This is a genomic window from Serratia sp. PGPR-27, assembly GCF_022678525.1.
GTDB classification, from domain to species: domain Bacteria; phylum Pseudomonadota; class Gammaproteobacteria; order Enterobacterales; family Enterobacteriaceae; genus Serratia; species Serratia nematodiphila.
Map to the genome: position 1 here is coordinate 115,344 of NZ_JALBYS010000002.1, position 54,809 is coordinate 170,152.

A 54,809-nucleotide genomic window follows, 5' to 3' on the forward strand; every position below is an offset into this window, starting at 1 on the left:
CGGTGATCTCGCTGAACGGCGTGGTGTACTCCTCTTCCGTGCGCATCGGCGGCGACCGTTTCGATGAAGCCATCATCAATTATGTGCGCCGCAACTATGGCTCGCTGATCGGCGAAGCGACCGCCGAGCGCATCAAGCACGAAATCGGTTCTGCCTATCCGGGCGACGAAGTGCGCGAAATCGAAGTCCGCGGCCGTAACCTGGCCGAAGGCGTACCGCGCGGCTTTACCCTGAACTCCAATGAAATCCTCGAAGCCCTGCAAGAGCCGCTGACCGGCATCGTCAGCGCGGTGATGGTGGCGCTGGAGCAGTGCCCGCCAGAATTGGCCTCCGACATTTCCGAACGCGGCATGGTATTGACCGGCGGCGGCGCGCTGCTGCGCAACCTCGATCGCTTGCTGATGGAAGAAACCGGCATCCCGGTCGTAGTGGCGGAAGATCCACTGACCTGCGTGGCGCGCGGCGGCGGCAAGGCGTTGGAAATGATCGACATGCACGGCGGCGATTTGTTCAGCGAAGAATAGTCAGCCCCTGGAAGGAGGAATCGTATCGGATGAATGCGCACAGCGAGAATCGGGTACGGTTCCTCTTTCTGTTGTCGAGGAACTCGCATAATTTATGAAGCCGATTTTTAGCAGGGGGCCTTCCCTGCAACTGCGACTTTTTTTGGCGGTGATTGCGGCCATTGGCCTGATCGTTGCCGACAGCCGGCTCGGCACGTTCGTGAAGATACGCAACTACATGGACACCGCAGTCAGCCCTTTCTATTTTCTGGCCAACGGGCCGCGTAAAGTTTTGGACAGCGTGTCAGAGACGCTGGCCACCCGCCAACAGCTGGAGCTGGAAAACCGCGCTCTGCGGCAGGAACTGCTGCTGAAAAACAGCGATATTCTTCTTCTTGGCCAATTCAAGCAGGAAAACGCCCGCTTGCGCGAGCTGCTGGGTTCTCCGTTGCGTCAGGACGAACACAAGATGGTCACCCAGGTGATCTCCACCGGTTCCGATCCGTATAGCGATCAGGTGGTGATCGACAAAGGGTCGGACAACGGCGTCTATGAAGGCCAGCCGGTGATCAGCGACAAGGGCGTGGTCGGTCAGGTGGTGGCGGTGGCGAAAGTCACCAGCCGCGTGCTGCTGATCTGCGACGCCTCGCATGCGCTGCCGATCCAGGTGCTGCGCAACGATATTCGGGTGATCGCCGCGGGCAGCGGCTGCGCCGACGATCTGCAACTGGAGCATCTGCCGAACAACACCGACATCCGCGTTGGCGACGTGCTGGTCACCTCCGGCCTCGGCGGCCGCTTCCCGGAAGGGTATCCGGTGGCGGTGGTTTCCTCGGTCAAGGTCGACAACCAGCGTGCTTACACTGTGATTCAGGCGCGGCCGACCGCCGGTCTGCAGCGCTTGCGTTACCTGTTGTTGCTATGGGGCGCCGATCGCAACGGCGACATGCCGCTGCCGCCGGACGAAGTGCACCGCGTGGCCAATGAACGCCTGATGCAGATGATGCCGCAGGTGCTGCCGCCTGCCGGTTCCGTCGGGCCGCAGCTGCCGGCTCCGGCCACCGGGGTGGCGCCGCAAACCACGGCACCGGCCTCTGCTCAGCCTCAGATTCAGCCCGCGGCGGCGGGGGGGGTGCAATGAACAGCTACCGCAGCCACGGGCGCTGGATAATCTGGCTGTCGTTCCTGGTGGCGTTGGTGCTGCAAATCATGCCGTGGCCGGAGCAGATCTACATGTTCCGGCCTTCCTGGCTGGTGCTGATCCTGATCTACTGGGTGATGGCTTTGCCACATCGGGTCAACGTCGGCACCGGCTTCGTGCTGGGGCTGATCATGGATCTGATCCTCGGTTCCACGCTGGGCGTGCGCGCGCTGGCGCTGGGCATCATCGCCTATCTGGTGGCGTTCAAATTCCAACTGTTCCGCAATATGGCGCTGTGGCAACAGGCGCTGATTGTCGTGCTGCTGTCGCTGTCGATGGACGTGGTGGTGTTCTGGGCTGAGTTTTTAGTGATCAACGTCTCTTTCCGCCCAGAGGTGTTCTGGAGTAGTGTGGTAAACGGCATTTTGTGGCCGTGGTTATTCCTGTTGATGCGCAAAATCCGCCGTCAGTTCGCCGTACAGTAAGGGTATATCAATGACTTCGCTTTATCTGGCCTCCGGCTCCCCACGTCGACGTGAACTGCTGACCCTGCTGGGCGTGTCGTTCGACATTCTGCTGACGCATACCGAAGAGCAGCGCCGGGAAGGCGAAGCCGCAGAAGCCTATGTGCGCCGCCTGGCGCAGGACAAGGCCAAAGCGGGCGTGGCGCTGGCGCAGGAAGATCGGCCGGTGCTGGGCGCCGACACCATCGTGGTGCTCAACGGCCGGGTGCTGGAGAAGCCGCGCGACGAAGCCCATGCGGCGGACATGCTGGCGGCCCTGTCCGGCAAGCAGCATCAGGTGATGACGGCAGTGGCGATCGCCGATCGCCACGACGTGCGTTGCCAGCTGGTGGTGACCGACGTGACGTTCCGCAGCCTGTCACAACAGGATATCCGCGACTATATTGCTACGGGCGAACCGATGGATAAGGCGGGCGCCTATGGAATTCAAGGAAAGGGTGGTTGTTTCGTCAGAATGATAACCGGGAGTTATCACGCAGTGGTCGGTCTGCCGCTGGTCGAAACACATGAGCTGCTCAGTAATTTTGTCGCATTACGTGATGTAAGAACCGGTTGATGGGCGCTGCCATTATCGACCGGCTCTGAGGAGAAGGCATGACAGCTGAGCTACTGGTTAATATCACACCGTCTGAAACGCGGGTCGCCTATATCGATGGCGGCATTCTGCAAGAGATCCATATCGAACGCGAATCCAAACGCGGCATCGTCGGCAATATCTATAAAGGGCGCGTCAGCCGCGTCCTGCCGGGCATGCAGGCGGCGTTCGTCGACATCGGCCTCGATAAGGCCGCCTTCCTGCACGCCTCTGACATCATGCCGCATACCGAATGCGTCGCCGGCGATGAGCGGAAAAACTTCCACGTGCGCGACATCGCCGAGCTGGTGCGCCAGGGGCAAGACCTGATGGTGCAGGTGGTGAAAGATCCGCTTGGCACCAAGGGCGCGCGTCTGACCACCGATATCACGCTGCCTTCGCGTTATCTGGTCTTCATGCCGGGTGCGGCGCACGTCGGCGTGTCGCAGCGCATCGACAGCGAAGCCGAGCGCGAGCGCCTGAAGGCGATCGTGGCGCCGCACTGCGACGAGCTGGGCGGCTTTATCATCCGCACCGCGGCGGAAGGCATCGGCGAGGAAGAGCTGGCGCAGGACGCCGCATTCCTCAAACGGCTGTGGACCAAGGTGATGGAGCGCAAGAAGCGCAACCAGACCAAATACAAGCTGTACGGCGAGCTGGCGTTGGCGCAGCGCATCTTGCGCGATTTCGCCGGCGCGGCGCTGGATCGCATCCGCGTCGATTCGCGGCTGACGCACGATCTGCTGGTGGAGTTCACCGGTGAGTACATCCCGGACATCACCAACAAGCTCGAGCTCTATACCGGCAGTCAGCCGATTTTCGATCTGTACGATGTGGAAAACGAGATCCAGCGCGCGCTGGAGCGCAAGGTGGAGCTGAAGTCCGGCGGCTATCTGATCATCGATCAGACCGAGGCGATGACCACGGTCGACATCAACACCGGCGCCTTCGTCGGCCACCGCAACCTCGACGAAACCATCTTCAATACCAACATCGAGGCGACGCAGGCCATTGCGCGCCAGCTGCGGCTGCGCAACCTGGGCGGCATCATCATCATCGACTTTATCGATATGAACAACGAAGAGCATCGCCGCCGGGTGCTGCACTCGCTGGAGCAGGCGTTGAGTAAAGATCGGGTAAAAACCACGATCAACGGCTTCTCTCAGCTAGGCTTAGTTGAAATGACGCGTAAACGAACGCGTGAAAGCATTGAACATGTGCTCTGTCACGATTGTCCTACTTGCAATGGGCGCGGCACCGTGAAAACGGTGGAAACCGTGTGCTACGAGATCCTGCGCGAGATTGTGCGCGTGCATCACGCTTACGATTCCGATCGCTTCCTGGTGTACGCCTCTGCGGCGGTCGGCGAAGCGCTGAAGAGCGAAGAGTCGCATGCGCTGGCCGAAGTGGAGATTTTCGTCGGCAAACAGGTGAAGGTGCAGATCGAACCGTTGTACAGCCAGGAGCAGTTCGACGTCGTCATGATGTAGCCCGCCCGACATCGGTAGGGGCCCGGCACGCCGGGCCCGTCAGTGCATAGATATTCCCGTTGCCAGGCAGCGGAGCAAGGAGAACTGCGTGAGGCGACTGCCTGGGATTCTGTTAGCAACAGGCGCCACCCTAATCGTGATTGTGGCGCTGCTGATCAGCGGGCTGCGCCTGATGCTGCCGAAGCTGAACGACTACCGTCCCCAACTGCTGGCGCAGGTGGAGAAGCTGTCCGGCGTGCCCGTGCAGATGGATTTCCTACAGGGCAGTTGGGAAACCTTCGGCCCGCAGCTTGAAGTGCGTAACCTGAGCGTTACGCTGCCCAAAAGCGATGTGCATATCGAGCGCGTGACGCTGGCGCTGGATGTGTGGCAGTCGCTGTTGCACTGGCGCTGGCAGTTCCGCGATCTGACCTTCTATCAATTCCGGCTTGATTTGAACGCCACGCTGGGCGGCGATCGGCAGGGCGATGGCCTTGAACCCGGTAAAATCAGCGATCTGATGCTGCGCCAGCTCGACCATTTCGATCTGCGCGACAGTCGTATTTCATTCCTGACGCCCGCCGGCGCGCGCGCCGAATTCGACATTCCCCAGCTGACCTGGCTCAACGGCCGCGATCGCCACCGCGCCGAGGGGCAGATCAGCCTGTCGACGCTGAATGGCCAGCACGGCGTGGTGCAGCTGCGCATGGACCTGCGTGACAATCAAGGCCTGCTGGATACCGGCACGGTCTACCTGCAGGCCGATAACATCGACATGAAACCCTGGTTTACCCGCTGGCTGCGCGCCAACACCGGGCTGGAAAGCGCCGACTTCAGCCTGGCTGCCTGGCTGCAGGTGCAGAACGGCCAGATCGCCGGCGGCCATGCGTTGCTCAAGCAAGGGGCGGCCAACTGGGACACCGGCGCCGCGCAGCACCGGCTGGACGTGGATAATCTGGCGCTGTCGCTGCGCCGCCAGGGCACCGGTTGGCAGCTCGACGTGCCGCAACTGCGGTTGAGCACCGACGGCCAGGCCTGGCCGCAGGGCGCGCTTTCCGCCCTGTGGCTGCCGGAAAACACCGAATTCATGGGGCCGGCGCAGAATGAAGAACTGCGTGTGCGCGCGACTGATATTCAGCTGGAGCGTCTGTCGGCGCTGTTGCCGACCTTCTCCTTCCTCAGCCCGGACGTGCTCGAGCGCTGGAACGATCTGCAGCCGCAGGGGCAATTGGAAGCGCTGGCGCTGGACATTCCGCTCAAGCAGCCGGAAAAGAGCCGTTTCCAGGCGCTGTGGCGCGATGTCAGCTGGCAGCGTTGGGAACTGCTGCCGGGCGTTAACCACTTCTCCGGGGCGTTGAGCGGCGGGGTGGAGAACGGCCGCCTGACGCTGGGGCTCACCGACAGCACCCTGCCTTACGGCGACATGTTCCGCGCCCCGCTTGAAATCAGCAGCGCGCGCGGCGCGCTGACCTGGCGTTACAACGATCAGGGCTGGGAGCTGGCGAGTCAGGGGCTGGACGTCAAGGCGAAGTCGCTGTGGGTCAACGGTGATTTCCGTTATCAGCAGCCGGCCAAGGGCGATCCGTGGCTGAACATCCTGGCGGGCATCCGCCTGTATGACGGCGCCGACGCCTGGCGCTATTTCCCGGAACCGTTGATGGGCAAGCATCTGGTGGACTACCTGAGCGGCGCCATTCAGGGCGGCCAGGTGGATAACGCTACGCTGATTTATTCCGGCGATCCGCAGCACTTCCCGTATCGTAAAAACGAAGGGCAGTTTGAAGTTTTCGTACCGCTACGTCACGCCACCTTCCAGTTCCAACCGGGCTGGCCGGCGCTGACCGATTTGGCGATCGATCTCGATTTCGCCAACGAGGGATTGTGGATGCATGCGCCGCAAACCCGATTGGGTAAGGTGGCGGGTAAAAATATCAGCGCGGTGATCCCGGATTACCTGAAAGAGCGGCTGCTGATCGACGCCGAAGTCGCGGGTGCGGGCAGCGACGTGCATGACTACTTCATGCAGACGCCGTTGCACGATTCGCTCGGGGCGGCGCTGGAGCAGCTGCAGATTGGCGGTGATGTCAGTGGGCGCTTACATCTTGATATTCCCTTGGACGGCGAGCAGGTCAGAGCCACCGGCGAAGTGGCGCTGAACAACAATTCGTTGCTGATAAAGCCGCTGGACAGCGAACTGCAAAAGCTCAGCGGCAAGTTCCGCTTCGACAACGGCAACCTGCAGAGCGACCCCCTGTCGGCCAACTGGTTCGGGCAGCCGGTGGCGGTCAACTTTTCCACGCAGGAAGGCGATCGCGATTACAAGATCAATGTCGGCCTGAAGGGCGACTGGCAGCCGGGCAAGTTCCCCGGCCTGCCAAAAGAGGCCGCTGATGCGCTCAGCGGCAGCGCGCCCTGGCAGAGCCAGGTGGCCATCACGCTGCCGCATCAGGGCTCGGCCAGCTATGATATCGGCATTGACGCGGATTTGAAGAAAGTGAGCAGTCACTTACCTTCACCGCTGGACAAGGCACCGGGCGAGGCACTGCCGGTGAACGTCAAGGTCAAAGGCGGTCTGAACGGTTTCATGTTGACCGGCAGCGCGGGCAAACAGAACCGCTTCAACAGCGAATGGAACTTCGATAAAAAACAGGTGAATCTGGCGCGCGCCGCCTGGCAAACCAACGGGGGCGGCACGCCGCCGCTGCCGGCCGGCAAGTCGATGACGCTGAATCTGCCGGCGCTGGACGGTGAGCAGTGGCTGGCGCTGCTGGCGCCGGCACTGAAACAGGGCGGCGGCAGCGGTCAGGTGGGCGGTTTCAGCTTCCCTACCACCGTGGCGCTGACTACGCCGCAGCTGCTGTTGGGCGGCCAGGCCTGGCATAAGCTGACGCTATCGGCCGAAAAACAGCTTGGCGCTACCCTGGTGAGCGCCAAGAGCGACGAAGTGGACGGCAGCCTGCGGGTGGCCGATCGCGGGCCGTGGCGCGCCGATATCAACTACCTGTATTACAACCCACAGTTCGCCGAGACGAAAAATGCGGTGGGCCCGCCGTCGCCGTCGACCGAGAAAGTTTCCTTCCGCGACTGGCCTTCGCTGATGCTGCGCTGTAAGTCGTGCTGGGTGCTGGGGCAGAACCTCGGCAAGGTCGAGGCGGATCTGACTAATCGGGGGGATACCCTGACGCTGGATCACGGTCTGGTCGATACCGGTAAAGGGCGTATGAGCGCCACCGGCCTGTGGAAACAAAACGCGCAGGAAGAGCGCAGCTCGCTGAAAGGCAAACTGCTCGGCGGCAAGATAGATGAAACCGCCGCCTTCTTCGGCATCACTATCCCGCTGAAGGGGGCGCCTTACGACGTGGACTTCGATCTGTACTGGCACGGCGCGCCGTGGCAGCCGCAGGTCAATACGTTAAGCGGCGCGCTGCAGGTCAAGATGGGCAAGGGCGAGATCGACAGCATGGGCGGCGGCCGCGCCGGCCAGCTGCTGCGGCTGGTCAGCTTCGACGCCCTGCTGCGCAAGCTGCAGTTCGATTTCAGCGATACCTTCGGCAAAGGTTTCTACTTTGATTCCATCCGCAGCACCGCCTGGCTGAAAGATGGCATAATGCATACTGATAATCTATTGATCGACGGCCTGGCAGCGGACATCGCCATGAGCGGCCAGATCGATCTGGCGCGCCGCCGCATCGATATGGAGGCGGTGGTGGCGCCGGCGATTTCGGCGACCGTCGGCGTGGCCACGGCGTTTGTCGTCAACCCGATCGTCGGCGCGGCGGTATTTGCCGCCTCGCAGGTGCTGGGGCCGCTGTGGAGCAAGATTTCGCTGATTCGCTACCATATCGGCGGCGATCTCGACCAGCCGAAGATCAATGAGGTACTTCGTAAGGCAAAGGAGGATAAGGCGTCATGAGGAATGCTAACGTTGCGTTGTTGCAGTTGTGCAGTGGCGATCAGGTGCGCGATAACCTGGCCCAGATTGAACAGCAGATCAAGCAGCTCAATGCCGGGGTAAAACTGGTCATGACGCCGGAGAACGCGCTGCTGTTCGCCAACTCCGCGGCCTACCGCCAACAGGCGGAAAAACAGGGCGATGGCCCGCTGCAGAACGCGGTGCGCGAGCTGGCGCGCCGCTATCGGGTGTGGTTGCTGGTGGGCTCGATGCCCTTGATCAGCCGCGAAAACCCGGAACTTATCACCACCAGCAGCCTGTTGTTTGACGAGCAGGGCGAAATCCGCGCCCGCTATGACAAACTGCACATGTTCGATGTGGATATCAACGATGCGCACGGCCACTACCGCGAGTCGGATACCTACCAGCACGGGCAGCACCTGACGGTGGTGGATACGCCGGTCGGGCGTTTGGGCATGACCATATGCTACGATTTGCGCTTCCCCTCGCTGTTCCAGGCGTTGCGGGCGCAGGGCGCCGAACTGATTTCGGTGCCGGCGGCGTTTACCCGGGTCACCGGCGAGGCGCATTGGGAAATCCTGCTGCGCGCCCGGGCGATCGAAAACCAGTGCATGATCCTGGCGCCGGCGCAGGTGGGGCGCCACGGGCCGACTCGTCGCACCTGGGGCCACACGCTGGCTGTTGACGGCTGGGGCAAGGTGCTGGCCGAGAACGCGGACGCCGTGGCGGCGCTGAAGGTGCGCGTGGACGCCGCAAGCCTGAAAAATATTCGTGCGCAGATGCCGGTGCTGCAGCACAACCGATTCCAGACGTCGCTGACGGCGCCGTCTGACAAGCTATCCTCCAATCAAGAGTGAAACCATTATGAGCCTGACGTTTGTCAGTGAGCAGTTACTCGCTACCAACAAGCTGAGTCATCAAGACCTGTACAGGGTACTGGGTCAACTGGCAGAACGCCGTATCGACTACGCCGATCTCTATTTCCAGTCCAGCTATCACGAAGCCTGGGTGATCGAGGACGGCATCATCAAGGATGGCTCTTACAATATCGACCAGGGCGTCGGCGTGCGCGCCGTCAGCGGTGAGAAGACCGGCTTCGCCTATGCCGATCAGATCACCCTGAATGCGCTGCAGCAGAGCGCCCAGGCGGCGCGCAGCATCGTGCGCGAGCAGGGCGACGGGCGGGCGCATACCCTGGGCGAGATCGGTTACCGGGCGCTGTATCCGCTGCTCGATCCGCTGCAAAGCCTGCCGCGCGAAGAGAAAATTGCCTTGCTGCACCGCGTCGACAAGGTGGCGCGCGCCGCCGATGCGCGAGTGCAGGAAGTGAACGCCAGCATCACTGGCGTTTACGAGCAGGTGTTGGTGGCCGCCACCGACGGCACGCTGGCGGCGGACGTTCGCCCGCTGGTGCGCCTATCCGTCAGCGTGCTGGTGGAACAGGACGGCAAGCGTGAGCGCGGCTCCAGCGGCGGCGGCGGCCGTTTCGGTTACGACTATTTCCTGGAAACCGTCGACGGCGACGTGCGCGCCGATGCCTACGCCAAAGAAGCGGTGCGCATGGCGCTGGTCAATCTTGGCGCGGTGGCGGCGCCGGCCGGCAATATGCCGGTCGTGCTGGGCGCCGGCTGGCCGGGCGTGCTGCTGCATGAGGCGGTGGGCCACGGCCTGGAAGGCGACTTCAACCGGCGCGGCACCTCGGTGTTCAGCGGCCATATGGGCGAGCTGGTGGCGTCCGAGCTATGTACCGTGGTGGACGACGGCACCCTGCAAGGGCGCCGCGGCTCGCTGGCGATCGACGACGAAGGCGTGCCGGGCCAGTACAACGTGCTGATCGAAAACGGCGTGCTGAAAGGCTACATGCAGGACAAGCTCAACGCGCGGCTGATGGGCGTCGCCCCGACCGGCAACGGCCGCCGCGAGTCCTACGCGCATCTGCCGATGCCGCGCATGACCAATACCTACATGCTGGCGGGCCAATCGACGCCGGAAGAGATCATCGCCAGCGTCGAGTACGGCCTGTACGCGCCGAACTTTGGCGGCGGCCAGGTGGACATCACCTCCGGCAAGTTTGTATTCTCCACCACCGAAGCCTACCTGATCGAGAAGGGACGCATCACCAAACCGGTGAAAGGGGCGACGCTGATCGGCTCCGGCATCGAGGCGATGCAGCAGATCTCGATGGTCGGCAACGATCTGGCGCTCGATAAAGGCGTGGGCGTGTGCGGCAAGGAAGGCCAGAGCGTGCCGGTAGGCGTTGGCCAACCGACGCTGAAACTGGATACGTTGACCGTCGGTGGCACGGCGTAATCTTTCTTCAAGGGGCCATGCGTTGGCCCCTCAACCATTCTCCATTTCGCGGCCTTTCTCGCATTCGTAACGCTAAGCGCGGCAGGACGCCGTAGCCTGCACGACATAATGGAATGAAATTGACGTGGCGAAAAAACAGAGCACGACAAGAATGACGCGCCTGGCATTATCCGCTCGGCGTTGGCTGCTGGTGCTGGGCGTTCTGTCCCTGACGGGCTGCGCCCGTTCCGATGCGCTGTGGGGCGTGGTCGATAAACTCTGCATGGCCAACTATCAGCAAAAACGCAATCCGGCCCCGTGCGAGCAGATTTATATGCCGCAGGGGAAAGCGCAGGGCTTTAGCGTGCTGCAGAACCCGCGTTACCCTTATCACTTTATCCTGGTGCCGACGGCGCCGCTCTCCGGCATTGAAAGCCCGCAGCTGCTGGTTGGAGAACGGACAGACTATTTTGGCTATGCCTGGCTGATGCGTTACCGGCTGGCCGCCGAGTATGGCGGGCCGGTGCCGGATGATATGTTGGGCATGGCGATCAACTCCGCTTACGGCCGCAGCCAAAACCAGTTGCACATTCACCTGACCTGTCTGCGCGAGGACGTGCGGCGCCAATTGCAGGCGGAACGCCCCTACATACAGGAGCAATGGCGGCCTTTGCCGGATAAGTTGTTGCGCCACACCTATTATGCTCGCCGCGTGATGCAGCCAGCCGTGATGGGCATCTACCCGATTAAGGATTTGGCGGATTATTTCCATCTGTCGCCGCCGCAGCTGGCGGAATATGGCGTGGTCGTCGTTCCGACGACGTTTGCCGGCCGGCAAGGGTTTATCTTGCTGGCCTCGAAACGCGGCTGGGACGTCGGCAATCGCGCGTCGGTAGAGTCGCTGCTGGATAAAGAGTGCGCGATTTTGCCACGTTGATTTTGCTACATAAATGACGCAGGTGAGAGCAACGAGGCATCGCTCTCACCTTGTTGTCCCTACCTAAACCGCGCATCCCGCGTAAACAGGAAAGCGGCTTCCCGCAGGCGAGCGTCGGCTTGTGCCTGATCCCCCTGATAGCGCAAGATCATGATCAGCGTGGCGTAGACGTTGGCGTCGATACGGCGCTGCAGATAGGCATTGGCCCACTGCCGATAGCCGGTCAACAGGGCATCATCACGCGTCTGGTTATAGACCAGCAGCGCGTGAGATTGCTCGTCGAAGGTTTTGCGCTCCCGGTAGATCCAGGCAGCCGGCGGCGGCATGTGCTCGATGCTGTCGATGTTGGCCAGCATAGTGCGTTCCGACTGGGTGAGCGCCATGCGCCCTTGCCAGGCGAAGACCGCCATCACCAGCACGCCGACCGCCGCCATCGCCACCGGCAGGCTCAGGGTTTTGGCGAACGGCAGCGGGCGGGGTTCGCCGGTTTGGCCATCCAGCAACGCCAGCAGCAACAGAAACGCCAGCCAGTGCGGCGCAGACAGATAGAAAGGGTATTCCAGCTGGGTGTGCACCAGCATTGGCAGCAGCACCAGGAACAGCCCGACGCGCGCACCGTTCGGCTGCTCGCTATCCCGTTGCCAGGCGCGTTTCAGCAGCAGCGCGCCGGCGATGAGGACGATCATGATACCCGCCAGCGCCGGCAGGCCACCCTCAACCCACCACAGCAGGATTTCATTGTGCGGATGCCCGGCGACTTCCAATACTTCTCGCCAGGGCATTTCCTGCAGGCGAAAGTGCGCGAAGCTGTATTCAAAACCGCCGTAACCCCAGCCCAGCAGCGGCTTGGCCAGGATCATGGCGCCGACGTCATGCAGCATGGTCAGACGCGCGCTGTTGGACAGCCCCCGACCGATCAGGCCGGCGCGGCCATCCAGACCGAAACCGGTGAACACCACTGTGAGGCCGATCGCCATCCCCAACAGCAGCGCGCCGCCGGCCCAGCGGCTTGCGGCCGGGCGCCGGCGGGCAAAACGCCACAGCAGCAACGCCGCCGCCAAGGCGCCGCCAAGCCAGGCGGCGCGCGACTGGATCAGCACCAGCAGGGCGGAGAAAACGGCCAGCAGCGCGAGCAGCGGGATTTGCCGCCGCCACGTTGGCGCTGAGAGGGGAGCAAGCAGCAGCCAGAGCGCCAAGGCCAGCCCGGTGGCGATAAAGCTGCCCAGCACGTTCGGTTGCTGAAAGACGCCGTAGACCCGGCTGCCGTTAGGGGCTACCCAGGCCAGCGTGGGGGCGAACAGCTGCAGCGCCGCCAGCAACGCCTGAACGCCGATGGCGAACAGCAGACCGTACAGCAGCAGCTCGCGCTGTCGGGCGGTGAGGCGCAGCTGCAGGCAGGCGACATAGAACAGCCAGCCGCCGAGCAGACCGGCGCAGCGCCACAGGGCGTCTTCGCGCCATTCGGGGCGGGTATACAGCAGCGGCAGCGCCAGCACGGCGATGCCGAGCAGCAACAGGCGTGCGGTGGGGGTCAGCGAAAGACGGGTACGGCCAAGGCAAATGGTGAACGTCACTATCAGCGTGGTGAGCGCCATGACAGCCCAGGCCAGAATGTTTTGCGGCAGCGCCAGGCCGTCGCCGCCCATGTTGGGGTAATAAACCGGCAGGACCGCCGCCATCCAGATCAGCAGCAGGGGCAGCACGGCGATGGTCGCTGCGTTAGCGGGAGATTTATCGGCCATGGTTAACCTGCCATGGCCTGATAGCGTTTATGAAATGCATGTTTTAATTATTCCCTATCCTTTATCCTGATGTCGAAATGCGTGTAATGTTCAATTCGAAAATGTCTCACGGGAAATTTAAATCGTCTTCATGGTGAAGCGATAAATAATGTTTGCCCTGAGAATGCGCGAGGCTGTATGCCTAAAGAAAGGTTAAGCCGTAATTTTCACCCGCAAAAGGCATTTTTGTTGTTTGCAAAAACAGACGCGCTATTTTCTCAAATCTATTGTGATTCAGTCAATTTTTAATCGAATTTTATTTTTGTTTATTAAAATCAGTTGATTGAGTGTTATTTTTGCGTGTATGAATATCGTGGGGTATCTCGGCGATGGCCTATGTTGGCAGTCAATGTGAAGAATAAGATAGGTATCTTATTGTTTAATTTGTTTCGTCAGCGGCGGCGTGTTGGCGGAGATTTATTCCATCGTTTTCCATTGCTGATTTTTAAATTAAAATTGATTTTCATCGTTGTATTTTTATTAAGATTCTTCTTGTCTTTGCCTGTTTTTTTTTAATTTTTATAAAATGATTTATTGTTAGGATTGTTCTGCTGTATTGGAAATAAAAGAGGTTATGGCCTGAGCCTCCCGTTGCCGCGGCAGAATACGGACTAACGCGCCTGTAAAAGCGCGTTAATCTCGTTTCTCATTCGCTTACTCCACCTCCCCGATCCGCTCCAGCGCATCCACCACCAGATCCCAGAATTTATCCTGATCCAGTTTGACCGCTACCTGGGTGTGGCAATCCGGCGGCGGCGGCGCGCGGAAGTCCGCGACCGTCATGCCTAAGGTGAGGGTGCCGGTCAGCTCTATATTTACCGGCGCTTTGCGCACCGACATGACGCTCGGATCGATCACATAGGCCACCGCGCATGGATCGTGCACCGGCGGGGCGCTGAAGCCTTGCGCCTGTTGGTACATACGGCCAAAGAATGCCAGCAGCTCGCCGACGAAGGCGGCCGGCCGGGTGCCGAGGGCGGCGATGCGTTCGCAGACTGCCGGCGTGGCCAGCGCCTGGTGGGTGAGATCCAGCCCGACCATGGTGAGCGGCCATTTTTCGTTGAACACGATGTGCGCCGCCTCGGGATCGATTTTGATATTGAACTCCGCCACCGCGCTCCAGTTGCCCACATGATAGCCGCCGCCCATCAGCACTACTTCCTTGACCCGCTCGGCAATGCGCGGCTCTTTACGCACCGCCATGGCGATATTGGTCAGGCCGCCGGGCAGCCGCTTTTGTCCGCAGTGCGGCGGCGGTGTGCCGTGAACCGGGGCGGTTGGACACTCGCGCTGCTGCTCGGCGCCATGGCGCTATGGACGCTGCTGGCCTGGGGCGTAGCCGGGGTGCTGGCCTGGCTCCCGGCGTTGGCGGAGGCAGCCGGGAAGGCATCGTTGCCGGTGAACGGTGCGCTGAGCCTGGTGCCGCAGACGGTGCTGGACGCCTGGTTGCCGTGGCTGAAACAGCTGGGCAGCGGGTTGGCGAGCTATTTTCCTGTGCTGCTGACCTGGGCGGGCTACGCCGTCTGGCTGCTGTGGGGCATCGGCATGTTGGCGCTGATGCTGCTGGCCGCGCTGGCGCGCCGCTATTTAAGCGCTGCTCAGCGATAACCCTGATAGACCGCCGCTACGCGTTCGAAATAGTCGGTTAAATAGTTGATGCACACCTGCACCTTCAGCGGCAGTTTGTCCTTCTCGGTATAGAGCGCGTAGATTGGCCGCGGATCCGAATGGTAGCTTTTGAACAGGATCTCGATCTCGCCGCGTTTGATCTCTTCGATCACCCACATCAGCGGGGCGTAGGCGATGCCGGCGCCGTTTTTCAGCCAACGGATCATGGTGGAGGAGTCGTTGGTGACGAAGCGCCCCTGCGGGGAAATGCGCGTGGTGATGCCTTCCGGCGACATCAGTTCGAATTCGCTGTCGGGCCGCACGCTGTACTCCAGCCAGGAGAAGTTGACCATGTCGCTCGGCTTCTGCGGCGTACCGTGCTGGATCAGGTAGCTTTTGGCGGCGCACACCACCATCGGCATCTGCCCCAGGCGGCGGGAGAACAGGCTGGAGTCCTGCAGCGCCCCGGTGCGGATCACCAGATCCAGTCCGTCGGTGATCAGATCCGGCGCCGGTATGCCGGTCACCAGGTTGACCGTCAGGCCCGGATACTCTTTCATCATCTCGGCGGTCATGTTCGCCAGCACGTTTTGCGCCATGGTGGACGAGCTGCCGATGCGCAGCGTGCCGGCGGGCGTATTGTTAAACGCGTACAGCTGCTCATGCACTTCGCTGACTTCCTGCAGCATGCGTCGGCAGCCCTGATAGTAGATTTTGCCGGCCTCGGTCAGGCCGATGCTGCGCGTGCTGCGGTTCAACAGCTTGACCTGCAGTTCATTTTCCAGTTTCGAGACGGTTTGACTGATCGATGAAACGCTCATGTCGAGTTGGCGTGCGGCCGCGGTAAACGACCCGAACTCAACCACTTTGGCGAATACCGACATCCGTTTTAATCTTTCCATTATTCACTCTGGCTTAAAAGTGATTTAGATCACAGATTGTTGATGCCTTGATAGTAAGCAGGCTAATATAACGTGGTCGGGTGAATAGACCTTACCAACGTGCGAGAGCGATCGGCAACGCAATCCTGCCGCTCCTCCGGCACCCTCGCAATCCCTGTCGTGGATGTCTGCCCCCAAGTTTAACCTTTTTTCGGGTTCGTGACCTGGACAAGCTGTCCGGTCAAGATTTGTGGCGCGCGCACGCTAAAATGTAAAGAGAATGTGAATGGCGAGATGTGTCTTTCCCCGGCGTAGTGAACAATAAGGAAAAAGTGATGAGTTTGCTTCCGGTTATGGTCATCTTCGGGCTGTCGTTTCCGCCGGTGTTTTTCGAGCTGCTGGTGTCGCTGGCGCTGTTTTTTCTCCTGCGCCGCCTGCTGCAGCCGACGGGGATTTACGATTTTGTCTGGCATCCGGCGCTGTTTAATACCGCGCTGTATTGCTGCTTGTTTTATCTGATTTCGTGTCTTTTTGTTTGAGGTCGCTGTGAAAAATTTTTCGATAAAAATAACCCGAATCGCGATCACTTTGATTCTTGTGCTGTTGGGCATCGCCGCGATATTCAAGGCCTGGGTGTTCTACACCGAGTCGCCGTGGACGCGTGATGCCAAGTTTACCGCCGATGTGGTGGCGATCGCGCCGGACGTCAGCGGCCTGCTGACCGACGTGCCGGTGGTGGATAACCAACTGGTGAAGAAAGGCCAGGTGCTGTTCGTGGTCGATCGGCCGCGTTATGAGCAGGCGCTGGCGGAAGCCGGCGCCGACGTCGCCTACTATCAGACGCTGGCGGCGGAAAAACGGCGCGAGGCCGGCCGCCGCGTGAAGCTGGGCGTGCAGGCGATGTCGCAGGAAGAGATTGACCAGTCGAACAACTCACTGCAGACCGTGCAGCACCAGCTGGCGAAGGCCATTGCGGCACGCGAGCTGGCGCAGCTGGATCTGGAACGCACCACGGTGCGGGCGCCGGCCGATGGCTGGATCACCAACCTCAACGTCCATGCCGGCGAATACATCACCCGCGGCTCGGTGGCGGTGGCGCTGGTGAAGAAAGATTCCTTCTACATCCTGGCGTACCTGGAAGAAACCAAGCTGAATGGCCTGAATAAGGGCGACCGCGCGGAGATCACCCCGCTCGGCAGCAACCGTATCATGCACGGCACCGTCGACAGCGTGGCGGCGGCGGTGAACAACAGCAGCAGCACGGTGAACAACAAAGGGTTGGCCTCGATCGACAGCAACCTGGAGTGGGTGCGCCTGGCGCAGCGCGTGCCGGTGAAGATCCTGCTGGACGCCAAGGATCAACAGCATCCGTACCCGGCCGGCACCACCGCCACCGTGGTGATCGTCGGCAAGAACGATCGCAATGCCGACAGCGGCTCGCCTTTTGTGCGCCTGATGCACCGGCTGCGTGAGTTCGGCTAATGAGCAGCCCAACCTTTATCCGGCTGAGATTCGCCTTCAAACTCAGCTTCGCGATTGTGTTTGCGCTGTTCGTCGGCTTCCATCTCAATCTGGAAACCCCGCGCTGGTCGGCGATGACCGCCGCCATCGTCGCCGCCGGCCCGGCCTTTGCCGCCGGCGGCGAACCCTTCTCCGGCGCCATCCGCCACCGCGGCTGGCTGCGCATTATCGGCACCTTTATCGGTTGCTTCGTCGGCCTGATCATTATCATCACCACCGCCCGTGCGCCGGTGGTGATGCTGTTGCTGTGCTGCATCTGGGCCGGTTTCTGCACCTGGCTCTCTTCGCTTATCAAGGTGGAGAACTCCTATGCCTGGGGGCTGGCCGGGTATACCGCGCTGATCATCATCGTGACGGTCGCCACCAGCGAGTCTCATCTGCTGGAAGCGCCGCAGTTCGCCATCGAGCGTTGCAGCGAGATCGTGCTGGGGATCGTCAGCGCCGTGTTGGCGGATCTGCTGTTCTCGCCGCGTTCGATCAAACAGGACATCGATCGGGCGGTGGATCAACTGTTGGTGGCGCAATACCGCCTGATGCAGATGTGCATCAGCAATGCCGACAAAGAGGATATCGACCGCGCCTGGAGCAATCTGGTGAAGAGCACCACGGCGCTGGACGGCATGCGCAACAACCTGATGATGGAGTCCTCGCGCTGGCAGAAGGTCAACCGCCGGGTAAAAGCGCTGCATACGCTGTCGCTGACGCTGATCACCCAGGCCTGCGAAACCTATCTGATCTTGTTGAATCATCCGGACGCGCTGAAAGACAGCCTGCGTGAGCAGCTGATGGTCCCGGCGGAAACCCCGCAGGAGATCCACAAGCGCATGAAGCTGCTGCGCCAGGTGCTGACCACGCATCGTTCCGAGGAAACGCTGCCGACCCTCACCGGCTGGGTCGGCGCGGCGACGCGCTACCTGCTGCTGTCGAAAGGCGTGCACGCCAACTGCAGCATCAGCGCGGTGGAAGAGGGGGTGTTGAGCAACGAAACCGTGGTCAAGCCGACTTCGGCGGAAGGGCATCACGCGATGATCAACGGCCTGCGCACCTTTGTGGCGACGGCCTTCGGCAGCCTGCTGTGGCTGTGGACCGGCTGGACGTCCGGCAGCGGTTTTATGGTGATCATCGCGGTCATCACCTCGCTGGCGATGCGCACCCCGGCACCGCGCATGGTGGCGATGGATTTCGTGCTGGGCATGCTGGCGGCGATCCCGGTCGGCTCTCTGTTCTTCATGGTGATCCTGCCGGCGACGCAGCAGAGCATTTTGCTGCTGTGTCTTAGCCTCGGCCTGCTGGCGTTTTTCATCGGCATCGAGGTGCAGAAGCGGCGGCTAGGTTCGCTGGGGCTGCTGGCCGGGACCATCAACATTCTGGTGCTGAGCAACCCGATGGAGTTCAACGTCACCCAGTTTCTCGACGGGGCGCTGGGCCAGTTCCTCGGCAGCTGCGTTGGGCTGATGGTGCTGCTGCTGATCCGCGACAATTCGCGTGAACGCACCGGCCGCACGTTGCTCAACCAGTTCGTCAGCAGCGCGGTGTCGGCGCTGACCACCAAGGCGGCGCGTCGTCGGCAAAACCACCTGCCGGCGCTGTATCAGCAGCTTAACCAACTGCTGATGATGTTCCCGAACGACATCGCCAAGTATCGTCTGGCGCTGAACCTGATCATTGCCCACCAGCGCATGCAGCGGGCGGAGATTCCGGTCAGCGAAGAGCTGTCGGCCTTCCACCGCCAGATCCGCAGCACCGCCGATCGGGTGGTCTCCGCCAAGAACGACGTCAAGCGCGCCTATTACTACGATCGCTTGCTGGGTGAAATGAACGAGTACCAGCAGAAGCTGGTGGACAATCAGGCGCCGCTCAGCGTCACCGGGCCGGTGAAACGCCTGGCCGACATGCTGCATCGCTATCGTCACGCCTTGATCGATTGATGCGTTCCCTCCTGTTGCGCCGCGTTGTGCGGCGCCTTCCCTGACTATACTGAAAGCAGCGCCTGGCATGGCGAGCCGTCTCATGTGAGGCGGCCTGTTTTCAGAGAGACTCCGAGTGCCAGAACGACTGGAAAGTGGCATCATTGTCATGAGTGGATGAAACGCTTACCGCCGCGAAAACGTGACGTGCCGGTCATATTAGTTTCATCCAGGTCGGCTATATACCTAACTAGCCTGGGGGAGCTGCGGCGCCTTCGGCGGCATAATTTCAGGGAATGTCATGAACAAGCGGATTCTGTTGGCGATTGTCATCGCCGTGGTCATCGCCGTCTTCAGCGCGCTGCGCGGCAACGAGCACCGTGCGATCGGCGGCAATGCGGCGGTGGTGCAAGCGCCGGCGGGGCAACAGCAGAGCATCGATCGGCTCACGCAGCAGCAAACGGTGGTGAGCTACCTGCAGCAGCATCAGCGGCTTCCGGGCTATTACGTCACCAAGAAGCAGGCGCGCGAGCAGGGCTGGGACCCGCGTTCAGGCAACCTCTGTGCGGTATTGCCGGGCAAGGCGATTGGCGGCGATCGATTCTCTAACCGTGAAGGGCAACTGCCGAGCGCCGGCGGCCGGGTCTGGCGCGAAGCGGACATCAATTACCAGTGTGGCCGGCGCGGCGCCGATCGCCTGCTGTATTCGAGCGACGGTCTGATCTTCGTCACGCGCGACCATTACAAAAACTTCATTCGTGTGGAGTGAGTTTGATGGCAAAAGTAGAGTTTGATTTTGAACAGATCCAGGATGTGCCGACCTTCTACCGCGATTTTGCGCACAAGTTTGCGCTGGACGAGGGATTCGGCGCCAACCTCGACGCGCTGTGGGACGTAGTGACCGGCGATATCGGTCTGCCGGTGGAAATCGAGTTCACTCACCTGAATGCCCGCAGCAAGCGTCGTTTCGGCGCGATCATTCTGCTGTTTGAAGAGGCGGAAGAAGAGCTGGAAGGCAGCCTGCGCTTCAATATCCGCGAAAGCAGCGGCGAACCGGCACATCACCGGGGATGAAACGGGTTCATCCCGGGATGGCGGCGGCGCTTAGTCGGCCGCTTCGGCCAGCTCGCGCAGGTATTGGAAGATCTGGCGGTAAGCCTTAGGCGGCTTGTTGGCGGCCTTCTCTTTCTGCGCGTTGCGCACCAGTGAACGCAGCTGTTGGCGATCGGCGGCCGGATACAGATCCAGGATCGACGGAATGACGTCATCGCCTTCTTCGACCAGACGGTCGCGCAGCGCTTCCAGCTTGTGGAACAGCGAAACCTGCTGGTTGTGGCGGTTTTTCAGCTTGTCGAGCGCGGTCTGGATCGGCTCGATATCGCGGGCGCGCAGCATCTTGCCGATCAGCTGCAGCTGACGGCGACGGCCCTCTTTTTTGATCTTCTGCGCCAGCTCGATGGCGGCGCGCAAATCTTCGTCCAACGGAATGCGATCCAGCGCGTTTTTGCCCAGATCGACCATTTCGGCCCCCAGGTCTTTCAGCGCTTCGGCATCACGTTTAATTTCACTTTTACTGACCCAGATAATCTCGTCATCGTCCTCGTTTTCATTCTCCGGGACATCGTCGAGCCAGTCTTCAGGCTGTTTGTTCATGGTAGGCTCCGTTAAAAAGAGGCTAATCCTAACAGGTTGCCGGCTTTATGCGAAATTCAACGCGGTTCCTGTTAGACTCAACGGCAGAGATCTCAGGATTTTTGCGCGCCGCTCCGCGTGCACAACTACGCCGCTCCGGCACTTTTCTCAACGATTTTCTGATTAATTATGGCAGATTGATGAAAGTAGTCACTCAAGTTGCAGAACAGCGCAAGGCGCTGGAACAGGCCGTTTCTCAGGCGCTGGAGCTGGCCCGCGCCGGTTCCGACGCGGCGGAAGTCGCGGTCACCAAATCGACCGGCATCAGCGTCAGCACCCGCTTCGGCGAAGTGGAAAACGTCGAGTTCAACAGCGATGGCGCGCTGGGCATTACCGTGTATCACCGCCAGCGCAAAGGCAGCGCCTCTTCCACCGATCTCAGCCCGGACGCCATCGCCCGCACCGTACAGGCGGCGCTGGACATCGCGCGCTATACCTCTGAGGATCCCTACGCCGGCCCGGCGGAGAAAGATCTGCTGGCGTTCGAGGCGCCGGATCTCGATCTGTTCCACCCGACCGAGCTGGACGCCGAGCGCGGCATCGAGCTGGCGGCGCGCGCCGAGCAGGCTTCGCTGGCGGCGGACAAACGCATTACCAACACCGAAGGCGGCAGCTTCAACAGCCACTACGGCATCAAGGTGTTCGGCAACAGCCACGGCATGCTGCAAAGCTACTGTTCCAGCCGTCACTCGCTGTCCAGCTGCGTCATCGCAGAACAGGACGGCGACATGGAGCGGGATTACGCTTACACCATCGGCCGGGCGATGGGCGATCTGCACAGCCCTGAGTGGGTGGGGCAGGAGTGCGCCCGCCGCACGTTGGCGCGCCTCGCGCCGCGCAAATTGTCGACCATGAAGGCGCCGGTACTGTTCGCCTCCGAGGTGGCCACCGGGCTGTTCGGCCATCTGGTGGGCGCCATCAGCGGCAGCAGCGTTTATCGCAAATCTACCTTCCTGTTGGACTCGCTGGGCAAGCAGATCCTGCCGGCGTGGCTGACCGTCGAGGAGCATCCGCACCTGCTGAAAGGGCTGGCGTCGACGCCGTTCGACAGCGAGGGCGTGCGCACCCAGCGGCGCGATATCGTCAAGGATGGCGTGCTGCAAACCTGGCTGATGACCAGCTACTCGGCGCGCAAGCTGGGCCTGCACAGCACCGGCCATGCAGGCGGCATCCATAACTGGCGCATTGCCGGGCAGGGCGCAGACTTCGCCGGCATGCTGAAGCAGCTCGGTACCGGCCTGGTGGTCACCGAATTGATGGGCCAGGGCGTCAGCGGCGTCACCGGCGATTATTCTCGCGGCGCCGCCGGTTTTTGGGTGGAAAATGGCGAGATCCAGTACCCAGTCAGCGAGATCACCATCGCCGGCAACCTGAAAGACATGCTGCGCAACATCGTCAGCGTCGGCAGCGATATCGAAACCCGCAGCAATATCCAGTGCGGTTCGGTGCTGCTGCCGGAAATGAAGATCGCCGGCCAGTGATCCGCTGCGCGGCCGGCGCCCGCCGGTCGCGCGTTACCCCGTCTCAACCTTGCTTACAAATCTCCGGTTTCGATTTTTCCCGGCCTTGCCTATGGTAACGGTGGGTTAATTAAAACAATAACTGGAAGGTGAGCAAACATGCAGAATACCCTGAAAGCGCTGGCGGCGTTGACGCTGCTGGCAGCCAGTTCGCTGGCGGTCGCCGCCGATCTGGGCGACGATATGGACACCCTGGCGGAAAACTACAAAACGGTGCTGAATACCGACTCCGCCGCTACCCTCAAACAGAGCCTGCAGAACATGCGCGCCGCCGCGCAGGATGCCAAACAGGGCACCCCGCCGAAGCTGGAAGACAAAGCCGCCGACAGCCCGGAGATGAAAGATTTCCGCAGCGGGTTGGATACCCTGATCGGCCAGATCGATCAGGCGCTGGCGCTGGCCAATCAGGGCAAAGTCGCTGAAGCGAAGCAGCTGGCGCAAGGCTTCAAACAAACCCGCGACGCCAACCACAAGAAATTCCGCTAATCCGTCAACCGTCGCGCCCGTCTTCCGTCAGATAGGAGGAGGGCGCCTGCCCCAGCACGCGGCGGAACATGGTTGAAAACGCCGCGCTGCTGTCATATCCCATCTCCATCGCCACCTGCGTCACGCTGCGCCCTTCGGCCAGCAGCGCCAACGCCAGCACCACGCAGGCGCGCTGGCGCCATTGCGAAAAAGGCAGGCCGGTCTGCGCGCGAAAGAAGCGGCTGAAGGTGCGAATGCTCATGTACAGACGGGGCGCCCACCGCTGCGCGGAGTCGTGGGCGTCGGGGTGTTGCAAAAAGGCGCGGCACAGCTCAACCAGCCGAGGATCGGCGGGCAGCGGGATGTGCAACGGCAAAGGTTGCAGCCGGGCCAGCTCGTGCAGCAGCAGCGCCGCCAGCGCTCCGTCGCGGCCCTGTTGTTCATACTCCAGTGGCATATCCACCGCCGCCATCAACAGCTGGCGCATCAGCGGCGTGACGCTGACCACCTGACATACCTGCGGGCGTTCGGCGGGCAACGCGCCGGGTTCGAGGTACAGACTGCGGGTGGTGACGCCGACCATCCGCACTGCGTGCGGCATCTGCGGCGGCAGCCACACCGCGTGCTGCGGCGGAACGACCCAATTGCCTTGCTGCGTGAAAACGTGCATGACGCCGGTAGCGCCGTACAGCAACTGCGCGCGCCGGTGGCTGTGCATTGGCAGCAGGTGCCCCGGCGGATAATCGGTGCCGATGGCGATCACCGCGCGGGTTACGTGGTCGATGTCATCAATGCGGACGTTGCGCATGTGTTCCCTTTGGCGGGCAAATTGGCCGAAACGCAATGATAGTTGGCCTTTCATATAAAGCAAGCCAGCGACGGTCGCCCTACTATCGGGGCAGAAAAATAACGCTTGTTCGGGGCGTCGTTATTTTATCGGCCATGAAACCCGTACAAGTCTTCACACCAGGGTGGGACGAAGGTTCTCGTTCTCGCAATACAAGAAGTTAATAAGGAATAAAGCGTCATTTTATTCCAACACCTGAAGCAATAGTTCTTAGCGCAGTTCAATGACTATAAGGTGATATTTCATGTATAAGTTCGGTGTGATTGGCGGCGGGGCCGCCGGCATCTCTTTTGCCTATAACTTTATAAAAAATAAGTCGGTTAATCATTGCAAAAGGCCGCTTTCCCTGACGGTTTTCGACAAGCAGGGATTTAAAGGCGGTATGGCATACAGCAGCGATTTTGACAGCCATATATTAAATATGACGCCGGAAAATATGTCGGCGGATATTTTCGACGAAGCGCACTTCGTTGATTGGATCGCCATGCATTTCCCGCAGTTTTGTCAGGATCGTTATCCGCCGCGCTGGCTGTATCGGGAATATCTCGATTTTATTCGCGACATGACGATATATATGGCGGCGGACAGTAACGTAGCGCTGAATTTCGTGACCGCCGAAGTGAATGCCATCGCGCCGCACGAGGCCGGCTACCGGCTGACCACCGCCTGCGGCGGCGCCGAGCAGATGAACGCGCTGGTGCTGTGTTCGGGGCACAACCCGCCGGAATGCCTTTACCCAGTGGATGGGGTGATCGCTTATCAGGCTCATCAGGATCTGCCGCCGATCAACCCTTATTCGAGCATCGGCGTGATCGGCTGCAGCCTGACGGCGATTGACGCCATCGTTGAACTGATGGAGCGCCTGGGAGCGACCGACATCTGCGCCCTGTCGCGCTCGGGCCTGTTCCCCAGCGTGCAGCCGGCGCTGATGCGTCCGCCGCCGGAGGCGTTTGTTGAGGCGCTGCGGCGCTTTGTCGCCGGCCGCGATTTTATTGACGCGCATCAGCTGGTGCATGCGATCAACGCCGCGCTGGCGCGCCACTATCCGGGGCCGGAGCGGCTGACGGTGCTCTCGGCGCTGGGGGAAAGGCGCGATTGCTACCGCGATCTGGCGGACAGCCTCGATCGCGCGCGTTTTGCCCGGGAGCATATCTGCAGCTATCTGGCGGCGATCCACCCGGCGGTGTGCGCCGCCTGGGTCAAGATGGATGCCAACAACCGGCAGGTCTTCATGCGCTTTTACAACTCCTCCTGGATGCGCAATCGGCACGCCATGCCGATCAAGAATGCCTACAAGATCGTGGCGGCGCTGGAGAGCCAACGCCTGCGCGCCTGCGGCGGCCTGGTGGATATCAGCAAGGCAACGGACGGGTTTATCCTTCGTTGCCATGAGACGCGGGTGCACGCGCAGTATCTGTTCAACTGCACCACGCCTTCCTATCAACTGCCGCCCAACCGCCTGAGCCGGCAGCTGCTGCAAGACGGGCTGGTGCAAGAGAACCTGTTCGGCGGCGTGAAGTGTAACCCGTATACGCTGAAAATCGCCGACCGACGCGGCCGTGAGCAGCATCTTTACTCGCTCGGCGCGCCCGCCAAGGGCGATCTTTTTTATACCTCGGCGATGGAATCCATCACGCGGGATATCAGCAAAATCGTGTTCAACAACCCTATTTTCAATGCAAAGAAGGCTGAAGTATGAAAAACGTAGCGCTCTTTGTCGGCAACGACATTTTCTCCTGGCTGGTGTGTCAGGATCTGATCGCCGCCCTGAAAGGCGAGTGTGCTTTTACGGTGTATTTCCCCCTGGCGAAAAGCGGCGGCCGCATCCAGGAGCCGGCGGTTCGCCGCCTGGGGCTGTACGAGCGCGAGGTGCTGAACGATTTTGTGTTCCCGTTCGTTGGCCGCAACGCCGCCGCCTGTGAGGGTGCCTATCAACCGCCGGCCCTGTTCCTGGCCGCCGCCGGGGTCAAAGCGCATCGCGTTCTCGACATCAATGACGCCACGTTTATCAGCAGCCTGGAGCATATGGACGCGGTGATCTCCCTGCGCTGCTATCAGAAATTCTCCGCCGACTATGTGCGCGCCTTCAGCCGACGCGGCAAGCTGCTGTGGAACCTGCACCCCGGCGACTTGCCGCGTTATCGCGGGGTGATGACGCTATTCCGCGCAATGATGAACGGTGACAAGGGCTGTGCGGTGACGCTGCATGAAATGGATGAGCACTGGGACGCCGGCCCGGTGCTCGCCCGTCTGCCCGCCGAGCTGCGTCACGATCTGTCGTTCCTGGAAAACATGATGTTGCTGGGCGTGCAAAGCGGCGCCTTCCTGGCGCGCCAGCTGATGCGGGCGGAACGGCGCGAAGCGATAGCGGCGGAAAAGCAGGGTGATTCGCGCTATTGGGGCTTCCCGGACGCACAGACGCTGGCGCGGGCGGAACAGGCGGGCATTGAGCTGGTGGATCACGACGCCGTGCGCGAGCAGTATCTGGGGCTGTTCGTCGGCGATCGTTTCCACCCGCTGGCGGGGCAGTTCTGCGCCGGGTTCGATGACTTCGTGCGGGCGCACGGCCATGATTGAAATGTTAATCGTTCTGGGTGCCGGTTTTCTGACCGGCATCACCACCATTCTGTTCGGCTTCGGCGGCGGCTTTGTGGTGGTGCCTTTTGTCTATCACCTGATCTCCGCCTCGGGCGAGCAGCCCGGCCAGGCGATGCATATTGCTGTAGCGACCTCGACAGCGGTGATGATCCTCAACGCGAGTTATGCCACCCTGACCAACTGGCGCAGCGGCAACCTGCTGCGAGAAACCATCGTACCGCTGATCTTTTTCATCGGCATCGGCGCGGCGCTGGGCGCGTTCGCCTCCTCGCTGCTGGCGGACGGCGTGATCCGCTGGCTGTTTGTGGTCTATATGGCGGTGACCATCGCCGACTGTCTGTTCCGCCGGGGCTTCCTGATCAAACCGGCGCGCGCCGAACTGTCTCCCGCCACGTTGTGGGGCGGCGGGCCGTTGATCGGCGGCATCGCCACGCTGCTGGGGGTGGGTGGCAGCGTGATGACCGTGCCGCTGCTGCGTCGCCATGGTTACGACATGAAATATTGCGTCAGCGCCGCCAACCCGCTGTCGATCCCGGTGGCGGTGATCGGGGCGCTGATGTATATCGTGTTGGGGTGGCGCGAGATGAGCGGGCCGCAGTATCTGGGTTACGTCAATCTGAACATTCTGGGGCTGCTGGTGGTAGCGGGGGTTGCGGGGATCGTGTTTGCCAGGCGCTGTTTGCCGAAGGTGAGCGACGCGCTGCATGCCAAAATCTACGTGCTGCTGCTGATCGCCGTGCTGATCGCCATCTGCCTCTGAGACAGAAAGGGCGGCCGGATGCCGCCCTGAAAACCGCTTAACGGTGGTATTCGCCCGCCGCTTCCGGCTGGTACAGCAATTCCAGCACTTCAATCCGCGCTTCTTCACCGTTCGGCAATTGCCAGGAGATCTGCTTGCCGACGTGCATGCCGAGCAGCGCTGCGCCCAGCGGCGCCATCACCGACAGCTGATCGTGGCTGTCTTTCAGCGAGGCTGGGTAGACCAGCGTGCGCACATGCTCTTCATCGGTGTGCAGATCGCGAAAACGCACGCGGCTGTTCATGGTCACCACGTTGGCCGGCATTTTCTCCGGCGGCAGGATTTCCGCGCGATCCAACTCGTCGTTCAGCGCGGCGGCGACGTCGGTGTTGGCAAAGGCCGGTTGTTCCAATAGCGCATCCAGGCGTTCCGCATCCAGCTCATTAATAGTAATGATGGGTTTGGTCATTCCACTCTCCAGTCAAATCAAAGGGCGCCAGTCTGTGCGCCCATAAATTCGGAAAAACAACACAAAGCAACACCCCCGCGCCAGAGGAGCGGGGGTGTGGGTAATGTCGATTTGTCCCATTGATAGTAGGCGGTTGGGGCGAGAAAAGAAAGAGATCCCGATCACGAAGGCTGTTATCGTCAATCGAGACAAAAAAAACCGTTAGCCGGGTTATGTATTTGTTATCTCATTCACTTTTTCGCCGTAGCGCCGTTTTGCGAAATGGATCTCCGCGCGTCATTCGATTTCCACTTCGAACTGGAAAAAACCGGTCTCCACAGAAAATCTTGCCGGGGGTAGGGTAAAGACATCACAGAAAGCGGGTTATTCAGGTGATGCGCTTTACGGCTTACTGATTAATGTGGGATCTAGGGGTACTGAAAAGTGAATGATGGATCTGCTTCGATAAAAGAAATTGAACAATCCGATATCAGCGAAGCCGGTGAGATCACCGCTCGGGTGCTGGCGGATATTACCGCGATGCTGAATGCTGAGAATATTTATACCAATGCGGTGCAGCAACAGATGCTGGAATCGCATATTCGCGCCATGGTGCTGCGCTCAATAACCGGTGAGCCGTTGCCGGAGGTGGATAAATCATTGTTCGACGAAATTTCCGCCGAGTCCATGCAAATGGCGGAGCGCGTGGTGGATCAGTTTGGCACATTGCCCATCGAAGAGGCCTATTTGCTGTCCGTGCACTTCGAAGTGGCGAAAGATAATAACGCATAGCGGTTAACGCATCGATTTCAATCAGGAGAATATACCATGGGTCAAATTACCGTAGTGATCGGCGATCGTTTGGGCAAAGGGCAAAAAGTCGGCCAGGGCGTTGAAAACGCAGGCGGAAAAGCGGTGGTCATCCCCGGCGTGGCGGCGGATATGAAGCTGGGCGACGTCATGAAAGCGGAAAACGCGCAGCTGGGCATCTCTTTTTGCGGCAGCGGCGGCGCCGGTGCGATTACCGCGCAAACCAAATACGGCTACAAGGCCAAATACGGCATGCGTTCGGTGGAAGAGGGCGTGACGGCAATTAACGAAGGCTGCAACGTGCTGGGTTTCGGCTTTATGGATAAAGAAGAGCTGGGCCAGAAACTGGTGGAAGCCTACGTCAAAAAACATGGCAATCCATAATGAAAGAGCAATATACCACATCGGTGAAGGTGGAGGGTAAAGGCGACAGCAAAGCGAAAGCTTTTGCTTCCGCCTTGGCTAATGTGCAGGGCGCGGTATTAAAGTCCACCAACAATATTCTGCTGCGCATCGAGCCGCAGGACGTCAGCGTAGTGAAGGCGGAAGAGAAAATAACTAAAGAGAAATTTCTTTTCTTCTTTTTGCCGCGTGAAAGAAAGAGCTATGCCGTTTCTCTGGAAATAACCGTGAACGTAACCATTATCAATACCGAGAAGGTTGTCTTCGTCACGAAATAAAAACGTTAGCATAAATGAAAGGGTATACTGATGTTTTTAATCATCTTATTTAAATCGATTATTATCGGTGGGCTGGTGGGGGTCGGCGTAGGGGCCGGCGCCGCACGCATGTTCCACGCGCCGACAACACAGGGCATGGGGGCGTTTCGCACCCTGGGCGAGCTGAACTCCTGCGAGGGCGATCCGGCTTCCCACTTCTCATTCGGTCTGGGCTTCTTCTTCAACGCCTGGGCATCTTCCGTGGCGGCGGGCTCCTTCACGCAGGACGTCGATCACCGCATCATCCCGCACTGGGGCGCGGCGGCTTTGATGGTCAAAAACCGCAATCTGGCGCAAACGCTGCACGATCCGAAAAAAATGGCCATCGCCTGCGGCATCATCGGCATGCTGGTGGTGGCCTTCCTCAATACCACCGCTTCCGCCGTGCCTGCCGCGCTGCAGGTCACCGCGATCAAGGTGCTGGTGCCGGCGGCCAACCTACTGGTGAACACCGTGATGCCGGTGATCTTCTGGCTGGCGGCGATCGACGCCGGGCGCCGTTCCGGCTTCTGGGGCACCATCTTCGGCGGCCTGGCACAGCTGATCATGGGCAACGCCGTACCGGGCCTGGTGCTGGGCATTCTGATCGGCAAGGGCGTGGAAGAGAGCGGCTGGAACAAAATCACCAAGATCATGATGGCGGTGATCGTGCTGCTGTTCGTGCTGAGCGGCTTCTTCCGCGGCTTCGACATGAAAGTTCTTGAGTCCTTCAGCCTCGGCGTGCCGGGCTGGCTGGACGCCATTCACAACACCCTGAGCGGTAAATAAGGAGCGGGATGATGGAAGAGCAAACCCAAAAAGGCTTCTGGTACGCCGACTGGTCATTCCCGATTTTTGTTGGCCTGCTGTCCTCCGGCGTGTTCGCCGGGACGCACATGTACTACCTGTACGGCATCGGCGCCTTTAACGAAGTGGCCTTCGTCTCCATGCTGCGGGCGGGGATGGATACCGGCGTGTACGGCGCGGTGGCGGCGTTCGGCGCCAGCTTCCTGTTCGCGCGCATCATCGAAGGCTCGCTGGTGGGCATCCTCGACATCGGCGGCGCGATCCAGACCGGCGTCGGGCTGGGCGTACCGGCGCTGCTGCTGGGGGCCGGCATCGTGTTCCCGGTCGCCAACTTCGCCGCGTCGCTGGCCACCGGTCTGATCATCGGCCTGGCGATCGGTTACGTGATCATCCTGGCGCGCAAATTCACCATCAATCAGAGCAACTCCACCTACGGCGCGGACGTGATGATGGGCGCGGGCAACTCGTCGGGCCGTTTCCTCGGGCCGTTGATCATCCTGTCGGCGATGACCGCTTCGATCCCGATCGGCATCGGTTCGCTGCTCGGCGCGCTGCTGTTCTATATCTGGGGCAAACCGATCACCGGCGGAGCGATCCTCGGCGCGATGATCCTGGGGGCGATCTTCCCGGTAGCCATTTCTTAAGAGGCCTGCGCCAGGCGCCGCCCGAGGCTGCGGCGGCGCCCGGGCTAACAGGAGCAATGCGGTATGTATGACTTAGTAATCAGAGGCGCCAGACTGGCGGACGATACGCTGATCGATCTGGCGGTAAAGGACAGAAAAATAGCCTCGGTGGGGCGGCTGGCGGCGGACGTCAGCGCCGTTCGCCAGCTGGATCTGGCGGGCAACTGCCGCCTGAGCGCCGGTTGGATCGACGCGCACGTGCACTGCTATCCCGAATCGCCGATTTACCATGACGAGCCGGATCGGGTCGGCGTCGCCAGCGGCGTCACCAGCGTGGTCGACGCCGGCAGCACCGGTGCCGACGATATCGACGCCTTTTATCAGCTGACGCGCAGCGCCAAAACCAACGTTTTCGCCTTCCTCAACATCTCGCGCATCGGCCTGCTGCGGCAGAACGAGCTGGCGGAGTTGACGGACATCGACAAGCGCGAGGCCGGCCAGGCCATCGCCAATCACCCCGGTTTCATCATCGGCATCAAGGCGCGCATGAGCAGCAGCGTGGTGGGGAAAAACGGTACCCGGCCGCTGGTGTTGGCCAAAGAGATCCAGCAGGAAAACCGCCAGCTGCCGCTGATGGTGCATATCGGCAACAACCCGCCGGATCTGGACGACATCGCCGATCTGCTGACCCGCGGCGACATCATCACCCACTGCTACAACGGCAAACCGAACCGCATTCTGACGCCGGCGGGCACATTGCGCGAGTCTATCCAGCGCGCGCTGCGGCGCGGCGTGTTGCTCGACGTGGGGCACGGCACCGCCAGCTTCAGCTTCGAGGTGGCGCGCCAGGCGATCAAACTGGGCATTTTGCCGTACACCATCAGCTCCGATATTTACTGCCGCAACCGCATGAACGGGCCGGTGCATAGCCTGGCGACGGTGATGTCCAAATTCTTCAGCGTCGGCCTGACGCTGCCGCAGGTGATCGCCTGCGTGACGGAGAACGCCGCGTCGGCGCTGCAGCTCAGCGGCAAAGGGCGGCTGGAGCCGGGCTATGACGCAGATTTCACGCTGTTTGAACTGCGCCGCGAACCGCAGGTGTTCGCCGACGCCGAAGGGCAAACCGCCGAGGGCGAACGGCTGTTGGTGCCGCTGGCCGCGGTGGTGGCCGGGGAAATCCTATTAACCGAACAAGGGGAGGCAAGCCATGTCTTCGATTTATGAAAAATACGGTTTGAAGCAGGTGATCAACACCTCCGGCCGCATGACCATTCTCGGCGTTTCCACGCCGCGCCAGGACGTGATCGACGCCGTTGATTACGGCCTGAACCACTATTTCGAAATCAAGGATCTGGTCAACAAGACCGGCGCCTATATCGCCGATCTGCTCAACGTGGAGGACGCGGTGATCGTCTCCTGCGCCTCGGCGGGCATCGCCCAGTCGGTGGCGGCGGTGATCGTTAAAGATAACGCCAATCTGCTGGTGAACCTGCATTCGGCGCCGATCGCCGTGCCGCGCGAGATCGTGCTGCCGCGCGGCCACAACGTCAACTTCGGCGCGCCGGTGGACACCATGGTGGCGCTGGGCGGCGGCAAGGTGGTGGAGGCGGGCTACGCCAACGAATGTTCGCCGGAGCAGATTGAAGCCTGCATCACGCCGCAGACGGCTGCGATCCTGTACGTCAAATCGCACCACTGCGTACAGAAAAGCATTCTGTCCGTCGAACAGGCGGCGGTGGTGGCGCGCAAACATAACCTGCCGCTGATCGTCGACGCCGCGGCGGAAGAAGATCTGATGTGTTACTACCAGATGGGGGCCGATCTGGTGATCTACAGCGGCGCCAAAGCCATCGAGGGGCCGACCAGCGGCCTGGTTATCGGCAAGAAACAGTACGTCGGGTGGGTGAAGCTGCAGTCCGGCGGCATCGGCCGGGCGATGAAGGTCGGCAAAGAGGGCATCCTCGGCCTGACGCAGGCAATTGAAAGCTATCTGACGCTTGAGAAAACCACCGGGCAACAGATGGTGGCGCGGATGACGCCGTTCCTCAACAGCCTCAACACCCTGACCGGCGTCAGCGCCAAAACCGTCTGGGACAGCGCCGGCCGCGATATCGCCCGCGCCGAGATCACCTTTGATGAGGCGGTGCTGGGGCGGTCGACCTATGACATCGTTCAGGCGCTGAAAACCGGCGACATCGCCATCTACTTCCGCGGCTACAAGGCCAACGAGGGCAAGATTGAGGTCGACGTGCGCAGCGTCGACGAGCAACAGCTGATGACCGTCTTTAGCTGTATCAAGAACCTGTTTACGGAGAAACAAGCATGAAGCTGCAGCCTAACTACTATCGCGACCGCGTCTGCCTGAACGTGCTGGCCGGCTCCAAAGCCAACGCGCAGGACATTTACGCGGCGGCGGAAGGCCATGTGCTGGTGGGCGTGCTTTCCAAGAACTACCCGGACGTCGACAGCGCGGTGACCGACATGCTGCGCTATGCGCGCCTGATTGAAAACGCGCTGTCGGTCGGCCTGGGCGCCGGCGATCCGAAGCAGTCGGCGATGGTCAGCCTGATCGCTCAGCAGGTGCAGCCGCAGCACGTTAACCAGGTGTTTACCGGCGTCGGCGCCAGCCGCGCGCTGCTGGGCCAGAACGACAGCGTGGTCAACGGCCTGGTGTCGCCGACCGGCCGCGTCGGCTGGGTGAAGATCTCTACTGGCCCATTGAGCGCCGCGGCGCCGGACGGCATCGTGCCGGTGGAAACCGCCATCGCTTTGCTGAAGGACATGGGCGGCAGTTCCATCAAGTATTTCCCGATGGGCGGCCTGAAGTGCAAGGACGAATACCAATACGTCGCCAAGGCCTGCGCCGAGCATGACTTCATGCTGGAGCCGACCGGCGGCATCGATCTGGAAAACTACGAGCCGATCGTTGAGATCGCCCTGGCGGCCGGCGTGAAACGCGTGATCCCGCATATCTACAGCTCGATCATCGACGCCGCCAGCGGCGACACGCGTCCGCAGGACGTGAAAACCCTGCTGGCGATGACCAAAAAGCTGGTGGGTTGAACGCGTAATGGGATGAGGTAAACGCTGGGAGGCGAAGGTTTTCCCGTGGCGCGGCATGCCGCGTCGCCGTTAGCTATAGCCTATAGCTTTCAAGTTGCAGCTAGGCGGCAAGCGCAGGAGCCCCAGGAGCTTACTTAAGTAAGTGACTGGGGTGAAAAATCTGCCGGGAGCAGATTTAAACGCTGCTTGCAGCGGCCCCGAAGGGGTGAGGCCCATGGATGGGCCGAGTAACTGCGCAGCCAACAACGCTGCGGCTTGAAAGATGACGGATATATACTGAGGATTACTATGCGAAACTGGCAGGTTCCAACCCGACGCACCGCGTTGTTCCTGGCGCTGCTGGCCGTGACCGGCCCGGCGCTGCATGCTGAGGATGCAATGAACTCCACGTCATCTCATTTCGCCTATATCGGCACCTACAATCCCAACGGCGAAGGCGTTTACCGGGTGCAGGTCGATCCGGCCAGCGGCGCGCTGAGCCACGCCACGCTGGTCAGCAAAGTGCCGAATCCGGCGCAGCTGACGCTGAGCGTTGACGGCAAGACGCTGTATGTCGCCAGTGAAGTGGCCGATTTCAACGGCGGCAAACACGGCGGCATCACCGCTTACCGGGTCAATCCGGCCGATGGCGCACTGACGCAGCTCAACCAGGTAGATTCGCAGGGGGCAGGGCCGGTGTATCTTTCCTCGACGCCGGACGGCCGCCATCTGCTGGTGGCGAACTATGTCAGCGGCAGCGTGGCGGCTTTCCCGATTGAAGCGGACGGCAGCCTGGGCGCCGCCAGCTCGGTGCAGCAACAGCAGGGCCCGGCGGGCGCGGCCAAACCGGCGGCGGCGGTGAACGGCAGCTTCGCCATCAGCGATCACAATGGCCCGCATGCCCATATGATCGCCAGCGATCCGAGCGGCAAGTTCGTGTTCTCCACGGATCTGGGGTTGGATCGCATCTACCAATGGCGCTTTGACGCCGCGAGCGGCCGGCTGACGCCGAACGATCCGCCGTGGATCGCCGCCTCTTCCGCCGGCGCCGGCCCGCGTCATTTTGTGTTCCACCCGGACGGCGACACCGTGCTGCTGGTGAACGAAGAGGCCTCGACGTTGACCAGCTACCGTTTTGATCGCCAAAAAGGTACTCTGAAACAACTGCATGCGGTTTCCGCGCTGCCCGCCGACTATCAGGGCACCAGCTTCGCTTCGGGGCTGGCGCTCAGCAAGAACGGCGACACGCTGTACGTCGCCAACCGGCTGCATAACAGCATTGCCCAGTTCAGCGTGGGCGCCGGCGGCGAGTTGAAACCGGTGGCGGAAACCTGGACCCGCGGCGATTATCCGCGTTCGCTGGCGCTGAGCCCGGATGGCCGCTATCTGTATGCGCTGAACCAGCGCAGCGATAACGTCACCCGCTTCAGCGTCAACCCGACGGACGGCAAACTCAGCTTTGTGGGCGGCTATCTGCCGATCGGCAGCCCCTCGCAAATGGCGTTCCTGCCGCCGGCGAAGTAACCCGTGGCCCGCCCGGTTCGCCGGGTGGGCCGCCTGATTGACGGACACAGAATGGTGCGATTTCCTTACCCGCGTTTGGCTTACTTGTTCGATGCTTTGCAAACCGAGACTTTGCCGCAGGATGAGCTGGCGAAGCGTTTCGCCGTGTCCACCCGCACGGTGCGGGCGGATATCACCGCGCTGAACGAGATCCTGGACAAATACGGCGCGCGCTTCGTGCATAGCCGCGGGGCCGGCTATCGCCTGCAGGTCGATAATGCCGCGCTGTTCAGCGCCCTGCAGCATCAGGAACGCCGTAAACAGGCCACCCCGCGCAGTGCGCAGGAACGGGTGCATTATCTGCTGGTGCGTTTTTTGACCTCAGCCTTCTCTCTCAAACTGGAAGATCTGGCCGACGAATGGTTCGTCAGCCGCGGCACGCTGCAAAACGACATGGCTGAGGTGAGAGAGCGTCTGGCGCACTATCAATTGACGATCGAAACCAAGCCGCGCTACGGCATGAAGCTGTTCGGCGCGGAGATGGCGATCCGCGCCTGCCTGACCGATCTGCTGTTCCAGCTGCAGCTGGCCGACGCCGAGAACCCGTTGCTCAACAACGAGATCCTGTTGCAGCCGCAGGTGGCGGCGTTCGCCGGATTGCTGCACCCGCTGTTGTCGCAATACGCCATTCGCCTGACCGACGAGGGCGAGCAGTACCTGATCTTCTACTGCGCGGTGGCGCTGCGGCGCATCAACGACGGTTATCCGCTGCCGGACTTCGAGGTGGAGGACGGCGACGAGGCGGTGCGTCAGGTGTCGACCCGTCTGGCGGCGGAGCTGCGCGCGGCCTCCGGCAAAGAGATCTCGATGGCCGAAGAGGCCTATCTGCGGGTCAACATCGCCGCGCGGCGCGTGCAGGACGTGCAGCCGACCGAGATCAACGCCGACGATGAAGAAGCGCTGGTGGACTACATCCTGTCCTACATCAACGCACACTATAACTACAATCTGCAGGGCGACGAGCAGCTGCGGGCCGATCTGCTCACCCATATCAAGACCATGATTACGCGGGTGAAATACCAGATCAACATCCCCAATCCGCTGCTGGCCAACATCAAGCAGCACTATCCGATGGCTTACGACGTGACGCTGGCGGCTGTCTCCAGCTGGGGCAAGTACACGCCTTATACCCTGAGTGAAAACGAGATCGGCTATCTGGTGTTGCACATCGGCGTGGGGCTGGAGCGGCATTACAACATCGGTTATGAACGCCACCCGCAGGTGATGCTGGTGTGCGACACCGGCAACTCGACGGTGCGCATGATCCAGGCGCAGATTGCGCGCAAGTATCCGCAGCTGGTGATGACGCGCATCGTTTCGCTGCGCGATTACGAGATGCTCGCGCACATCGACGAAGACTTCGTGATTTCCAACGCTCGCATCGGCGAAAAGAACAAGCCGGTGGTGGTGATGTCGCCGTTCCCGACCGATTATCAGCTGGAGCAACTGGGCAAGCTGGTGCTGGTGGATCGCACCCGGCCGTACATGCTGGAGAAGTTCTTCGACGCCGAACATTTTATGGTGCTCAACGAGCCGCTGACGCAGGCGGAGCTGTTCAGCCGGGTGTGCGGCCAGCTGGAGCGAGAAGGGTACGTCGGCGCGGACTTTTATCCGTCGGTGGTCGAACGCGAGGCGATCGTTTCCACGCTGCTGGGCGAGGGCATCGCGCTGCCGCACTCGCTGGGGCTGCTGGCGAAGAAGACCGTGGTGGTGACGCTGCTGGCGCCGCAGGGCGTCGCCTGGGGGGAAGGTGAGGTTGCGCACGTGATTTTCCTGCTGGCGATCAGCAAGAGCGATTATGAAGAGGCGATGGCGATCTACGAGCTGTTCGTCACCTTCGTGCGTGAACGTTCAATGAGCCGCCTGCTGGGCAGCGACAGCTTCGACAGCTTCAAAGCGGTGGCGCTGGACTGCCTGAGCCGGAGTTGAGGGCTAATCCGCTTCCGGCAGGAACAGGGCCGGGGGCAGATTGAAACGCTTGGCCAGCGCCATAATGTGCGGAATGGTCAGCGATCTTTTACCGTTCAGGATTTGGTTAACCAACGACTTTTTACCGATCTCATGTTCAAAATCACTTTGGCTGAGTTGGTGCTGTTCCATAAGGACGCGAAGCGCGGCTACCCCCTGTGGTAACTGGGCGATACGCTGGTTGAATGCGGTAAATTCGGCGCTGTTGTCTTCATATTCGGCGATCTTTTTTGCCAGCATGTCAATCAGCGGATGGTGTTCGTCGTTTTCCAGCAGGTATTCCACCAATTCAAGCGCTTCCCGGTAGTCTTGCTGAGCGCGGCTGCCCTGCAACAAGGGCACGGCGCGCAGTAGCGCATCGGCCGCCTTAATGGCATCTGTAATCATGATGAACTCCTTCGATAGTGCTGCATCAGCTTGTCGTATTCGGCGTGGCTAACGATATGCTTTATGAAGACTTTCTGTGTCTCGAAGCTGGCAAAGAACAAGATCCGCAGGTGGTTGCCGCCGACGTCAATGACCCACCATTTCTCTTTGTATTTCATACGATCGAGCGAAGGAAAAAGCGCTTTTAACTCGTCCGGCGTGCGGAACTCGCCCCGTCGCAATGCTTTATAAATGGCCTCGAGAGCAGTGGCTTCATTGGGATATTGCTTCGTTGCGTTATTGAACGGTTCCCTGGAAATGATATGCATCGTTCCTTCGATTCCTACCCGGTGAACATTATAGCGACTGCCGGTGAAGTTCACAAATTGTAAACTTTTCGTTGTCCCGTAAGCAAAGCGTGGGGAAACACCCGCCTGTTGTCTGTTTTTGCGTTACACACTATTGCGATTATCGTGGTGGGGGTAAATCCATGACGTGAATTTACAGGCGGTTACGGCTGATTCTGGAAGCGGATTCGCAAAGTGAGAAACGGGAGGGCTACGTTATGGGAGGGGGGGAGGCAACACATGCGCCGAGGCGACGCATGGGGAGAGTCTCAGCGACTAATCTTCATCAAACCCGGAGTTGAACAGCTCGACCACTGCCGCCAGCGCGTTGACTTCGTCGGGGCCGGTCGCTTCGACTTCGATATGCCGGCCCTGGGCGGAGTCCAGCATCAGCAGCGCGATGACGCTGCTGGCTTCGGCCTCGGTGCCGCTTTCGTTGCGCAGCATCACTTCGGCGTCGAAGCTTTGCACCAGTTCGAACAGTTTCATCGCCGGGCGCGCGTGCATGCCCAGCTTGTTTTTGATTTCAACCGTCTGTTTGACCGTCATTGTTTGCGCTTTTCCAGCGTGCGGTGGCGCGATTGCACGTTCTTGCCGCGCGAGCGGAAGTAATCGGCCAGCTGTTCCGCCACGTACACCGAACGGTGCTTGCCGCCGGTACAGCCGATGGCGACCGTCAGGTAGCTGCGGTTGTTGGTTTCCAGCATCGGCAGCCACTGTTCCAGATAGCTGCGGGTCTGGTAGATGAAGTTGTGCACTTCGGTATGGCGATCGAGGAACGACGCCACCGGTTTGTCCAGGCCGGTCATCGGCCGCAGCTTCGGATCCCAGTGCGGGTTCGGCAGGAAGCGCACGTCGAACACGTAGTCGGCGTCGATCGGGATGCCGTGTTTGAAGCCGAAGGATTCGAACACCATGGTCAGTTCGCGCTCGCGCTTGCCCAGCAGGCGGGTGCGCAGCATTTCGGCCAGTTCGTGCACCGACATTTCCGAGGTGTCGATAATCAGGTCCGCCCGCGAGCGCAGCGGTTCGAGCAGATCGCTCTCTTCGTCGATGGCGCTTTCCAGCGACAGGTTTTTGCTGGAGAGCGGGTGCAGGCGGCGGGTGTCGCTGTAACGGCGGATCAGCGTGTTGCGATCGGCGTCGAGGAACAGCAGCTGCGGCGAGAAGCTGTCCGGCAGCTGAGTCATCGCGTATTCGAACACTTCCGGTGATTCCGGCATGTTGCGCACGTCGATGCTGACCGCCGCGGAGATATTGCGTTCCGCCAGCGTATTGGCGAGCTGCGGCAGCAGCACCACCGGCAGGTTGTCAACGCAGTAAAAACCCATGTCTTCCAGCGCCCGCAAGGCGACGGATTTTCCGGAACCGGAACGGCCGCTGACAATCATCAGCACCATGTGGCAACTCCCCTGGCATCGCGGCGGCGTTCATCGCCACCGTTAAACTTTGTTATTCCGGCCGCAGCCGGATCCATCATCGTAAAACAGTATCGTTATCCGGGCTGGAAGTCACGCCGGCCGGGCATCACTCGGTGATGATTTGGTAAAGTTCTTCGTCGCTCTGCGCGGCGCGCAGGCGGCGGCATACGGTTTTGTCGGCCAGGCGTTTGGCGACCAGCGACAGCGTATGCAAATGGGTTTTGCACTGATCGGCAGGCACCAGCAGCGCGAACAGCAGGTCGACCGGCTGGTTGTCGATAGCGTCGAAAGCGATGGGTTGGTCGAGACGGATAAACACGCCAACGGCCCGCAGTGTGTCCTCTTCCAGTTTGCCGTGGGGAATGGCGATACCGTTGCCGATACCGGTGCTGCCCATGCGCTCCCGGGTGAGAACCGCGTCAAACACCACCTGCGAAGGCAGGTTGAGCTGTTTGGCGGCCAGTTCGCTGATAATTTCCAAAGCCCGCTTCTTGCTGGTGCAATGTACCGAGCTTTTGGTGCACTCGATGTTTAACACCGAGCTTAATTGCATATATTCGTTGTTCATCTCATCTTCACTTAAAACCGCGCCGCCGGGCGTGCCCGGCAAGGCGGTTTTTCGTCGGTTTTAACCCTGATTACCGTTCGGCGCGTCACCCATGCGGGTTACGCGCCGAAGGGTGAGGCGGCGACGGATGCTGCCTCATGGAATGGGTTAGGGTGTCAGTGTTGCTTCAATTTGTCTTTATGTTTGTTCAATTGACGTGCCAATTTGTCGATCAGCGTATCAATTGCGGCATACATATTCTCGTCTTCCGAGGTGGCGTGCAACTCGCCTCCATTCACGTGCACCGTTGCTTCCGCAATTTGCTGCACTTTTTCCACACTTAATACAACATACACCTGATTGATGCGATCAAAGTACTGTTCGAGTTTGGCGAACTTGTTGTTCACGAACTCGCGCAACGGATCGGTGATTTCGATGTGGTGTCCGGTAATGTTGAGCTGCATAGTGTCTTCCTTCTCAATAGAGGTCAAACCAACTGTTTACGCTGGTTCGACGGCGGGATGGACAAAGACTCTCGGTACTTGGCGACGGTGCGCCGCGCCACGATGATCCCCTGATCGGCGAGCAGGGTGGCCAGCTTGCTGTCGCTGAGTGGTTTGGCGGGGTTTTCCGCCGCAATCAATTTCTTCACCAACGCGCGGATCGCCGTCGAGGAGGCTTCGCCGCCGCTGTCGGTATTCACGTGGCTGGAGAAGAAATATTTCAATTCGAAAATGCCGCGCGGGCTGTGCAGAAACTTCTGCGTGGTGACGCGCGAGATCGTCGATTCATGCATCTCCACGGCCTGGGCGATATCCGCCAGCACCATGGGTTTCATAAACTCTTCGCCTTGCTCGAAGAACGCCTGCTGTTGATCGACGATGCAGCGGGTGACCTTCAGCAGCGTCTCATTGCGGCTCTCCAGGCTTTTAATCAGCCACTTGGCTTCCTGCAGGTTGCTGCGGATGAACTGGCCGTCGGCTTCGCTGCGGGCGCTGTTGCCCAGCGCGGCGTATTGCTGATTGATCTTCAAACGCGGCACGCTGTCGCCGTTGAGCTCGACCGTCCATTTGTTCTGCGTCTTGCGCACCAGCACGTCCGGAATCACGTATTCCGATTCGCCGGTATTGATCGACTGCCCCGGGCGCGGATCGAGCGACTGAATCAGCAGCATCGCTTCTTTCAGTGTATCTTCTTTTAGCCGGGTTGATCGCATCAGGCTGCGAAAGTCGTGGTTGGCCAGCAGATCCAGATGGTCGCTGATGATCAGCCGCGCTTCGGCCAGGTAAGGGGTGTCTTTGGCGTATTGGGAGAGCTGCACCAGCAGGCAATCGCGCAGATCGCGCGCGGCGACGCCGATCGGATCGAAACGCTGCACGCGCTTCAACACCGCCTCGACTTCCTCGAGGGTCACGTTTTCGTCGCCCAGGCTTTCCAGAATGTCTTCCAGCGGCACGGTGAGATAGCCGGTGTCGTCCACCGCGTCGACGATGGAGGTGGCGATGGCGGCGTCGGTATCGGAAAACGGCGTCAGATCCACCTGCCACATCAGGTAATCCTGCAGCGTTTGGGTGGTCTCGCCCTGATAGACCGGCAGCTCGTCGTCGCTGTAGTCGGTGCCGGTGCCGGACGGCGTGCCGGCGGTGTAGATCTCATCCCAGGTGGCGTCCAGCGGCAGCTCTTCCGGCATGTCTTTCTGTTCCAGCGCCTCGCGGGTATCGAGCCCCTCGGTCTCCTGGGTTTCTTTGGCGTCGATTTCGTCGTGCAGATCGGTCTGTTCAAGCAGCGGATTGCTCTCCAGCGCCAGCTGGATCTCTTGCTGAAGCTCAAGCGTGGACAACTGCAGCAGGCGGATCGCCTGCTGGAGCTGAGGAGTCATGGCCAGCTGTTGACTGAGCCTGAGTTGCAAACCTTGCTTCATAGTTTTCTGTCTACTTCCGTTAACGGTGTCGCCCCGCAGGGCGCGCCGGCGCTTAGAGGCGGAACTCTTCGCCCAGATAAACGCGTTTAACCTGCTCGTCGGCCAGAATAGCATCCGGCGTGCCGTGGGCAATCAGTTTGCCCTGGCTGACGATGTAGGCGCGTTCACATACGTCCAGCGTCTCGCGCACGTTGTGGTCGGTGATCAGCACGCCCAGGCCGCTGTCACGCAGGTGCTCGATGATTTTTTTGATGTCGATAACGGAAATCGGATCCACCCCGGCGAAGGGTTCGTCCAGCAGAATGAATTTCGGGTTGGCCGCCAGCGCGCGGGCGATTTCGACGCGGCGGCGTTCACCGCCGGACAACGCCTGGCCAAGGCTGTCGCGCAGATGGGAGATATGGAACTCTTCCATCAGCTCCTTGGCACGGTCTTCGCGCTGTTCGCTGGTGAGGTCGGGACGGATCTCCAGCACCGCCATCAGGTTGTCGTACACGCTCAGGCGGCGGAAGATCGACGCTTCCTGCGGCAGGTAACCAATACCGCGGCGCGCGCGGGCGTGCAGCGGCAGCAGGCTGATGTCTTCTTCGTCGATCACGATGCGCCCGGCGTCGCGCGGCACGATGCCGACCACCATGTAGAAGGTGGTGGTTTTACCGGCGCCGTTCGGGCCGAGCAGGCCGACGATCTCGCCGGATTTCACTTTCAGGCTGACGTCTTCGACAACTTTACGGCCCTTGTAGGCTTTCGCCAGGTTTTCTGCGATGAGTGTTGCCATAAGTGATTAGTTACTCTTTTTTTGCTCGTTTTTGTCTTGCAACTGCGACGGTACCAGAACCGTTGTCACGCGTTTGCCTTTATCGCTAAACGCCTGCATTTGCTGCTGTTGCACCAGATAGGTGATGCGATCGCCTTTCACGTTGCTGTCGAGCTGCTCCAGATAGGCGTTGCCCGTCAGGGTCACCAGCTGGGTCGCCACGTCGTAACGCACTTTCTGCGCGTGGCCTTTGACCGGCTTGCCGCTGTCCTGCATCTGGTAGAAGGTTACCGGGTTGCCGAACGCTTCAATATAGGTCTTATTCTGATCTCCGCCCGGGCGGGTGACTACCACCTTGTCGGCGCGAATATCGATGGTGCCCTGTTTGATCACCACGTTGTCGGTGAAGGTGCTGACGTTGCTTTGCATGTCCAACGACTGCTTGAGCGAGTCGATGCTGACCGGCTGGCTGGAGTCGGATTTCAGCGCCAGAGCGGGGGCGCTGGCGGCCAAAACTAAGCTGCCGAGCAACAGGTTACGGAGTTGGTTTTTGGTTCTGAATTTCATAGTTGGTCTTAACCTTATCAATCAGCTCAGCGGTTTTGGTCCGCAGGTTCCCACGCATTTTCATGCCGTTAGAGGTAAAATTGGTCCCGTAAAGCGTGACTTCGTCATCGGAGGTGACGTCCTGGGTGACCAGGTTTACCTGAGCGTTGTCCGTCTTAATTTTTTCCAGCTGCGAGGTGGTGGTCAGGCTGTTCACCTCGACGTGACCATACAGATACAGCATTCGGTCTTTAGTCAGTTTGGCGCGATCGGCGCGAACTGACCAGGTGGCCACCGCATTCTCATCGAACAGCGTCATCACCGGCTGGGTGAACCAGCTCAGCTCGCCGGCGGTGTAATACTTCGCGTCTTCCGCCACCAGTTTGTAATTCAGCTTGCCGGCCGGGTTGTACACCACGGTGACCGTGTGCTGGCTCTGGTAGGTCGGATCCTGATCGTTGACCGGGCCAGGGGCCGTGTCGTCGCTGAAGTCCGTCATGTTCCAGCCGATCAGCGCCAGAACGATCACCGTCAACAGGATGGTGATCCACAGTTTGGTTTTACTCATATCGACAGCCCTTTGGCGTCCTCCAGCTTATTTTGAGCCAAAAGAATGATGTCGCACAGTTCGCGTACCGCGCCGCGGCCGCCGGCAATGCGGGTGACGTAGTGGGCGCGCGGCGTCAGCAGCGGATGGGCGTCCGCCACTGCGACCGCCAGGCCGACCTGCGCCATCACCGGCCAGTCGATCAGGTCATCGCCGATATAGGCGACCTGATCCGCCGTTAACGACAGTTTATCCAACAGTTCGCGGAAGGCCAAAAGCTTATCGGACTGCCCCTGATACAGATGGGTGATGCCGAGCGTCTGCGCGCGGTCCTCCAGCAGCCTGGCGGAGCGCCCGGTGATGATCGCCACCTCGATGTCTGAGGTTTTCAAGCAGCGGATGCCGTAGCCGTCGCGCACGTTGAACGCCTTCAGTTCTTCACCGTTGTTGCCCATGAAGATCAGGCCGTCTGACAGCACGCCGTCAACGTCGCAAATCAACAGGCGGATGTTCCCGGCACGCGCCATAACCTCTTGTTCTACCGGCCCGTAGCAGGTTTCTACCATACCCATTCCGTTCTATTCCTTAATTAAACGACGCCGGCGCGCAGCATGTCATGCATATGTACCACACCCAGCAACTGGTCGCCATCGGCAACCAGCAGCGCGGTGATGTGGCGTTGTTGCATCAGGTTCAATGCATCGACCGCCAGGATGTTGGGGCGCACCCGCACGCCGCCCGGCGTCATGACATCGGCAATCTTCGCCTCGTGCAGGTTGATGCCCATGTCGAACACCCGGCGCAGGTCGCCATCGGTAAAGATGCCGGCGATTTTCATCAGATCGTCGCAGATCACCGTCAGGCCCAGATTTTTGCGGGTAATTTCCAGCAACGCGTCGCGCAACGAGGCGTCGGCGCTGACGTGGGGAATTTCATCGCCGCTGTGCATGATATCGCTAACCCGCAGCAGCAGTTTGCGGCCGAGTGCGCCGCCCGGATGCGACAGCGCGAAATCTTCCGGCGTGAAACCGCGCGCTTTCAGCAGCGCGACGGCCAGCGCATCGCCCATCACCAGTGTGGCGGTGGTGCTGGTGGTCGGCGCCAGCCCCAGCGGGCAGGCTTCCTGCGGCACCTTGATGCACAGGTGGATATCCGCCGCTTTACCCATCGAGCTTTCCGGATTGTTAGTCATACAGATGAGGGTGATCTGTTGGCGTTTCAACACCGGGATCAGCGCCAGGATCTCGCTGGACTCGCCGGAGTTGGAGATGGCGAGCACGATGTCCTGCGGGGTGACCATGCCCAAATCGCCATGGCTGGCCTCCGCCGGATGAACGAAGAATGAGGGCGTGCCGGTGCTGGCGAAGGTCGCGGCGATCTTGCAGCCGATGTGGCCGGATTTGCCCATGCCCATCACCACCACTTTGCCGCCGCAGGCGGCGATGGTTTCGCAGGCGCGGGTGAAGTCTGCGTTGATGTAGCTGTCGAGCTGAGCCAGCCCTTCACGCTCTATCTGAAGCACTTCTTTGCCGGCCTGTTGAAAATCGAAGCCCGGTTGCAACTCAATGTTCGACATACTCATTCCCGTCGGTTTAGCCGAAAGTACTGAAAGGGTTAAAGAACAGCACCGCAAGATACGCAATAAAGCCGCATAATAACAGCGCGCCCGCCAGGTGGCCGATGCGATGTTTGCGGCCGATGCACAGCACGCTCAGCAGCACGCTGGCCGCCAGCATCACCCAGTAATCGCGATGGAAGGCGGCGGTGTCAACGCTGCCCGGCGACAGCAGGGCGGGTACGCCCAGCACGATCACCGTGTTGAAAATATTGGAGCCGATGATATTGCCAATCGCCATATCATCCTCGCCCTTGAGCGCCCCGGCGATGGAGGTGGCCAGTTCGGGCAGGCTGGTGCCGATGGCGATAATGGTCAAACCGACCACCAGTTCGCTCAGACCGAAATAGTGCGCGATCACCGTCGCGTTATCGACCACCATTCTGGAAGAGAGCGGCAGAATGATAAACGCCAGCACCAGCCACAGCACGGCCACGGTATTGCTGCTGTCCTGCGGCAGCTCGGCGATCTGCTCCATGGTCAGGCTGTCGCTGCCCTCGCGCTGCGCCAGCCGGGCGATTTTCAGCATCAGCAGGATGAAGCCGGCGGCGGCGGCCAGCAGCAGCACGCCGTCCAGCCTGCTCAGGGTGCCGTCCATCAACACGAAACCGCATAATACTGTGACCGCTAACATCAGCGGCAGTTCGCGCCGCAGTATCTCAGAGCGCGCGGCCAGCGGGTGAATCAGCGCCGCCACGCCCAGAATCAATAAAATGTTGGTGATGTTGGAACCTAATACGTTGCCAACGGCCATATCTATCTGCCCGTTCAGCGCGGCGGTGGTGGACACGATCAGCTCCGGCAGCGAAGTGCCGATGCCGACGATGGTCATGCCGATGATCAGCGGCGGTACGCCGAGCGAGCGGGAAATCACGGCAGCACCATAAACTAAGCGGTCTGCACCGTACACCAGTAGAAATAAACCAACGATTAATAATGCTATCGCGAGAAACATGCAGGGTCCTTTGTCGGGTATTATCCCGGTTCGTTGGTTAAAGCCGTCAATGCGGCGGTATTGCTTGCCCTCCGTTGCGCGCGTTTGAGCCGCAGCAACGGTTTTCCCCGGCTAATAGTTGAACAGTTTCGTTTTTTTTCGTTATGGCGCCAATTTTGACCGGGTGGCGCGGAAAAGTAAAACCAATGGCACCATTGGTTGCGAAATGGCAGTAAGTTTTTGTAAAGATGAGACGGATTGCGCCCATTGCTTTAACATCACGGGTAGATTCAGCAAAAGATGAGTCGTAAAGGGTCCATTAACATGCTCCAAAAGGCAGATAATTTGGTCGAAGTGCGCGACATGAGCTTCTCGCGCGGCGACCGACGGATATTTGAAGACATCAACCTGACGGTGCCCCGCGGTAAGGTCACGGCGATCATGGGGCCATCAGGCATCGGCAAAACCACGCTGCTGCGCCTGATCGGCGGCCAGCTGGCGCCGGACAGCGGGGAGATTTGGTTCGACGGCGACAACATTCCCGCGTTGTCCCGCCGTCAGTTATACGACGCGCGCAAAAAGATGAGCATGCTGTTCCAGTCGGGCGCGCTGTTTACCGATTTGACCGTATTCGAAAACGTGGCCTACCCGCTGCGCGAGCACAGCAGCCTGCCGGAGCCTTTGTTGCGCAGTACGGTGCTGATGAAGCTGGAAGCGGTGGGGCTGCGCGGCGCGGCCCAGCTGATGCCCAATGAGCTTTCCGGCGGCATGGCGCGCCGGGCGGCGTTGGCGCGCGCGATCGCGCTGGACCCTGAGATGATCATGTTCGACGAACCCTTCGTCGGCCAGGATCCGATCACCATGGGCGTGCTGGTCAAGCTGATCGATGAGCTGAACCATGCGCTGGGCATTACCTGCATCGTGGTGTCGCACGACGTGCCGGAGGTGCTGAGCATCGCCGACTACGCCTACATCGTGGCCGACAACCGGGTGATCGCCGAAGGCACCACGCAGCAATTGCAGAACAATCCTGATGCGCGCGTGCGCCAGTTCCTGGATGGTATAGCGGATGGGCCGGTGCCGTTCCGCTATCCGGCCGGGGATTATCAGACCGAACTGCTAGGCTTAGGGAGTAAATAAGCTCATGTTATTAAGAGCGTTAGCGTCGTTGGGGCGCAGTGGCATCAACACCAGCGCCAGCTTCGGCCGCGCCGGGTTGATGCTGTTCAACGCGTTGATTGGCCGGCCGGAACCCGGCAAGCAGTGGCCGCTATTGTTGAAACAGCTCTACAGCGTCGGCGTGCAGTCGCTGCTGATCATCATGGTCTCCGGGCTGTTTATCGGCATGGTGCTGGGCCTGCAGGGCTATATCGTGCTCACCACTTACAGCGCCGAGGCCAGCCTTGGCATGATGGTGGCGCTGTCGCTGCTGCGCGAGCTGGGGCCGGTGGTCACGGCGCTGCTGTTCGCCGGCCGCGCCGGTTCCGCACTCACGGCGGAAATCGGCCTGATGAAGGCGACGGAGCAGATCTCCAGCCTGGAAATGATGGCGGTCGATCCGCTGCGGCGCATCGTGGCGCCGCGCTTCTGGGCCGGGTTTATCAGCATGCCGCTGCTGACCATCATCTTCGTGGCGATCGGCATTTGGGGCGGTTCGGTGGTCGGCGTGGACTGGAAGGGCATCGACAGCGGCTTCTTCTGGTCGGCGATGCAGGGCGCCGTGGAGTGGAAAAAAGATCTGCTCAACTGCCTGATCAAAAGCGTGGTATTCGCCATTACCGTAACCTGGATTGCCATTTTCAATGGGTACGACGCCGTGCCTACCTCTGAAGGGATTAGCCGGGCGACGACGCGTACCGTGGTGCATTCGTCACTGGCGGTGTTGGGATTGGATTTCGTGCTGACCGCACTGATGTTTGGGAATTGATTCGATGCAAACGAAGAAGAGTGAAATCTGGGTTGGGGCATTTATGCTGATCGCGCTGTGCGCCATCGTGTTTATCTGCCTGCAGGTGGCGAACCTTAAATCGATCGGCAGCGAGCCGACCTACCGCATTTACGCGACGTTCGACAACATCGGCGGCCTGAAACCGCGTTCGCCGGTGAAAATTGGCGGCGTGGTGATCGGCCGCGTGGCGGACATCGAACTCGATTCGAAAACCTACACGCCGCGCGTAGCGCTGGATATCCAGAAAAAGTACGACCAAATCCCGGATACCAGCTCGCTGGCGATCCGCACCTCCGGCCTGCTGGGCGAGCAATATCTGGCGCTTAACGTGGGCTTTGAAGATCCTGATATGGGCACCACCATCCTGAAAGATGGCGGCACCATTCAGGACACCAAATCAGCCATGGTTCTGGAAGACCTAATCGGCCAGTTCCTGTATAAAAGCGGCGGTCAGGACAGCGCCAAATCGGGAGACGCGGCCGCTGAGCCGGCTGCCGGCGCCGCACCGCAACCCGCTGTTCCAAATCATTAAGAGAGGATACCTGCATGTTTAAACGTTTACTGATGGTGGCTCTGCTGGTGGTTGCACCGCTGGCGAGCGCAGCCGACCAAACCAATCCCTACAGCATGATGCAAGAAGCGGCGCAGAAGACTTTCAGCCGTTTGAAGAACGAACAGCCGAAGATCAAGCAGGACCCGAACTACCTGCGTGCCATCGTGCATCAGGAACTGATGCCGTTCGTGCAGGTGAAATACGCCGGCGCGCTGGTGCTGGGGCGTTACTACAAAGAGGCAACGCCTGCGCAGCGCGAAGCTTACTTCACCGCCTTCCAGGCTTACCTGGAGCAGGCTTACGGCCAGGCGCTGGCGATGTATCACGGCCAGACTTACCAGATCGCGCCTGAACAGCCGCTGGGCAATGCCGACATCGTGGCTATTCGCGTCACCATCATCGACAACGGCGGCCGCCCGCCGGTGCGTCTGGATTTCCAATGGCGCAAGAACAGCAAAACCGGCTACTGGCAGGCGTATGACATGATCGCCGAAGGCGTCAGCATGATCACCACCAAGCAAAATGAGTGGGCGTCTACGCTGCGTACTCAGGGCATCGACGGCCTGACCAAGCAGCTGCAGGCCGCCGCCGCGCAGCCTATCACGCTGGACAAGAAAAACTGATGTCGGCAGCGCTCAGCTTCGAATCAGAGCGGCAGACGCTGATCCTGCGCGGTGAACTGGACCGGGAAACGCTGCAGCCGCTGTGGCGGCAGCGCGCCGCGCTGATGGCGGATAAAACCGCGATCGACGTGGCGCAACTGCAGCGCGTGGACTCCGCCGGGCTGGCGCTGTTGCTGCATCTGCAGGAAGAGCAGCGCCAACGCGGCGTAGCGCTGAAAATTTTCGGCGCTACCGAGCGCCTGAAAACGCTGATCGCGCTCTACAACCTGCAGGCGATAATGCCTGTCGATACCGCCGGTTAGCGGCGTTTTACGCCGCTCTTGCGTGGTAAAACGATACAAAGCCCCTGTTATGCAGGGGCTTTTTCTTTAGTTTAAGAAAACATCGTATTCCACTAAGATACTAGGCTGTTTATGATCCTTTAGCGGCAGAACTGGATACTATGGAAACCAACGAGATTAAAGACGTGCTGATGCAGGCATTGGCACTGGATGAAGTACATGTGACGGGCGACGGTAGCCATTTTCAGGCGATCGTGGTCGGTGAACTGTTCGCCGGCATGAGCCGCGTCAAAAAACAGCAGACGGTTTACGCACCGCTGATGGAATACATTGCGGACAACCGCATTCATGCCTTGTCTATTAAGGCGTACACCCCTGAAGAGTGGCAGCGAGACCGCAAACTCAACGGATTTTAAGGCTGTTTGCCCTGCCGGGCGGGCAGCTTCAGATTAGATAACAGAGAGTAGTCAGATGGATAAATTTCGTGTGCAGGGTCGGACCCGCCTGAGCGGTGAAGTGTCTATTTCCGGGGCCAAAAACGCCGCCCTGCCGATCCTGTTCGCCGCCCTGTTGGCGGAAGAGCCGGTCGAGCTGCAGAATGTCCCTAAGCTGAAGGACATCGACACCACCATTAAACTACTCAACCAGTTGGGTACCAAGATTGAGCGCAACGGTTCGGTCTTCGTGGACGCCAGCGGCGTGAACGAGTTTTGCGCCCCTTACGATCTGGTGAAAACCATGCGCGCTTCCATTTGGGCGCTGGGGCCGCTGGTGGCGCGTTTCGGCCGCGGTCAGGTTTCCCTGCCGGGCGGCTGCGCGATTGGCGCGCGTCCGGTCGATCTGCACATCACCGGCCTGGAGCAGTTGGGCGCCGAGATCAAGCTGGAAGAAGGCTACGTCAAGGCGTCCGTCGAGGGCCGCCTGAAGGGCGCGCACATCGTCATGGACAAGGTGAGCGTGGGCGCGACCGTGACCATCATGAGCGCCGCGACCCTGGCGACCGGCACCACCGTTATCGAAAACGCCGCGCGTGAGCCGGAAATTGTCGATACCGCCAACTTCCTCAACACGCTGGGCGCGAAGATCAGCGGCGCAGGCAGCGACAAGATCACCATCGAGGGCGTCGAGCGTCTGGGCGGCGGCGTGTACCGCGTGCTGCCTGACCGCATCGAGACCGGCACCTTCCTGATCGCCGCCGCGGTTTCCGGCGGCAAAGTGATGTGCCGCAACACCCGTCCGGACACGCTGGATGCGGTGCTGGCCAAGCTGCGCGAAGCCGGTGCCGATATCGAAGTGGGCGAAGACTGGATCAGCCTGGACATGCACGGCAAACGCCCGAAAGCGGTCACCGTGCGCACCGCGCCGCACCCGGGGTTCCCGACCGACATGCAGGCCCAGTTCAGCCTGCTGAACCTGGTGGCGGAAGGCACCGGCGTCATCACCGAGACCATCTTCGAAAACCGCTTCATGCACGTGCCGGAATTGATCCGCATGGGCGCGCATGCGGAGATCGAGAGCAACACCGTGATCTGTCATGGCGTTGAACAGCTGTCCGGCGCTCAGGTGATGGCGACCGATCTGCGCGCTTCCGCCAGCCTGGTGATCGCCGGCTGCATCGCCGACGGCGTGACCGTTGTCGATCGCATCTATCACATCGATCGCGGCTATGAGCGTATTGAAGACAAGCTGCGCGCGCTGGGTGCGAACATCGAGCGCGTGAAAGGCGAGTAAGCCATTAGCGCCGGCGCGGCTGCGTCGGCAGGATGAATAGCAAAGGGCCGGCTATCAATGCCGGCCCTTTTTTAATTGCTGTCTTCCGGGAATTCACCCACCGTCATTTTCAACGTAATGCGTTTGCCGTCGCGCAGCACGATAACCGGTATCTCGGTGCCCGGCCTGATCTCCGCCACCTGGTCCATGGTTTCCAGCACGGATACCGCCGGTTTGTTATCCACGTTGATGATGATGTCGTTGATCTGGAAGCCGGCGTTGCTCGCCGGGCCGTTCGGCGTAATCTCGGTCACGATGATGCCCTGCAGGCGATCGATGCCGGAATTGGAGGGGCGCAGCGGAATGATCTCTTTGCCCTGAATGCCGAAATAGCCGCGGATAACGCGGCCGTCGCGGATCAGCTTGTCCATGATTTTGGTAGCCAGTTCGATCGGGATCGCAAAGCCCAGTCCTTCCGGCGTTTCGCCGTCGGTGATTTTGTCATAGGTCAGGGTGTTGATACCGATCAGCTCACCCAGCGAGTTGACCAGCGCGCCGCCGGAGTTGCCGCGGTTGATTGAGGCGTCGGTCTGCAGGAACGTCTGCCGGCCGGTGGTGCTCATACTGATGCGCCCGGTAGCGCTGAGGATGCCCTGAGTCACGGTTTGCCCCAGGTTATAGGGGTTGCCGATCGCCAGCACCACGTCGCCGACGTGGGCAACGCGATTTTTATTGGTCGGGATCACCGGCAGGTTGCCGGGATCGATCTTCAGCACCGCCAGGTCGGTCAGGCCGTCGGAGCCGACCAGCAGCGCTTCATAGCGGCGGCCATCCTGCAACACCACGGTGATCTGCTGAGCGTCTTTGATCACGTGGCGGTTGGTGATGATGTAGCCGCGTTCGTTCATGATCACGCCGGAACCGAGCGACAGCACGTTGGCGGCGCCGTTCAGGTTGCGGTTGTAGATGTTCACCACGGCAGGGGCGGCGCGGCGCACCGCCTTGTTGTAGCTCACCGGCGTTTCGTCGCTGGTATTCTCGGTTTTCTCTGCAAACAGGCCGTTGGAAGAGCGCAGCATGGGCAGGGCGGCCAACAGAAGGCCGGCAACGATGAGACCGATAACGACAGAACGCAAGAGCTTAGCAAACATGGAGTTTTCGTGGTGTGGTGAACGATGTTCGGAGGATAGCATGAGTTAACCGGGCGCAGTATGTCACCGAGCCCGGTTTTTGCACAAATTAACGCAGCAGCAGATAAATGGTTTCGTTACCGCGCACGATATTGAGCGCCATCACCGGTGGCTTGGCTTCCAGCACCTTGCGCAGCGCGGTGATACTGTCCACGCGCTGGCGGTTGACGCCGATGATCACGTCGCCTTTTTGCAGGCCGATTTGCGCCGCCGTCGAGCCTTTATCCACGTTCTCCACCTTCACGCCCTTGTCGCCGCTCGGCAGCGCGCCGTTGCTGAGGGATACCCCCTGCAGCGCCGGCGACAGCGTTTCGGCATTGGTCGAGGCGCTCTCGCTGTTGTCCAGCGTGACCGAGACTTCCTGCGGTTTACCGTCGCGCAGCAGGCCTACCTTGAGGGTTTTGCCCGGTGCGGTGGTGCCGACCTTGGCGCGCAGTTCGGCAAAGCTGTTCACCGGTTTGCCGTCGACGGAAACCAGAATATCCCCGGCTTTGATGCCGGCCTTGGCGGCGGCGGATTTCGGCAACACTTCGCTGACGAAGGCGCCGCGCTGCGCGTCGGTGTTGAAGGCTTTGGCCATGTCCGGGGTCATTTCACTGCCCTTGATGCCAAGCAGGCCGCGTTTCACTTCGCCGAATTCGATCAGCTGCTGGCTCAGGTTCTGCGCCATATTGCTCGGAATGGCGAAGCCGATGCCGACGTTGCCGCCGCTCGGCGCCAGAATGGCGGTATTGATGCCGATCAGTTCGCCGTTCAGGTTAACCAGCGCGCCACCGGAGTTGCCGCGGTTGATGGAGGCATCGGTCTGAATGAAGTTTTCCAGCCCTTCCAGATTCAGGCCGGTGCGGCCCAGCGCCGAGATGATGCCGGAGGTGGCGGTTTGGCCCAGGCCGAACGGGTTGCCGACCGCCACGGCGAAGTCGCCGACGCGCAGTTGGTCGGAATCGGCCATCTTGATGGCGGTCAGGTTTTTGGTATCGCTGAGCTGCAGCAGGGCGATGTCGGACTGTTCATCGCGCCCGACCAGCTTGGCGTCCAGCTCACGGCCGTCGTTCAACTGTACGCGGATTTTATCGGCGTTGTTGATGACGTGGTTGTTGGTCAGCACGTAGCCCTTGGCGGCGTCGATGATCACGCCGGAGCCCAACCCCTCAAACGGGCGGGAACTCTGCTGTTGACCGGGGAAGTTGGGGCCGAAGAAGCGTCTGAACTCTTCCGGCAACTGTTGACGCTGCACCTGGGTGCCAGCGACATGCACGCTCACGACGGCGGGCAAGACTTTTTCCAGCATCGGCGCCAGGCTCGGCAGCGGCTGCCCCTGCACGGCGACGGGCAGGGCCGCGTTGGCCGCCGGTGCGGCGCTGAGCGCCAGACCGAGGCTCATTGCCAATGCACTAAGAATTAACGACTTTTTCTTCATTGATGATAACTCTCTCAATACCTGCCGATGAAAATTTGATGATAAGGCAATCGCCTTGTCATAGTGAAGGGTAAGACCGTGAATTTGCGTGCAAAGTTCAGTAAAGGTAATGCGAAGGAAGGTCAATATGGCACAAACGGGATTAAACCCGCGGGAGGCCCCGCGGGCGAAGAAGGAATATCAGTCGCGGCGTGCGCTTTGACCGCGCAGCAGGCCGGAGGCCCCTTCAGAGTAGTCGCGCGGCATTTCCACCGGCGCCTGATCGTTGTCCGCTTCCGCTTCGGTCAGGCGATAGCGGAACGGGTTCTCCTGCATCGGCAGATCCGGCAGCAGGTTGTTGGAGCTTTTCGCCATGTGCTGATACAGCTGGCGATAATCGCGCGCCATGTTGTCCAGCAGCTCGGCGCTGCGGGCAAAGTGGCCGACCAGCTCCTGACGGTACTCTTCCAGCTCGGTTTTGCTCTTGTCCAGCTCGTTCTGCAGGACTTGTTGTTGACGTAATTTACGGTTGCCAAAACGCATCGCCACCGCACCAATCACGATACCGACGACCAAACCAATCAGCGCATACTCCCAGGTCATGATGACTCCTATTTTGACTTCGTTGTTCCGCAGGGATTTTTCACTTAATAATATCCACTATAACCGTTAACCTTGTCCGAGTGGAATCCTGATGCGCTTCCACCTAATTTTTACAGGGTTTTCAGCGGCGCCCGCAGCGGGCATTTGTGGCGATAACGGTGCGAATCGGCATCAACTTGCCGCCAACGTTGGCTAAATAATTTCTAAGCGTTCTTAGGGAACATCGAACAGATGCAGGCACTATCACCGTTATCTCGCTACCAGCAGGCGCTGGAAGCGGGGGAGTATCAGGCCGATGAGGTTCAACGCCGGGCCGTCACTCAACTGGATCGCATTTATCAGGCTCTGTTGCAAAAGCCGGCGGCGAGCGCGCCGGCCGGCGGGCTGCGCGGCAAGCTCAGCCGTTTGCTGGGCAAGGGCGGCGAAACGGCGCCGCAGCGCCCGGTGCAGGGGCTGTACATGTGGGGCGGCGTCGGGCGCGGCAAAACCTGGCTGATGGACATGTTCTTCCACAGTCTGCCGGGCGATCGCAAAATGCGCCTGCACTTCCACCGCTTCATGCTGCGGGTGCATGAAGAGCTGACCGAGTTGCAGGGACGGGAAAACCCGCTGGACATCGTCGCCGACGGCTTC

The 54,809-nt window shown here is 60.3% G+C and carries 59 protein-coding genes and 1 pseudogene (2 of these 60 cut by a window edge); 38 read left to right on the forward strand and 22 right to left on the reverse strand.

Features of this window, described 5'->3' with window-relative positions:
- The 9 genes from mreB to MMS95_RS01890 form a co-directional block, all read left to right on the forward strand.
- Positions 1-524, forward strand: partial view of a rod shape-determining protein MreB gene (gene mreB, locus MMS95_RS01850; protein WP_003855260.1) — the 3' portion only. 520 nt of this gene lie to the left of the window's left edge; the window shows 524 of its 1,044 coding nt (coding positions 521-1,044); its start codon lies off the left edge, out of view; the stop codon is at positions 522-524.
- A 94-nt stretch (positions 525-618) separates the two neighbouring features.
- On the forward strand, positions 619-1,644 hold the full coding sequence (gene mreC / locus MMS95_RS01855) for a rod shape-determining protein MreC (RefSeq protein ID WP_242141349.1): 1,026 nt from the start codon (positions 619-621) through the stop codon (positions 1,642-1,644).
- Entirely contained in the window at positions 1,641-2,129 is a 489-nt protein-coding gene (mreD, locus tag MMS95_RS01860; RefSeq protein ID WP_004936918.1) for a rod shape-determining protein MreD, read from the forward strand. Before mreC ends, mreD begins: the two co-directional genes overlap by 4 nt.
- A gap of 10 nt (positions 2,130-2,139) precedes the next feature.
- On the forward strand, positions 2,140-2,724 hold the full coding sequence (locus tag MMS95_RS01865; protein WP_242141350.1) for a Maf family protein: 585 nt from the start codon (positions 2,140-2,142) through the stop codon (positions 2,722-2,724).
- Between the two features lie 38 nt (positions 2,725-2,762).
- The gene (gene rng / locus MMS95_RS01870) at positions 2,763-4,232 is read left to right on the forward strand and encodes a ribonuclease G (protein ID WP_004936922.1); all 1,470 of its coding nucleotides are present in this window, start codon (positions 2,763-2,765) and stop codon (positions 4,230-4,232) included.
- Positions 4,233-4,320: 88 nt separating this feature from the next.
- Entirely contained in the window at positions 4,321-8,124 is a 3,804-nt protein-coding gene (gene yhdP / locus MMS95_RS01875) for an AsmA2 domain-containing protein YhdP (RefSeq protein WP_242141351.1), read from the forward strand.
- Positions 8,121-8,981, forward strand: a complete 861-nt coding sequence (nit1, locus tag MMS95_RS01880; protein WP_082997296.1) for a deaminated glutathione amidase — start codon at positions 8,121-8,123, stop codon at positions 8,979-8,981. Before yhdP ends, nit1 begins: the two co-directional genes overlap by 4 nt.
- Before the next feature lie 7 nt (positions 8,982-8,988).
- Positions 8,989-10,434 (forward strand): metalloprotease TldD, encoded by a 1,446-nt coding sequence (gene tldD, locus MMS95_RS01885; RefSeq protein WP_021505122.1) that lies wholly within the window; start codon positions 8,989-8,991, stop codon positions 10,432-10,434.
- 151 nt (positions 10,435-10,585) lie between these two features.
- Positions 10,586-11,350, forward strand: a complete 765-nt coding sequence (locus MMS95_RS01890; RefSeq protein ID WP_033631998.1) for a CDP-diacylglycerol diphosphatase — start codon at positions 10,586-10,588, stop codon at positions 11,348-11,350.
- Between the two features lie 59 nt (positions 11,351-11,409).
- Here MMS95_RS01890 and MMS95_RS01895 read toward each other — a convergent pair whose 3' ends face one another.
- Both MMS95_RS01895 and MMS95_RS01900 read right to left on the reverse strand, forming a co-directional pair.
- Complete coding sequence (locus MMS95_RS01895; RefSeq protein WP_156866275.1) at positions 11,410-13,092, reverse strand: Wzy polymerase domain-containing protein; 1,683 nt, start codon at positions 13,090-13,092, stop codon at positions 11,410-11,412.
- Positions 13,093-13,785: 693 nt separating this feature from the next.
- Positions 13,786-14,355: pseudogene (locus MMS95_RS01900) on the reverse strand (nucleoside hydrolase); the annotation flags it as partial.
- A 39-nt stretch (positions 14,356-14,394) separates the two neighbouring features.
- Between MMS95_RS01900 and MMS95_RS01905 the strand changes: the two are divergent.
- Complete coding sequence (locus MMS95_RS01905; RefSeq protein ID WP_242141352.1) at positions 14,395-14,739, forward strand: hypothetical protein; 345 nt, start codon at positions 14,395-14,397, stop codon at positions 14,737-14,739.
- On the opposite strand, the gene aaeR is transcribed toward MMS95_RS01905, so the two are convergent.
- Positions 14,730-15,641: an HTH-type transcriptional activator AaeR gene (gene aaeR / locus MMS95_RS01910; protein WP_015379188.1), complete on the reverse strand. Its 912-nt coding sequence runs from the start codon at positions 15,639-15,641 to the stop codon at positions 14,730-14,732. The two genes, MMS95_RS01905 and aaeR, sit on opposite strands and share 10 nt — an antisense overlap.
- 314 nt (positions 15,642-15,955) lie before the next feature.
- On the opposite strand from aaeR, the gene aaeX reads away from it, so the two are divergent.
- From aaeX to MMS95_RS01935, 5 genes are all read left to right on the forward strand, one after another.
- A complete protein-coding gene (gene aaeX / locus MMS95_RS01915; protein WP_004936952.1) occupies positions 15,956-16,159 on the forward strand; it encodes a p-hydroxybenzoic acid efflux pump operon protein AaeX in 204 nt (67 codons plus the stop codon).
- A gap of 7 nt (positions 16,160-16,166) precedes the next feature.
- Positions 16,167-17,102, forward strand: coding sequence for a p-hydroxybenzoic acid efflux pump subunit AaeA (aaeA, locus tag MMS95_RS01920; RefSeq protein ID WP_004936954.1), 936 nt, complete (start codon positions 16,167-16,169; stop codon positions 17,100-17,102).
- Entirely contained in the window at positions 17,102-19,069 is a 1,968-nt protein-coding gene (gene aaeB / locus MMS95_RS01925; RefSeq protein WP_015379187.1) for a p-hydroxybenzoic acid efflux pump subunit AaeB, read from the forward strand. The genes aaeA and aaeB overlap by 1 nt, the downstream gene beginning before the upstream one ends.
- 280 nt (positions 19,070-19,349) lie before the next feature.
- Positions 19,350-19,817 (forward strand): ribonuclease, encoded by a 468-nt coding sequence (locus MMS95_RS01930; protein ID WP_033632004.1) that lies wholly within the window; start codon positions 19,350-19,352, stop codon positions 19,815-19,817.
- Positions 19,818-19,822: 5 nt separating this feature from the next.
- A complete protein-coding gene (locus tag MMS95_RS01935) occupies positions 19,823-20,122 on the forward strand; it encodes a barstar family protein (protein WP_004936963.1) in 300 nt (99 codons plus the stop codon).
- Between the two features lie 30 nt (positions 20,123-20,152).
- Here MMS95_RS01935 and yjgA read toward each other — a convergent pair whose 3' ends face one another.
- Positions 20,153-20,701 carry a ribosome biogenesis factor YjgA gene (yjgA, locus tag MMS95_RS01940; RefSeq protein WP_004936968.1) on the reverse strand — a complete coding sequence of 183 codons (549 nt, stop codon included), beginning with the start codon at positions 20,699-20,701 and terminating at the stop codon, positions 20,153-20,155.
- A 179-nt stretch (positions 20,702-20,880) separates the two neighbouring features.
- On the opposite strand from yjgA, the gene pmbA reads away from it, so the two are divergent.
- Both pmbA and cybC read left to right on the forward strand, forming a co-directional pair.
- Positions 20,881-22,221: a metalloprotease PmbA gene (gene pmbA / locus MMS95_RS01945; protein ID WP_242141353.1), complete on the forward strand. Its 1,341-nt coding sequence runs from the start codon at positions 20,881-20,883 to the stop codon at positions 22,219-22,221.
- 138 nt (positions 22,222-22,359) lie between these two features.
- The gene (gene cybC / locus MMS95_RS01950) at positions 22,360-22,746 is read left to right on the forward strand and encodes a cytochrome b562 (RefSeq protein ID WP_015379185.1); all 387 of its coding nucleotides are present in this window, start codon (positions 22,360-22,362) and stop codon (positions 22,744-22,746) included.
- A 4-nt stretch (positions 22,747-22,750) separates the two neighbouring features.
- On the opposite strand, the gene MMS95_RS01955 is transcribed toward cybC, so the two are convergent.
- Positions 22,751-23,533, reverse strand: coding sequence for a helix-turn-helix transcriptional regulator (locus MMS95_RS01955; protein ID WP_033632005.1), 783 nt, complete (start codon positions 23,531-23,533; stop codon positions 22,751-22,753).
- A 283-nt stretch (positions 23,534-23,816) separates the two neighbouring features.
- Here MMS95_RS01955 and MMS95_RS01960 point away from each other — a divergent pair, with 283 nt between their 5' ends.
- From MMS95_RS01960 to MMS95_RS01970, 3 genes are read left to right on the forward strand one after another with little or no spacing between them, the layout of a single operon-like run.
- The gene (locus tag MMS95_RS01960) at positions 23,817-25,271 is read left to right on the forward strand and encodes an FAD/NAD(P)-binding protein (RefSeq protein ID WP_242141354.1); all 1,455 of its coding nucleotides are present in this window, start codon (positions 23,817-23,819) and stop codon (positions 25,269-25,271) included.
- Positions 25,268-26,149, forward strand: coding sequence for a formyltransferase family protein (locus MMS95_RS01965; RefSeq protein ID WP_242141355.1), 882 nt, complete (start codon positions 25,268-25,270; stop codon positions 26,147-26,149). Before MMS95_RS01960 ends, MMS95_RS01965 begins: the two co-directional genes overlap by 4 nt.
- Positions 26,142-26,930 carry a sulfite exporter TauE/SafE family protein gene (locus MMS95_RS01970; protein WP_033632008.1) on the forward strand — a complete coding sequence of 263 codons (789 nt, stop codon included), beginning with the start codon at positions 26,142-26,144 and terminating at the stop codon, positions 26,928-26,930. Before MMS95_RS01965 ends, MMS95_RS01970 begins: the two co-directional genes overlap by 8 nt.
- 37 nt (positions 26,931-26,967) lie before the next feature.
- On the opposite strand, the gene rnk is transcribed toward MMS95_RS01970, so the two are convergent.
- Positions 26,968-27,378, reverse strand: a complete 411-nt coding sequence (gene rnk / locus MMS95_RS01975) for a nucleoside diphosphate kinase regulator (RefSeq protein ID WP_004936993.1) — start codon at positions 27,376-27,378, stop codon at positions 26,968-26,970.
- Between the two features lie 423 nt (positions 27,379-27,801).
- Between rnk and MMS95_RS01980 the strand changes: the two genes are divergently transcribed.
- The 10 genes from MMS95_RS01980 to MMS95_RS02025 all read left to right on the forward strand — a co-directional run bounded on the left by MMS95_RS01980 (position 27,802) and on the right by MMS95_RS02025 (position 36,829).
- Positions 27,802-28,149: a glycine dehydrogenase gene (locus MMS95_RS01980; RefSeq protein WP_021505112.1), complete on the forward strand. Its 348-nt coding sequence runs from the start codon at positions 27,802-27,804 to the stop codon at positions 28,147-28,149.
- A gap of 36 nt (positions 28,150-28,185) precedes the next feature.
- Positions 28,186-28,551 (forward strand): glycine-rich SFCGS family protein, encoded by a 366-nt coding sequence (locus MMS95_RS01985; protein ID WP_004937000.1) that lies wholly within the window; start codon positions 28,186-28,188, stop codon positions 28,549-28,551.
- A complete protein-coding gene (locus MMS95_RS01990; protein WP_004937003.1) occupies positions 28,551-28,847 on the forward strand; it encodes a DUF4312 family protein in 297 nt (98 codons plus the stop codon). Before MMS95_RS01985 ends, MMS95_RS01990 begins: the two co-directional genes overlap by 1 nt.
- 30 nt (positions 28,848-28,877) lie before the next feature.
- Positions 28,878-29,654 carry a DUF4311 domain-containing protein gene (locus tag MMS95_RS01995; protein ID WP_004937006.1) on the forward strand — a complete coding sequence of 259 codons (777 nt, stop codon included), beginning with the start codon at positions 28,878-28,880 and terminating at the stop codon, positions 29,652-29,654.
- Between the two features lie 11 nt (positions 29,655-29,665).
- Positions 29,666-30,316, forward strand: a complete 651-nt coding sequence (locus MMS95_RS02000; protein ID WP_004937013.1) for a DUF4310 family protein — start codon at positions 29,666-29,668, stop codon at positions 30,314-30,316.
- 63 nt (positions 30,317-30,379) lie between these two features.
- Positions 30,380-31,519: an amidohydrolase/deacetylase family metallohydrolase gene (locus MMS95_RS02005; RefSeq protein WP_242141356.1), complete on the forward strand. Its 1,140-nt coding sequence runs from the start codon at positions 30,380-30,382 to the stop codon at positions 31,517-31,519.
- Complete coding sequence (locus MMS95_RS02010) at positions 31,503-32,621, forward strand: DgaE family pyridoxal phosphate-dependent ammonia lyase (protein ID WP_004937017.1); 1,119 nt, start codon at positions 31,503-31,505, stop codon at positions 32,619-32,621. Before MMS95_RS02005 ends, MMS95_RS02010 begins: the two co-directional genes overlap by 17 nt.
- Positions 32,618-33,358 (forward strand): KDGP aldolase family protein, encoded by a 741-nt coding sequence (locus MMS95_RS02015; RefSeq protein WP_033648993.1) that lies wholly within the window; start codon positions 32,618-32,620, stop codon positions 33,356-33,358. The genes MMS95_RS02010 and MMS95_RS02015 overlap by 4 nt, the downstream gene beginning before the upstream one ends.
- A 288-nt stretch (positions 33,359-33,646) precedes the next feature.
- Positions 33,647-34,861 carry a lactonase family protein gene (locus MMS95_RS02020; RefSeq protein ID WP_085337186.1) on the forward strand — a complete coding sequence of 405 codons (1,215 nt, stop codon included), beginning with the start codon at positions 33,647-33,649 and terminating at the stop codon, positions 34,859-34,861.
- Positions 34,862-34,912: 51 nt separating this feature from the next.
- Positions 34,913-36,829 (forward strand): PRD domain-containing protein, encoded by a 1,917-nt coding sequence (locus MMS95_RS02025; protein WP_015379179.1) that lies wholly within the window; start codon positions 34,913-34,915, stop codon positions 36,827-36,829.
- A 3-nt stretch (positions 36,830-36,832) separates the two neighbouring features.
- Here MMS95_RS02025 and MMS95_RS02030 read toward each other — a convergent pair whose 3' ends face one another.
- The 13 genes from MMS95_RS02030 to MMS95_RS02090 form a co-directional block, all read right to left on the reverse strand.
- Positions 36,833-37,255 (reverse strand): helix-turn-helix domain-containing protein, encoded by a 423-nt coding sequence (locus MMS95_RS02030; protein ID WP_015379178.1) that lies wholly within the window; start codon positions 37,253-37,255, stop codon positions 36,833-36,835.
- Complete coding sequence (locus tag MMS95_RS02035) at positions 37,252-37,563, reverse strand: type II toxin-antitoxin system HigB family toxin (protein ID WP_004937033.1); 312 nt, start codon at positions 37,561-37,563, stop codon at positions 37,252-37,254. The genes MMS95_RS02030 and MMS95_RS02035 overlap by 4 nt, the downstream gene beginning before the upstream one ends.
- 294 nt (positions 37,564-37,857) lie before the next feature.
- A complete protein-coding gene (npr, locus tag MMS95_RS02040) occupies positions 37,858-38,130 on the reverse strand; it encodes a PTS phosphocarrier protein NPr (protein ID WP_004937034.1) in 273 nt (90 codons plus the stop codon).
- Positions 38,127-38,981: an RNase adapter RapZ gene (gene rapZ / locus MMS95_RS02045; protein ID WP_015379177.1), complete on the reverse strand. Its 855-nt coding sequence runs from the start codon at positions 38,979-38,981 to the stop codon at positions 38,127-38,129. Before rapZ ends, npr begins: the two co-directional genes overlap by 4 nt.
- Before the next feature lie 127 nt (positions 38,982-39,108).
- Complete coding sequence (gene ptsN, locus MMS95_RS02050; RefSeq protein ID WP_016930212.1) at positions 39,109-39,570, reverse strand: PTS IIA-like nitrogen regulatory protein PtsN; 462 nt, start codon at positions 39,568-39,570, stop codon at positions 39,109-39,111.
- A gap of 155 nt (positions 39,571-39,725) precedes the next feature.
- Positions 39,726-40,013, reverse strand: coding sequence for a ribosome hibernation promoting factor (gene hpf, locus MMS95_RS02055; protein WP_004937038.1), 288 nt, complete (start codon positions 40,011-40,013; stop codon positions 39,726-39,728).
- A gap of 23 nt (positions 40,014-40,036) precedes the next feature.
- Positions 40,037-41,470: an RNA polymerase factor sigma-54 gene (gene rpoN / locus MMS95_RS02060; protein ID WP_021505109.1), complete on the reverse strand. Its 1,434-nt coding sequence runs from the start codon at positions 41,468-41,470 to the stop codon at positions 40,037-40,039.
- A gap of 52 nt (positions 41,471-41,522) precedes the next feature.
- On the reverse strand, positions 41,523-42,248 hold the full coding sequence (gene lptB / locus MMS95_RS02065; protein ID WP_004937040.1) for an LPS export ABC transporter ATP-binding protein: 726 nt from the start codon (positions 42,246-42,248) through the stop codon (positions 41,523-41,525).
- Between the two features lie 6 nt (positions 42,249-42,254).
- The gene (gene lptA / locus MMS95_RS02070; RefSeq protein ID WP_004937045.1) at positions 42,255-42,794 is read right to left on the reverse strand and encodes a lipopolysaccharide ABC transporter substrate-binding protein LptA; all 540 of its coding nucleotides are present in this window, start codon (positions 42,792-42,794) and stop codon (positions 42,255-42,257) included.
- Positions 42,763-43,341 carry an LPS export ABC transporter periplasmic protein LptC gene (gene lptC / locus MMS95_RS02075; protein WP_004937047.1) on the reverse strand — a complete coding sequence of 193 codons (579 nt, stop codon included), beginning with the start codon at positions 43,339-43,341 and terminating at the stop codon, positions 42,763-42,765. The genes lptA and lptC overlap by 32 nt, the downstream gene beginning before the upstream one ends.
- Positions 43,338-43,892 carry a 3-deoxy-manno-octulosonate-8-phosphatase KdsC gene (kdsC, locus tag MMS95_RS02080; protein WP_004937049.1) on the reverse strand — a complete coding sequence of 185 codons (555 nt, stop codon included), beginning with the start codon at positions 43,890-43,892 and terminating at the stop codon, positions 43,338-43,340. The genes lptC and kdsC overlap by 4 nt, the downstream gene beginning before the upstream one ends.
- 17 nt (positions 43,893-43,909) lie before the next feature.
- On the reverse strand, positions 43,910-44,896 hold the full coding sequence (gene kdsD / locus MMS95_RS02085) for an arabinose-5-phosphate isomerase KdsD (RefSeq protein ID WP_004937051.1): 987 nt from the start codon (positions 44,894-44,896) through the stop codon (positions 43,910-43,912).
- A 16-nt stretch (positions 44,897-44,912) separates the two neighbouring features.
- A complete protein-coding gene (locus MMS95_RS02090; protein WP_015379175.1) occupies positions 44,913-45,890 on the reverse strand; it encodes a calcium/sodium antiporter in 978 nt (325 codons plus the stop codon).
- 303 nt (positions 45,891-46,193) lie between these two features.
- Here MMS95_RS02090 and mlaF point away from each other — a divergent pair, with 303 nt between their 5' ends.
- The 7 genes from mlaF to murA all read left to right on the forward strand — a co-directional run bounded on the left by mlaF (position 46,194) and on the right by murA (position 51,005).
- Positions 46,194-47,009, forward strand: a complete 816-nt coding sequence (mlaF, locus tag MMS95_RS02095) for a phospholipid ABC transporter ATP-binding protein MlaF (protein WP_242141357.1) — start codon at positions 46,194-46,196, stop codon at positions 47,007-47,009.
- Positions 47,010-47,013: 4 nt separating this feature from the next.
- Positions 47,014-47,796: a lipid asymmetry maintenance ABC transporter permease subunit MlaE gene (mlaE, locus tag MMS95_RS02100; protein WP_085337184.1), complete on the forward strand. Its 783-nt coding sequence runs from the start codon at positions 47,014-47,016 to the stop codon at positions 47,794-47,796.
- A 4-nt stretch (positions 47,797-47,800) separates the two neighbouring features.
- The gene (gene mlaD / locus MMS95_RS02105) at positions 47,801-48,349 is read left to right on the forward strand and encodes an outer membrane lipid asymmetry maintenance protein MlaD (RefSeq protein ID WP_004937061.1); all 549 of its coding nucleotides are present in this window, start codon (positions 47,801-47,803) and stop codon (positions 48,347-48,349) included.
- Positions 48,350-48,363: 14 nt separating this feature from the next.
- A complete protein-coding gene (gene mlaC, locus MMS95_RS02110; RefSeq protein ID WP_004937063.1) occupies positions 48,364-48,993 on the forward strand; it encodes a phospholipid-binding protein MlaC in 630 nt (209 codons plus the stop codon).
- Positions 48,993-49,295: a lipid asymmetry maintenance protein MlaB gene (gene mlaB / locus MMS95_RS02115; RefSeq protein ID WP_004937064.1), complete on the forward strand. Its 303-nt coding sequence runs from the start codon at positions 48,993-48,995 to the stop codon at positions 49,293-49,295. The genes mlaC and mlaB overlap by 1 nt, the downstream gene beginning before the upstream one ends.
- 140 nt (positions 49,296-49,435) lie before the next feature.
- Positions 49,436-49,690 (forward strand): BolA family iron metabolism protein IbaG, encoded by a 255-nt coding sequence (ibaG, locus tag MMS95_RS02120; RefSeq protein WP_004937066.1) that lies wholly within the window; start codon positions 49,436-49,438, stop codon positions 49,688-49,690.
- Between the two features lie 55 nt (positions 49,691-49,745).
- Positions 49,746-51,005, forward strand: a complete 1,260-nt coding sequence (gene murA / locus MMS95_RS02125; RefSeq protein ID WP_004937068.1) for a UDP-N-acetylglucosamine 1-carboxyvinyltransferase — start codon at positions 49,746-49,748, stop codon at positions 51,003-51,005.
- A 71-nt stretch (positions 51,006-51,076) separates the two neighbouring features.
- Here murA and degS read toward each other — a convergent pair whose 3' ends face one another.
- From degS to zapG, 3 genes are all read right to left on the reverse strand, one after another.
- Positions 51,077-52,135 carry an outer membrane-stress sensor serine endopeptidase DegS gene (degS, locus tag MMS95_RS02130; RefSeq protein WP_004937070.1) on the reverse strand — a complete coding sequence of 353 codons (1,059 nt, stop codon included), beginning with the start codon at positions 52,133-52,135 and terminating at the stop codon, positions 51,077-51,079.
- A gap of 88 nt (positions 52,136-52,223) precedes the next feature.
- On the reverse strand, positions 52,224-53,594 hold the full coding sequence (gene degQ / locus MMS95_RS02135; protein WP_004937072.1) for a serine endoprotease DegQ: 1,371 nt from the start codon (positions 53,592-53,594) through the stop codon (positions 52,224-52,226).
- A gap of 180 nt (positions 53,595-53,774) precedes the next feature.
- Positions 53,775-54,176, reverse strand: coding sequence for a Z-ring associated protein ZapG (gene zapG / locus MMS95_RS02140; RefSeq protein WP_004937074.1), 402 nt, complete (start codon positions 54,174-54,176; stop codon positions 53,775-53,777).
- 231 nt (positions 54,177-54,407) lie between these two features.
- Here zapG and zapE point away from each other — a divergent pair, with 231 nt between their 5' ends.
- Positions 54,408-54,809: the 5' portion of a cell division protein ZapE gene (gene zapE / locus MMS95_RS02145; RefSeq protein WP_242141358.1), read on the forward strand. Its footprint extends 726 nt past the window's final position; only the first 402 of its 1,128 coding nucleotides appear in the window; it begins with the start codon at positions 54,408-54,410; its stop codon lies beyond the right edge, outside the window.

Bases quoted from the DNA above. Each gene is read 5' to 3' on its own strand.
- mreC (WP_242141349.1), top strand. From the start codon at position 619: ATGAAGCCGATTTTTAGCAGGGGGCCTTCCCTGCAACTGCGACTTTTT.
- mreD (WP_004936918.1), top strand. From the start codon at position 1,641: ATGAACAGCTACCGCAGCCACGGGCGCTGGATAATCTGGCTGTCGTTC.
- MMS95_RS01865 (WP_242141350.1), top strand. From the start codon at position 2,140: ATGACTTCGCTTTATCTGGCCTCCGGCTCCCCACGTCGACGTGAACTG.
- rng (WP_004936922.1), top strand. From the start codon at position 2,763: ATGACAGCTGAGCTACTGGTTAATATCACACCGTCTGAAACGCGGGTC.
- nit1 (WP_082997296.1), top strand. From the start codon at position 8,121: ATGAGGAATGCTAACGTTGCGTTGTTGCAGTTGTGCAGTGGCGATCAG.
- tldD (WP_021505122.1), top strand. From the start codon at position 8,989: ATGAGCCTGACGTTTGTCAGTGAGCAGTTACTCGCTACCAACAAGCTG.
- MMS95_RS01890 (WP_033631998.1), top strand. From the start codon at position 10,586: ATGACGCGCCTGGCATTATCCGCTCGGCGTTGGCTGCTGGTGCTGGGC.
- MMS95_RS01895 (WP_156866275.1), bottom strand. From the start codon at position 13,092: ATGGCCGATAAATCTCCCGCTAACGCAGCGACCATCGCCGTGCTGCCC.
- aaeR (WP_015379188.1), bottom strand. From the start codon at position 15,641: ATGGAAAGATTAAAACGGATGTCGGTATTCGCCAAAGTGGTTGAGTTC.
- aaeX (WP_004936952.1), top strand. From the start codon at position 15,956: ATGAGTTTGCTTCCGGTTATGGTCATCTTCGGGCTGTCGTTTCCGCCG.
- aaeB (WP_015379187.1), top strand. From the start codon at position 17,102: ATGAGCAGCCCAACCTTTATCCGGCTGAGATTCGCCTTCAAACTCAGC.
- MMS95_RS01930 (WP_033632004.1), top strand. From the start codon at position 19,350: ATGAACAAGCGGATTCTGTTGGCGATTGTCATCGCCGTGGTCATCGCC.
- MMS95_RS01935 (WP_004936963.1), top strand. From the start codon at position 19,823: ATGGCAAAAGTAGAGTTTGATTTTGAACAGATCCAGGATGTGCCGACC.
- yjgA (WP_004936968.1), bottom strand. From the start codon at position 20,701: ATGAACAAACAGCCTGAAGACTGGCTCGACGATGTCCCGGAGAATGAA.
- pmbA (WP_242141353.1), top strand. From the start codon at position 20,881: ATGAAAGTAGTCACTCAAGTTGCAGAACAGCGCAAGGCGCTGGAACAG.
- cybC (WP_015379185.1), top strand. From the start codon at position 22,360: ATGCAGAATACCCTGAAAGCGCTGGCGGCGTTGACGCTGCTGGCAGCC.
- MMS95_RS01955 (WP_033632005.1), bottom strand. From the start codon at position 23,533: ATGCGCAACGTCCGCATTGATGACATCGACCACGTAACCCGCGCGGTG.
- MMS95_RS01960 (WP_242141354.1), top strand. From the start codon at position 23,817: ATGTATAAGTTCGGTGTGATTGGCGGCGGGGCCGCCGGCATCTCTTTT.
- MMS95_RS01965 (WP_242141355.1), top strand. From the start codon at position 25,268: ATGAAAAACGTAGCGCTCTTTGTCGGCAACGACATTTTCTCCTGGCTG.
- MMS95_RS01970 (WP_033632008.1), top strand. From the start codon at position 26,142: ATGATTGAAATGTTAATCGTTCTGGGTGCCGGTTTTCTGACCGGCATC.
- rnk (WP_004936993.1), bottom strand. From the start codon at position 27,378: ATGACCAAACCCATCATTACTATTAATGAGCTGGATGCGGAACGCCTG.
- MMS95_RS01985 (WP_004937000.1), top strand. From the start codon at position 28,186: ATGGGTCAAATTACCGTAGTGATCGGCGATCGTTTGGGCAAAGGGCAA.
- MMS95_RS01990 (WP_004937003.1), top strand. From the start codon at position 28,551: ATGAAAGAGCAATATACCACATCGGTGAAGGTGGAGGGTAAAGGCGAC.
- MMS95_RS01995 (WP_004937006.1), top strand. From the start codon at position 28,878: ATGTTTTTAATCATCTTATTTAAATCGATTATTATCGGTGGGCTGGTG.
- MMS95_RS02000 (WP_004937013.1), top strand. From the start codon at position 29,666: ATGGAAGAGCAAACCCAAAAAGGCTTCTGGTACGCCGACTGGTCATTC.
- MMS95_RS02005 (WP_242141356.1), top strand. From the start codon at position 30,380: ATGTATGACTTAGTAATCAGAGGCGCCAGACTGGCGGACGATACGCTG.
- MMS95_RS02010 (WP_004937017.1), top strand. From the start codon at position 31,503: ATGTCTTCGATTTATGAAAAATACGGTTTGAAGCAGGTGATCAACACC.
- MMS95_RS02015 (WP_033648993.1), top strand. From the start codon at position 32,618: ATGAAGCTGCAGCCTAACTACTATCGCGACCGCGTCTGCCTGAACGTG.
- MMS95_RS02020 (WP_085337186.1), top strand. From the start codon at position 33,647: ATGCGAAACTGGCAGGTTCCAACCCGACGCACCGCGTTGTTCCTGGCG.
- MMS95_RS02025 (WP_015379179.1), top strand. From the start codon at position 34,913: ATGGTGCGATTTCCTTACCCGCGTTTGGCTTACTTGTTCGATGCTTTG.
- MMS95_RS02030 (WP_015379178.1), bottom strand. From the start codon at position 37,255: ATGATTACAGATGCCATTAAGGCGGCCGATGCGCTACTGCGCGCCGTG.
- MMS95_RS02035 (WP_004937033.1), bottom strand. From the start codon at position 37,563: ATGCATATCATTTCCAGGGAACCGTTCAATAACGCAACGAAGCAATAT.
- npr (WP_004937034.1), bottom strand. From the start codon at position 38,130: ATGACGGTCAAACAGACGGTTGAAATCAAAAACAAGCTGGGCATGCAC.
- rapZ (WP_015379177.1), bottom strand. From the start codon at position 38,981: ATGGTGCTGATGATTGTCAGCGGCCGTTCCGGTTCCGGAAAATCCGTC.
- ptsN (WP_016930212.1), bottom strand. From the start codon at position 39,570: ATGAACAACGAATATATGCAATTAAGCTCGGTGTTAAACATCGAGTGC.
- hpf (WP_004937038.1), bottom strand. From the start codon at position 40,013: ATGCAGCTCAACATTACCGGACACCACATCGAAATCACCGATCCGTTG.
- rpoN (WP_021505109.1), bottom strand. From the start codon at position 41,470: ATGAAGCAAGGTTTGCAACTCAGGCTCAGTCAACAGCTGGCCATGACT.
- lptB (WP_004937040.1), bottom strand. From the start codon at position 42,248: ATGGCAACACTCATCGCAGAAAACCTGGCGAAAGCCTACAAGGGCCGT.
- lptA (WP_004937045.1), bottom strand. From the start codon at position 42,794: ATGAAATTCAGAACCAAAAACCAACTCCGTAACCTGTTGCTCGGCAGC.
- lptC (WP_004937047.1), bottom strand. From the start codon at position 43,341: ATGAGTAAAACCAAACTGTGGATCACCATCCTGTTGACGGTGATCGTT.
- kdsC (WP_004937049.1), bottom strand. From the start codon at position 43,892: ATGGGTATGGTAGAAACCTGCTACGGGCCGGTAGAACAAGAGGTTATG.
- kdsD (WP_004937051.1), bottom strand. From the start codon at position 44,896: ATGTCGAACATTGAGTTGCAACCGGGCTTCGATTTTCAACAGGCCGGC.
- MMS95_RS02090 (WP_015379175.1), bottom strand. From the start codon at position 45,890: ATGTTTCTCGCGATAGCATTATTAATCGTTGGTTTATTTCTACTGGTG.
- mlaF (WP_242141357.1), top strand. From the start codon at position 46,194: ATGCTCCAAAAGGCAGATAATTTGGTCGAAGTGCGCGACATGAGCTTC.
- mlaE (WP_085337184.1), top strand. From the start codon at position 47,014: ATGTTATTAAGAGCGTTAGCGTCGTTGGGGCGCAGTGGCATCAACACC.
- mlaD (WP_004937061.1), top strand. From the start codon at position 47,801: ATGCAAACGAAGAAGAGTGAAATCTGGGTTGGGGCATTTATGCTGATC.
- mlaC (WP_004937063.1), top strand. From the start codon at position 48,364: ATGTTTAAACGTTTACTGATGGTGGCTCTGCTGGTGGTTGCACCGCTG.
- mlaB (WP_004937064.1), top strand. From the start codon at position 48,993: ATGTCGGCAGCGCTCAGCTTCGAATCAGAGCGGCAGACGCTGATCCTG.
- ibaG (WP_004937066.1), top strand. From the start codon at position 49,436: ATGGAAACCAACGAGATTAAAGACGTGCTGATGCAGGCATTGGCACTG.
- murA (WP_004937068.1), top strand. From the start codon at position 49,746: ATGGATAAATTTCGTGTGCAGGGTCGGACCCGCCTGAGCGGTGAAGTG.
- degS (WP_004937070.1), bottom strand. From the start codon at position 52,135: ATGTTTGCTAAGCTCTTGCGTTCTGTCGTTATCGGTCTCATCGTTGCC.
- degQ (WP_004937072.1), bottom strand. From the start codon at position 53,594: ATGAAGAAAAAGTCGTTAATTCTTAGTGCATTGGCAATGAGCCTCGGT.
- zapG (WP_004937074.1), bottom strand. From the start codon at position 54,176: ATGACCTGGGAGTATGCGCTGATTGGTTTGGTCGTCGGTATCGTGATT.